General features: G+C 69.0%; 43 protein-coding genes, 6 tRNA genes and 2 pseudogenes (1 of these 51 running past the window's edge). 16 read left to right on the top strand and 35 right to left on the bottom strand.

Going from position 1 to position 57,671, the window contains the following annotated elements:
• From ligA to MCHT01_RS18830, 3 genes are all read right to left on the bottom strand, one after another.
• Positions 1-1,061, bottom strand: the beginning of a protein-coding gene (gene ligA, locus MCHT01_RS18840) for an NAD-dependent DNA ligase LigA (RefSeq protein ID WP_067067312.1). 1,087 nt of this gene lie to the left of the window's left edge; only the first 1,061 of its 2,148 coding nucleotides appear in the window; it begins with the start codon at positions 1,059-1,061; the stop codon falls past the left edge of the window.
• A 179-nt stretch (positions 1,062-1,240) separates the two neighbouring features.
• Entirely contained in the window at positions 1,241-2,554 is a 1,314-nt protein-coding gene (gene paeA / locus MCHT01_RS18835) for a polyamine export protein PaeA (RefSeq protein ID WP_337958224.1), read from the bottom strand.
• Positions 2,555-2,663: 109 nt separating this feature from the next.
• Entirely contained in the window at positions 2,664-3,158 is a 495-nt protein-coding gene (locus tag MCHT01_RS18830) for a DUF4019 domain-containing protein (RefSeq protein ID WP_067067308.1), read from the bottom strand.
• A gap of 207 nt (positions 3,159-3,365) precedes the next feature.
• On the opposite strand from MCHT01_RS18830, the gene MCHT01_RS18825 reads away from it, so the two are divergent.
• Entirely contained in the window at positions 3,366-6,890 is a 3,525-nt protein-coding gene (locus MCHT01_RS18825; protein WP_067067306.1) for an ATP-binding protein, read from the top strand.
• Here MCHT01_RS18825 and ligD read toward each other — a convergent pair.
• Positions 6,859-9,663 carry a DNA ligase D gene (ligD, locus tag MCHT01_RS18820; RefSeq protein WP_067067304.1) on the bottom strand — a complete coding sequence of 935 codons (2,805 nt, stop codon included), beginning with the start codon at positions 9,661-9,663 and terminating at the stop codon, positions 6,859-6,861. The genes MCHT01_RS18825 and ligD overlap by 32 nt on opposite strands.
• A gap of 2 nt (positions 9,664-9,665) precedes the next feature.
• Positions 9,666-10,688 (bottom strand): non-homologous end joining protein Ku, encoded by a 1,023-nt coding sequence (ku, locus tag MCHT01_RS26355; RefSeq protein ID WP_148661607.1) that lies wholly within the window; start codon positions 10,686-10,688, stop codon positions 9,666-9,668.
• A gap of 209 nt (positions 10,689-10,897) precedes the next feature.
• Here ku and MCHT01_RS18810 point away from each other — a divergent pair, with 209 nt between their 5' ends.
• The gene (locus tag MCHT01_RS18810) at positions 10,898-11,662 is read left to right on the top strand and encodes a phosphoribosyltransferase (RefSeq protein WP_084452965.1); all 765 of its coding nucleotides are present in this window, start codon (positions 10,898-10,900) and stop codon (positions 11,660-11,662) included.
• Here MCHT01_RS18810 and MCHT01_RS18805 read toward each other — a convergent pair.
• The 4 genes and pseudogenes from MCHT01_RS18805 to smc form a co-directional block, all read right to left on the bottom strand.
• The gene (locus MCHT01_RS18805) at positions 11,659-12,345 is read right to left on the bottom strand and encodes an RES domain-containing protein (protein ID WP_067067302.1); all 687 of its coding nucleotides are present in this window, start codon (positions 12,343-12,345) and stop codon (positions 11,659-11,661) included. The genes MCHT01_RS18810 and MCHT01_RS18805 overlap by 4 nt on opposite strands.
• Positions 12,342-12,746, bottom strand: a complete 405-nt coding sequence (locus MCHT01_RS18800; protein WP_067067300.1) for a hypothetical protein — start codon at positions 12,744-12,746, stop codon at positions 12,342-12,344. Before MCHT01_RS18800 ends, MCHT01_RS18805 begins: the two co-directional genes overlap by 4 nt.
• A 318-nt stretch (positions 12,747-13,064) precedes the next feature.
• Positions 13,065-14,165 carry a cell division protein FtsZ gene (locus tag MCHT01_RS18795; protein WP_174549068.1) on the bottom strand — a complete coding sequence of 367 codons (1,101 nt, stop codon included), beginning with the start codon at positions 14,163-14,165 and terminating at the stop codon, positions 13,065-13,067.
• Positions 14,166-14,223: 58 nt separating this feature from the next.
• A pseudogene (gene smc, locus MCHT01_RS18790) lies at positions 14,224-17,736 on the bottom strand (chromosome segregation protein SMC).
• A gap of 352 nt (positions 17,737-18,088) precedes the next feature.
• On the opposite strand from smc, the gene queF reads away from it, so the two are divergent.
• The 10 genes from queF (at position 18,089) to MCHT01_RS18740 (ending at position 27,719) form a co-directional block, all read left to right on the top strand.
• The gene (gene queF, locus MCHT01_RS18785) at positions 18,089-18,520 is read left to right on the top strand and encodes a preQ(1) synthase (RefSeq protein WP_067067511.1); all 432 of its coding nucleotides are present in this window, start codon (positions 18,089-18,091) and stop codon (positions 18,518-18,520) included.
• An 11-nt stretch (positions 18,521-18,531) separates the two neighbouring features.
• On the top strand, positions 18,532-18,957 hold the full coding sequence (locus MCHT01_RS18780) for an SET domain-containing protein (RefSeq protein ID WP_067067298.1): 426 nt from the start codon (positions 18,532-18,534) through the stop codon (positions 18,955-18,957).
• Positions 18,958-19,033: 76 nt separating this feature from the next.
• On the top strand, positions 19,034-20,260 hold the full coding sequence (gene dapC / locus MCHT01_RS18775; protein WP_067067296.1) for a succinyldiaminopimelate transaminase: 1,227 nt from the start codon (positions 19,034-19,036) through the stop codon (positions 20,258-20,260).
• 59 nt (positions 20,261-20,319) lie between these two features.
• Positions 20,320-21,138, top strand: a complete 819-nt coding sequence (dapD, locus tag MCHT01_RS18770) for a 2,3,4,5-tetrahydropyridine-2,6-dicarboxylate N-succinyltransferase (protein ID WP_067067294.1) — start codon at positions 20,320-20,322, stop codon at positions 21,136-21,138.
• A gap of 78 nt (positions 21,139-21,216) precedes the next feature.
• Complete coding sequence (locus tag MCHT01_RS18765; protein WP_067067292.1) at positions 21,217-22,380, top strand: PilT/PilU family type 4a pilus ATPase; 1,164 nt, start codon at positions 21,217-21,219, stop codon at positions 22,378-22,380.
• A gap of 13 nt (positions 22,381-22,393) precedes the next feature.
• A complete protein-coding gene (gene dapE, locus MCHT01_RS27475) occupies positions 22,394-23,569 on the top strand; it encodes a succinyl-diaminopimelate desuccinylase (RefSeq protein WP_084452963.1) in 1,176 nt (391 codons plus the stop codon).
• On the top strand, positions 23,566-24,495 hold the full coding sequence (gene prmB / locus MCHT01_RS18755) for a 50S ribosomal protein L3 N(5)-glutamine methyltransferase (protein WP_245643417.1): 930 nt from the start codon (positions 23,566-23,568) through the stop codon (positions 24,493-24,495). Before dapE ends, prmB begins: the two co-directional genes overlap by 4 nt.
• On the top strand, positions 24,492-26,498 hold the full coding sequence (locus MCHT01_RS18750; protein WP_067067290.1) for an ATP-binding cassette domain-containing protein: 2,007 nt from the start codon (positions 24,492-24,494) through the stop codon (positions 26,496-26,498). Before prmB ends, MCHT01_RS18750 begins: the two co-directional genes overlap by 4 nt.
• Positions 26,499-26,757: 259 nt before the next feature.
• Positions 26,758-27,231, top strand: a complete 474-nt coding sequence (locus MCHT01_RS18745; protein WP_067067507.1) for a MarR family winged helix-turn-helix transcriptional regulator — start codon at positions 26,758-26,760, stop codon at positions 27,229-27,231.
• 53 nt (positions 27,232-27,284) lie between these two features.
• Entirely contained in the window at positions 27,285-27,719 is a 435-nt protein-coding gene (locus tag MCHT01_RS18740) for an organic hydroperoxide resistance protein (RefSeq protein WP_067067288.1), read from the top strand.
• A 123-nt stretch (positions 27,720-27,842) separates the two neighbouring features.
• Here the strand turns inward: MCHT01_RS18740 and MCHT01_RS18735 are convergent, their stop codons facing one another.
• On the bottom strand, positions 27,843-28,799 hold the full coding sequence (locus MCHT01_RS18735; RefSeq protein ID WP_245643416.1) for an asparaginase: 957 nt from the start codon (positions 28,797-28,799) through the stop codon (positions 27,843-27,845).
• 126 nt (positions 28,800-28,925) lie between these two features.
• Here MCHT01_RS18735 and lexA point away from each other — a divergent pair, with 126 nt between their 5' ends.
• Both lexA and MCHT01_RS18725 read left to right on the top strand, forming a co-directional pair.
• On the top strand, positions 28,926-29,603 hold the full coding sequence (lexA, locus tag MCHT01_RS18730) for a transcriptional repressor LexA (RefSeq protein ID WP_067067286.1): 678 nt from the start codon (positions 28,926-28,928) through the stop codon (positions 29,601-29,603).
• Between the two features lie 2 nt (positions 29,604-29,605).
• The gene (locus tag MCHT01_RS18725) at positions 29,606-29,932 is read left to right on the top strand and encodes a helix-hairpin-helix domain-containing protein (RefSeq protein ID WP_084452957.1); all 327 of its coding nucleotides are present in this window, start codon (positions 29,606-29,608) and stop codon (positions 29,930-29,932) included.
• Between the two features lie 145 nt (positions 29,933-30,077).
• On the opposite strand, the gene MCHT01_RS18720 is transcribed toward MCHT01_RS18725, so the two are convergent.
• The 23 genes from MCHT01_RS18720 to MCHT01_RS18610 form a co-directional block, all read right to left on the bottom strand.
• A tRNA-Asp gene (locus MCHT01_RS18720) sits at positions 30,078-30,154 on the bottom strand.
• A gap of 102 nt (positions 30,155-30,256) precedes the next feature.
• Positions 30,257-30,332: transfer RNA gene (locus MCHT01_RS18715), tRNA-Glu, on the bottom strand.
• 48 nt (positions 30,333-30,380) lie between these two features.
• Positions 30,381-30,456: transfer RNA gene (locus MCHT01_RS18710), tRNA-Ala, on the bottom strand.
• 49 nt (positions 30,457-30,505) lie between these two features.
• Positions 30,506-30,582, bottom strand: a tRNA-Asp gene (locus MCHT01_RS18705).
• 183 nt (positions 30,583-30,765) lie between these two features.
• Positions 30,766-30,841, bottom strand: a tRNA-Glu gene (locus MCHT01_RS18700).
• Between the two features lie 42 nt (positions 30,842-30,883).
• Positions 30,884-30,959 (bottom strand) — tRNA-Ala (locus tag MCHT01_RS18695).
• 145 nt (positions 30,960-31,104) lie between these two features.
• Complete coding sequence (gene gltX / locus MCHT01_RS18690) at positions 31,105-32,496, bottom strand: glutamate--tRNA ligase (RefSeq protein WP_067067285.1); 1,392 nt, start codon at positions 32,494-32,496, stop codon at positions 31,105-31,107.
• Entirely contained in the window at positions 32,493-33,734 is a 1,242-nt protein-coding gene (locus MCHT01_RS18685) for an O-succinylhomoserine sulfhydrylase (RefSeq protein ID WP_067067283.1), read from the bottom strand. The genes gltX and MCHT01_RS18685 overlap by 4 nt, the downstream gene beginning before the upstream one ends.
• On the bottom strand, positions 33,735-35,249 hold the full coding sequence (gene purF, locus MCHT01_RS18680; RefSeq protein ID WP_067067281.1) for an amidophosphoribosyltransferase: 1,515 nt from the start codon (positions 35,247-35,249) through the stop codon (positions 33,735-33,737).
• A 58-nt stretch (positions 35,250-35,307) separates the two neighbouring features.
• Positions 35,308-35,796 carry a CvpA family protein gene (locus MCHT01_RS18675; protein ID WP_067067279.1) on the bottom strand — a complete coding sequence of 163 codons (489 nt, stop codon included), beginning with the start codon at positions 35,794-35,796 and terminating at the stop codon, positions 35,308-35,310.
• A 51-nt stretch (positions 35,797-35,847) separates the two neighbouring features.
• On the bottom strand, positions 35,848-36,795 hold the full coding sequence (locus MCHT01_RS18670) for an SPOR domain-containing protein (RefSeq protein WP_084452955.1): 948 nt from the start codon (positions 36,793-36,795) through the stop codon (positions 35,848-35,850).
• Positions 36,796-36,936: 141 nt separating this feature from the next.
• Positions 36,937-38,340 carry a bifunctional tetrahydrofolate synthase/dihydrofolate synthase gene (gene folC / locus MCHT01_RS18665; protein WP_084452953.1) on the bottom strand — a complete coding sequence of 468 codons (1,404 nt, stop codon included), beginning with the start codon at positions 38,338-38,340 and terminating at the stop codon, positions 36,937-36,939.
• A gap of 101 nt (positions 38,341-38,441) precedes the next feature.
• Positions 38,442-39,314, bottom strand: coding sequence for an acetyl-CoA carboxylase, carboxyltransferase subunit beta (gene accD, locus MCHT01_RS18660; RefSeq protein WP_067067277.1), 873 nt, complete (start codon positions 39,312-39,314; stop codon positions 38,442-38,444).
• A 33-nt stretch (positions 39,315-39,347) separates the two neighbouring features.
• Positions 39,348-40,151 carry a tryptophan synthase subunit alpha gene (gene trpA / locus MCHT01_RS18655; RefSeq protein WP_067067275.1) on the bottom strand — a complete coding sequence of 268 codons (804 nt, stop codon included), beginning with the start codon at positions 40,149-40,151 and terminating at the stop codon, positions 39,348-39,350.
• A complete protein-coding gene (gene trpB, locus MCHT01_RS18650; protein WP_067067274.1) occupies positions 40,148-41,500 on the bottom strand; it encodes a tryptophan synthase subunit beta in 1,353 nt (450 codons plus the stop codon). Before trpB ends, trpA begins: the two co-directional genes overlap by 4 nt.
• A gap of 45 nt (positions 41,501-41,545) precedes the next feature.
• A complete protein-coding gene (locus MCHT01_RS18645; protein ID WP_067067272.1) occupies positions 41,546-42,181 on the bottom strand; it encodes a phosphoribosylanthranilate isomerase in 636 nt (211 codons plus the stop codon).
• 52 nt (positions 42,182-42,233) lie between these two features.
• On the bottom strand, positions 42,234-43,016 hold the full coding sequence (gene truA, locus MCHT01_RS18640) for a tRNA pseudouridine(38-40) synthase TruA (RefSeq protein ID WP_067067270.1): 783 nt from the start codon (positions 43,014-43,016) through the stop codon (positions 42,234-42,236).
• A gap of 139 nt (positions 43,017-43,155) precedes the next feature.
• Positions 43,156-45,822 (bottom strand): FimV/HubP family polar landmark protein, encoded by a 2,667-nt coding sequence (locus MCHT01_RS18635; protein WP_276525810.1) that lies wholly within the window; start codon positions 45,820-45,822, stop codon positions 43,156-43,158.
• Positions 45,823-46,272: 450 nt separating this feature from the next.
• The gene (asd, locus tag MCHT01_RS18630; protein WP_067067268.1) at positions 46,273-47,406 is read right to left on the bottom strand and encodes an aspartate-semialdehyde dehydrogenase; all 1,134 of its coding nucleotides are present in this window, start codon (positions 47,404-47,406) and stop codon (positions 46,273-46,275) included.
• A gap of 128 nt (positions 47,407-47,534) precedes the next feature.
• A complete protein-coding gene (leuB, locus tag MCHT01_RS18625) occupies positions 47,535-48,668 on the bottom strand; it encodes a 3-isopropylmalate dehydrogenase (protein ID WP_067067267.1) in 1,134 nt (377 codons plus the stop codon).
• Between the two features lie 39 nt (positions 48,669-48,707).
• Positions 48,708-49,358, bottom strand: a complete 651-nt coding sequence (leuD, locus tag MCHT01_RS18620; RefSeq protein WP_067067265.1) for a 3-isopropylmalate dehydratase small subunit — start codon at positions 49,356-49,358, stop codon at positions 48,708-48,710.
• Positions 49,359-49,381: 23 nt separating this feature from the next.
• Positions 49,382-50,830 (bottom strand): 3-isopropylmalate dehydratase large subunit, encoded by a 1,449-nt coding sequence (leuC, locus tag MCHT01_RS18615; protein ID WP_067067263.1) that lies wholly within the window; start codon positions 50,828-50,830, stop codon positions 49,382-49,384.
• Between the two features lie 34 nt (positions 50,831-50,864).
• Positions 50,865-51,833, bottom strand: a complete 969-nt coding sequence (locus MCHT01_RS18610; protein ID WP_084452951.1) for a LysR family transcriptional regulator — start codon at positions 51,831-51,833, stop codon at positions 50,865-50,867.
• Positions 51,834-52,126: 293 nt separating this feature from the next.
• On the opposite strand from MCHT01_RS18610, the gene MCHT01_RS18605 reads away from it, so the two are divergent.
• The gene (locus tag MCHT01_RS18605; RefSeq protein ID WP_067067261.1) at positions 52,127-53,269 is read left to right on the top strand and encodes a lytic polysaccharide monooxygenase; all 1,143 of its coding nucleotides are present in this window, start codon (positions 52,127-52,129) and stop codon (positions 53,267-53,269) included.
• 123 nt (positions 53,270-53,392) lie between these two features.
• Here the strand turns inward: MCHT01_RS18605 and MCHT01_RS18600 are convergent, their stop codons facing one another.
• Both MCHT01_RS18600 and MCHT01_RS26820 read right to left on the bottom strand, forming a co-directional pair.
• Positions 53,393-55,075 (bottom strand): NAD(P)/FAD-dependent oxidoreductase, encoded by a 1,683-nt coding sequence (locus tag MCHT01_RS18600; protein WP_067067258.1) that lies wholly within the window; start codon positions 55,073-55,075, stop codon positions 53,393-53,395.
• 105 nt (positions 55,076-55,180) lie between these two features.
• Positions 55,181-55,345, bottom strand: a complete 165-nt coding sequence (locus tag MCHT01_RS26820) for a hypothetical protein (protein WP_169806160.1) — start codon at positions 55,343-55,345, stop codon at positions 55,181-55,183.
• Positions 55,346-56,251: 906 nt separating this feature from the next.
• On the opposite strand from MCHT01_RS26820, the pseudogene MCHT01_RS18595 reads away from it, so the two are divergent.
• Positions 56,252-57,671: pseudogene (locus MCHT01_RS18595) on the top strand (hypothetical protein); the annotation flags it as partial.

Here is a 57,671-nt window from a genome sequence, read left to right as displayed (position 1 = left end):
GTACGGCCGACCTGGATGTCGATGCGGTCCAGCCGCGTCACCTGCTCCTGCGCCGGGTATTTGTGCGCCACCGCCCAGCGCGGCTCGCGCGAGACGAAGCCCAGCCGCCGCTGCAGCTCACGGCTGTTGACCTTGTAGACCACGCCGTCGATGTCGAAGGGCAGCGCGTCGCGCTTCTCGCCGATCTCGCGGTGGAACTTCACCAGCCCCTCCGCGCCCAGCGCCACCGCGCGGTCCGCGCAGACCGGCAGCCCGAAGCCTTGCAGCGCGTCCAGCATGGCGCTGTGCGTCGCCGGGATCTCCCAGCCCTGCACGTCCCCCAGGCCATAGGCGAAGAAGCTCAGCGGGCGCTGCCGCACCAGCTCCGGATCCAGTTGCCGGATCGCGCCGGCCGCCGTGTTGCGCGGATTGACGAAGGTCTTCTCGTTCGCCTCGCGCTGGCGCTCGTTGAGCGCCTCGAAGTCGTCGCGGCGCATGTAGACCTCGCCCCGCACCTCCAGCACCGCGATGCCGGCCGCGGCCTCGCCGTGCAAGCGCAGCGGGATCTGGCCGATGGTGCGCACGTTCTGCGTGACGTCCTCGCCGGTCTCGCCGTTGCCGCGCGTGGCCGCCTGCGTCAGCACGCCGTGCTCGTAGCGCAGGTTGATGGCCAGGCCGTCGAACTTGAGCTCGGCCGCGTACTCGATGGGCGCGGCCGTCGGCGCCAGGTCCAGCTCGCGGCGCACGCGGGCGTCGAAGGCCTCGGCGCCGGTGGCCTCGGTGTCGGTCTCGGTCCGGATCGACAGCATCGGCACCGTGTGGCGCACGGGCACGAAGCCGTCCAGCACCTGGCCGCCGACCCGCTGCGTCGGCGAGTCCGGCGTCAGCAGCGCCGGATACGCGGCCTCGATCGCCTGCAGCGCCTGGAACAGCTTGTCGTACTCGGCGTCCGGCAGCGCGGGCGCGTCCAGCACGTAGTAGAGGTGGGCATGGTGGTGCAGCTGCTCGCGGAGCTCGGCGGCGCGCGTGGCGGCCAGCTCGGCGGTGGCGGGAACGGAGGGAGCGGACGAGGCGGAAGTCATCCGCGGATTGTGGCTCAGCGTCACCGTCGCGCCGGCCGTCAGATGGCAGCAGCGATGTGTCCGGCATCGTCCGCGCGAGGGCTTCGCGGGGACCTGGCGGGCGCCGTCGATCGCCCGCGGCGGCCGGAAACGAGACGCGGCGCCCTGGGCGCCGCGATGCACGGGAAACGGGGGACGCCTCAGTCCGCGTCCGAGGCCGCCGGCGCGTGGGCGACGCGCGCGATCATGACCTGGTCGACGCGGTGGCTGTCCACGTCGACGACCTCGAAGCGCCAGCCATGCCATTCGACGACATCGGTGCGCTTGGGGATGCGGCGCAGCATCACCATCAGGAAGCCGGCCAGCGTGTCGTACTGGCCGTGGTGCGGGAAGTCGTCCACGCCCAGCGCGCGCTGCACGTCGGGGATCGGCGTGATGCCGTCGGCCAGGAAGCTGCCGTCGTCGCGGCGGATGATCTGCTGCTCTTCCTCGTCGGTGGAGACCATCGCCCCCATCACCGTGCTCATCACGTCGTTCAGCGTGATCACGCCCACCACCAGCGAGTACTCGTTGACGATGACCGCGAAGTCCTCATGGGCCTGGCGGAACTGGGTCAGCACCTCGGCCAGGGTCAGCCGGTCGGGGACGATCAGCACCTTCTTGATCAGCGCCGGCTCGGCCCGCAGCGAGATCACCTCGCCGCGCAGCACGCGCTGGAACAGGTCGGTGGCGTCGACATAGCCGACCACCCGGTCGATCTCCTGATCGCAGACCAGGTAGGTCGAGTGCGGCGAGTCCGCGATCCGCGTGCGCACCAGCGCCTCGTCGTCGTCCAGCGAGAAGTAGACGATGCGCTCGCGCGAGGTCATCGAGGACTCGACCGTGCGGGTCTCCAGCTCGAAGACGTTCTCGATCACCTGCTGCTCCGCCGCGGCGAGCACGCCCGCCTGCTGTCCGGCCGCGGCCAGCGCGAGGATGTCGTCATGGGTGATGGTGTTGTCCGGCGTCACCGGCCGGCCCAGCAGCCGCAGCAGGCCGTCCGACACCAGGTTCAGCGCCCAGGTCACCGGCCGCAGCACGGTGGTCAGCAGCAGCATGGGCCGGATCAGGACCATGGCCACCCGCTCGGGCTCGTTCATCGACAGCCGCTTGGGCAGCAGGTCCGCCAGCACCACGAAGAGGATGGTCACGCAGGCGAAGGACAGGCCGAAGGCCACGCGCTGCGCGGTGTCGACGTCGATCAGCGGCCGCAGCAGGGTCTCGAAGTGCGGCGTCAAGGCGCCCTCGCCGACCACGCCGGCCAGGATGGCCAGCATGTTCACGCCGATCTGCACGACGGTGAAGTAGTGGCCGGGCTGCTCCTGCACCTTCAGCACCTGGGCGGCGCGGGGGTCGCCCTCGTCCGCCAGCTGGCGGAGCTTGAGCCGCCGGGACGCGGCCAGGGACAACTCCGCCATCGAGAAGAATGCGCTGGCGGAAATCAGCAACAGGATGAGCAGCAGGCTGGAACTCAAGGCGGCTTTCGGAATGCGGAAGCCGCCAGTGTAACGAGCGCCTCCGGGTCGACGCGTCGCTGCGTCGAGGGAGAACCCGGAGGCGCCACCGGCTCATCGCGGTCGGGACCTACTTGATGAAGTAGCCCGTCACCCGCCAGTTCCGGTCGGGATCGCGGATGGCGACCACCGTCTCGACCGACGCGGGCTTCTTCTCGAAGGCCGTGTCGAACTGGATCACCACGTACTCCCCGGGCGGCGCATTGGGCAGCTCGCGGGTCAGTTGCGCGGACTTGAGCGTGCGCGTGGTCGGCGCGCCCAGCGGCGTGCGCAGCGACGTCAGGGCCGCGTTCCAGTCGTTGCGCGCCACCTCGTCGCGGAAGCTCTTGGACGCCTGGTCCCAGCTCTCGGGATACTTGCCGCCGTCGATCTGGCGCAGCCAGGCGGTGGCGGACTTGGTGGCGGCATCGGTCGCCTCGGTGACCTGCGGCGTGGGGGTGGACCTGGCGTCCGCCGCCGGGGGCTGCGTCGTCTGCGCCGACACCGGCAGCGCGATGGCCAGGGCCAGGGCCGCGGCCCAGGCCGCGCTCAGGTTGGCGGGCGTGATCAGGTGAGTCTTTCTCATGGCACCTCCTCTTGTCATGCCCGATCCGGGCGATCGGGCGAAGTGTGCTCTTGGCAAATGTCGTTCCCGAGACAGCCCACCCGCGAGGTGCCCGCCGGCGAGCGCCGTCGCCGTGTTCGGCGAGGGTCGTCCCGGGTCCGCCGCTTGCTTGGCGTTTGTAGACTGCCCCGCGCCGTCCCGCCCCTTTGCCTCGAGGACTCCGCCCTGATGCTTCCCAAGCCCGCCGGCAATGACGCCACGGCCCCGCCTCTCCGCCCCGCCACCGGCGTCGACGGCAGCACCGACGCCGCCGGCGCGATCGCGCCGGTCGCCCCGCCGCAGTGGCGGCACTTCCTGGACGGTGGGGGCGAGATGGGCGAGCGCATGCGCGCGCTGGACTGGTCCGCCACGCCGCTGGGCGCGCCCGACGGCTGGCCGCGGTCGCTCAAGACCACCGTGCGGATGATGCTGGACTCCCGCTACGCGATGTGGATGGCGTGGGGGCCGGAGATGACCTTCCTGTGCAACGACGCCTACCTGCCGACGCTGGGCCTGAAGCGCGAATGGGCGCTGGGGGCCCGCTCGGAGCGCGTCTGGGCCGAGGTCTGGGACGCCGCCTACAGCCGCATCCGGCACGTGCTCACCACCGGCGAGGCCACCTGGGACGAGGGCCTGCTGCTGTTCCTCGAGCGCAGCGGCTTCCCCGAGGAGACGTACCACACCTTCTCCTACAGCCCCGCCTACGACGACGCGCTGCGGGTCACCGGCATGCTGTGCGTGGTCACGGAGGTCACCGACCGCGTTGTCGGCGAGCGCCGGCTGCGGGTGCTGCGGGACCTGGCGGCGCGCACCGTGGGCGCCGACGACGCCGCCGAATGCGCGCGCCGGACCTGCGAGGTGCTGGCGGAGTTCCCGCTGGACCTGCCCTTCGCCGGCCTCTACCTGACCGAGCCGGACGGCCGGCACGCCCATCGCGTCGGCTGCGCGGGCGAGCGCGCCGCCGGCCAGTTGCCGGCGCGGCTGAGCCTGGTCGACCCGCCGGACGGCTGGCCGCTGCGGGCGCTCTACGGGGGCGAGGCGGCGCAGGCCTTGCCCTCGCTGGCCGCGCTCGGGATCGGGATCGACCTGCCGCCCTGGCCCGAACGGGTCGAGCGCGCGGTGCTGCTGCCGCTCAAGAGTCCGGGCAAGGAGCCGGCGGGCTTCCTGGTCGCGGGCCTCAGCCCGCGTCGCCCGGACGACGAGGCCTCGCGGGCCTTCCTGCGGCTGGTCGCGGGCCAGGTCGCGGCGGCGCTGGCCGATGCGATGGCCTACGAGGCCGAGCGGCGGCGGGCCGAGGCGCTGGCCGAGCTGGACCGCGCCAAGACCGCGTTCTTCTCCAACGTCAGCCATGAGTTCCGCACGCCGCTCACGCTGATGCTGGGCCCGCTGGAGGAGCTGCTCACCGCGCCGGGCCTGGACGCGCCGCAGCGCGACCGCCTGGCGCTGGCGCTGCGCAACGCGGGCCGGCTGCAGCGGCTGGTCAACACGCTGCTGGACTTCTCGCGCATCGAGGCGGGCCGCGCGCTCGCCCGCTACGAGGCCACCGACCTGGCGGCGCTGACCCGCGATCTGGCGAGCACCTTCCGCTCCGCGATGGAGCGGGCGGGACTGGACTTCGTCGTCGACTGCCCGGCCCTGCCGGAGCCGGTCTTCGTCGACCGCGAGATGTGGGAGAAGGTCGTCCTGAACCTGCTGTCCAACGCCTTCAAGTTCACGCTGCGCGGCGCGGTCACCGTGCGCCTGCGCGCCCAGGGGCACGATCCGCGGGAGGCGATGCTGGAGGTCGCCGACACGGGTACCGGCATCCCGCCGGACGAGTTGCCGCGGGTCTTCGAGCGCTTCCATCGCGTGGCCGGGGCGGAGGGACGCTCGCACGAGGGCTCGGGCATCGGCCTGGCGCTGGTGCAGGAGCTGGTGAAGCTGCATGGCGGCCACATCGAGGCCGCCAGCGTGATGGGCGAGGGATCGCTGTTCCGCGTGCGGGTGCCGCTGGGCTCGGCGCACCTCCCCGCCGAGCGGATCGAGACCGCGCGCGCGGCCGCGCAGGCGCCCGCCAGCACCACCGGCGCGCGCGCCTATGTCGAGGAGGCGCTGCGCTGGCTGCCGATGCCGGACATCGCGCCGCCGGCGGCCGACGTGACGGGCGCCCAGCCCGCGCCGGACCGGCGCTTCGCGCCGAACTTCGGCGCGCGGGTGCTGCTGGCCGACGACAACGCCGACATGCGGGGCTACCTGCGCGACCTGCTGTCGCCCTACTACGCGGTGGAAGTGGTGGCCGACGGTCTGCAGGCCCTGGAGGCCGCGCGCCGGGAGCCGCCGGCCCTGATCGTCAGCGACGTCATGATGCCCCGGCTGGACGGCCTGGCCCTGCTCGGCGCGATCCGCGCGGACGAGCGGCTGGGCGGCGTGCCGGTGGTGCTGCTGTCGGCGCGGGCCGGCGAGGAGGCCCGCATCGAGGGCCTGGACGCCGGCGCGGACGACTACCTGATCAAGCCCTTCTCCGCGCGCGAGCTGCTCGCGCGGCTGGGGGCGCTGCTGGAGCTGCGGCGCATGCGCCAGGCGGCGGAGGCTGCCTTCCGGCTGCGCACCGAGCAGTTCGAGACCCTGCTGAACGAGGCCCCGCTGGGCGTCTTCCTGGTCGCGCACGACGGCACGGCCTTCCGGATGCGGGAGGCGAATCCGACGGCGCGCGCGAGCTTCGGCAACGCGCCGGACCTGCTGGACCGCCGCTTCGACGAGCTGGTGGCGCGGCAATGGGGGCATCCGCTGGCGGACCAGATCGTGGCGCTGTTCGCGCGGACCTGGGCCACGGGCGAGCCCTACTACACGCCCGAGTTCATCCAGGCGCGCAGCGACCTGGGCACGACCGAGGCCTACGAGTGGCAGATCAACCGCATCCCGCTGCCGGACGGCTCGGCCGGGGTGGTGTGCTATTTCCGGGAGATCTCCGCCCACCTGAAGGCGCGGCGGCGGCTCGAGGCGGCGGATCGGCAGAAGGACCAGTTCCTCGCCATGCTGGCCCACGAGCTGCGCAATCCGATCGCGCCGATCCGCAGCGCCGGCGACGTGCTGGCGCGGCTGGGCCTGCCGGACGAGCGGTCCCGGCAGATGGTGGCCATCATCCGGCGCCAGGTGGAGACCTTGACCCGGCTGGTCGACGACCTGCTGGACATCTCGCGCATCACCGAGGGGCGCATCGAGCTGCAGCTGACGCCGGTGATGCTTCCGGAGGTGATCGCCCAGGCGGTCGAGACGGTGGAGCCCCTGATGCGCGAGAAGCGGCATCGCTTCTCGGTCTCGGCGGGCCGGCCGCTGGTGGTCCGCGCGGACCAGGCGCGGCTGGTGCAGTGCGTGGCCAACGTGCTGACCAACGCCGCGAAGTACACCGACCCGGAGGGCCGGATCGAGCTGAGCGTGAATGCCGAGCAGCCGCCGACGCCGTCGGACGGCGGCATGGCGGTGATCCGGATCCGGGACGACGGGGTCGGCATCCCGCCGGACCTGCAGGCCACGATGTTCGATCTCTTCGTCCAGGGCGACCGGACGCTGGACCGGTCGCAAGGCGGGCTCGGGATCGGGCTGTCGCTGGTCCGCCGGCTGATCGAGATGCATGGCGGGCGCGTCGACGCCACCAGCGACGGCATCGGCACGGGTGCGAGTTTCGAGCTGCGCGTGCCGCTGCTCACGGCCCCAGGATCTTCAGGCCCTGGGTGAGCGTCTGCCGCGTGGTCCAGCAGGCCCGCCACGGGTCCTCCTTCTGGAAGCTCAGGCGATCGCGCGCATTGGCGACGGTCCACTGGTCGGCGCGTGTCACGTCCGCCAGTTCGTCCCAGTCGATGGGCATGGACACGCCCATCCCCGGCCTCGCGCGCGCCGAGAACGCGGCGGCCGTCGTCTGCCCTTCCCCGTTGCGCAGGTAGTCCGGGAAGATCTTGCCCACGCGATTCCTCGGTCCGCTCTTCGCGGAGAACTGCCTGGGGAAGACCTGCGCGAGGTGTCGCACGACGGCCTGGCTGAAGGCCTTGGCGGTCGCGTGATCGTGCCGGCGCTCGAGCGGCACGACCACGTGCAGGCCCTTGCCGCCGCTGGTCTTCAACCAGCACTGCAGCCCGAGCTCCTTGAGCAGGGCCCGCGTGATCCGCGCCGCCTCGGCCACGGCCTTGAAGCTCACGCCCTCGCCGGGATCGAGGTCGAAGATGATGCGGTCCGCCCTGTCGAGCCTGTCGTCCTGCGCGTTCCAGGTGTGGAACTCGATCGCATTGAGCTGCGTGAAGGACATCAGCGTCGCCGCGTCGGGGATCACGATGAGCGCGTCGCCCTCGACATGCTTCTGGAAGAAGAGCTGACCCTCGATGCCGTCGGGGGCGCGCACGATCGCGACCGGGCGGCGCCCCAGATGCGGCATCAGCCACTCGGCGACGCTCTCGTAGTAGCGGACCAGGTCGATCTTCGTGAGCCCGGTCGAGGGGTCGACGACGCGCTCCGGATGGCTGATGCGCAATTGCCCGGCCGCGGACGCAGACGCAGACGCAGACGCAGACGCAGACGCAGAGGATGACGACGGGGCCGCCGCCTTGCCGCTTCCGCCCGACGAGCCCGCCCTGGACGCCTTGGGGGCCTTCGTTGCTGTGCTCGATGTCGTTGCCTTGATCGGTGGCTTCTCCTTCACAGGGGTCGACGGTGCCTTGACCTGCTCGGCCGGTTGGGGCGACTCGCGGCCGACATCCTTGGGCGCCTTGTCCTCCCGCTCGCCCTGGAAGGAGGCATGGCGGATGTGGCCGTCCGGGGTCCATTCCGCGAAGGCGACCTCGACGACCAACTTCGGCTTCACCCACCGCGCGGCGCCTCCCGCGCGGCCGGCGATCCTCGCCCAGTGGCTGCGGGCGATGGTGGCCTCGTCGAAGTGCGGCGTCTTGACCTCGATCGCGCGCAGGCGCCGGTGCAGCTCGCCCGCGAGCTTCATCGACCAGCCCGTGCCGACGCGCCCGGCAAAGCGGAGTTCGGCGCTCTCCCCGGGCTCGTAGTAACCGAGCAGCAGGCTGCCCAGCGCCTGCCCGCCATCGGAGCGATCGGTGAAGCCGACCACCACGAACTCCTGCCGCTGCTGGCACTTGAGCTTCACCCAGCTGTCGCTGCGCGCGGAGACATAAGGGCTGTCGGGCCGTTTCAGGATGAGGCCCTCGAGGCGCATCTGGCAGGCGGCCGCGAGCATCTCCTCGGGTGGCACGGCGAAGTCCTCGCTGAAGCGCAGGCGCTCGTCCTCGTGGCCGTCGATCAGCGCGCGCAGCACCGCGCGCCGATGCGCGAGCGGCACCTCGCGCAGGTCGTGGCCGTTGAGGAAGGGCGCGTCGAAGAGGAAGTAGACGATGTCGTCCTGCCCGGCCGGGGATCGTGATCGCGAGGACGTCCGCGCCGAGCGGCCGATGGCGTTCTGCAGCAGGTTGAAGTCGGGGGCGCCGTCCTCGCGCAACACGACGATCTCGCCGTCCAGCCAGCCGCTGTCGACGCCCAGCCCCGCCACCGCCTCGGCCACCGCCGGCAGCCGCTCGGTCCAGTCGTTGCCGCCGCGGGTGATCAGACGGGGCCGGCCCTTGTCGATGCGCGCCATCAGCCGGTAGCCGTCGAACTTCGCCTCGGCGACCCACTCGCCGGGGGGCGTCGCGCTGACCAGCGTGGCGAGCTGAGGCGCCAGCGTCGCGGGCAGCCGGGCCTTCCTGGCGCGGCGGAGGTCGGGGCCGGTCAGCGCGGGATCGAGGTCCGCCTCGACCGGCGCCACCTCGCGCCCCGTCGCGTCCCGTTCCTCGACGAGTCCCAGCGGATGCTGGATCACGCTGTCCGGCAGCGCGACGGTCACGTCGTATTCGGCATGCGCGCGTTCTCGCCCGTCGTGCTTCTTGATGAGCAGCCACTGCTCACGCTCCGTCGAGCCGCGCGAGGTCCGGACCAGTTGCCACAGGCCCGCCAGCTTCTGCCCATGCAAGCGGAACACCAGCTTGCCGTCGCGCAGCCCCTGGGCCGGGTCGCCCTCCGGTTCCCAGGTGCCGTTGTCCCAGACGATGACCTCGCCCGCGCCGTACTGCTTGGGCGGGATGGTGCCCTCGAAGCCGCCGTAGGACAGCGGGTGGTCCTCGACATGGATCGCCATGCGGCGCTCCTTGGGATCGTAGGACGGCCCCTTGGGAACGGCCCAGCTGAGCAGCACGCCCTCGAGCTCCAGCCGGAAGTCGTAATGCAGGTGGCTGGCCCAATGCTTCTGGACGACGAAGGACAAGGCCTTGCCGACAGCTTTCCTCGCGGTCTTGGCGCGCTTCGCCGAGGTCTCGTCCGAGCACTTCTCGGCGGTCCTCCCAGCGGTCCCCGAATCGGGCGCCGGAGCGCGCCGCGGCCGCGCGCGCGGCGTCTCGGCCCCGTCGGGCTCGGACGTGATGCGGAAATCGCGCTTCTGCCGGTAGCGCGCGAGCGGATGCTGGCGGGGGGTCGTCGGCATGGTCAGGCCGCCTTGGGCTTCTTCTTCCCACCCAGGCTGCGACGCAGCAGCTCGGTCAGGTCGACCACCTTGCCGCCCTCCTCGCGGGCGCCCGTGTCGGGTTCGGCCTCCAGCGGCGTGACGGTCTCGGTCTTGCCCTGCTCGACCTTGCGCGCGATCAACCGCCGGATCGCGGCGGTGAACTCGTCGTGATAGTCCTCGGGGTGCCAGTCGGTGCTCATCTCGTCGATGAGCTGGCGCGCCATCTGCAGCTCCGCCGCCTTGAAGCCGTGCGCGGACTTGCCTTCGGCCGGGAGGTTCAGGTCCTCGCAAGGACGGATCTCGTTGGCCCAGCGCAGCATCCCGATCATCAGCGCCGGCCCGGCCGGCAGCAGCGCGGCCAGGTGCTCCTTGCTGTGGATCACCAGCCGCGCGATCGCGATCAGACCGGAGTCCGCCATCGCCTCGCGCAGCAAGGCGTAGACCTTGCTCGCCTTGCCGACCGGTTCGAGGTAGTACGGCTTCTCCAGATAGACGAAGGAGACCTGCGTGGCGGGCACGAAGGTCTCGATCTCGATGGTCTGCGTGGTCGTGGGATAGGCCTTGCGGATCTCGTCGTCGGAGACGAGCACGTAATCGCCGTTGTCCTGCCTCACGCCCTTGACGATCTGCGCCTTGTCGATGTCCTTGCCGGTGCGCTTGTTGATGCGCTTGTAGCCGACCGGGTCCATGCTGCGCTTGTCCAGCCAGTCGAAGTCCACGCCCTGGTCGCGCGACGCGGGATACAGCGCCACCGGCACATGCAGCAGACCGAAGCTGATCGCGCCCTTCCAGATCGCGCGGCGCGCGGCGGGCGCGGTGTCGCTGTCGCCGCGGGCGGTCTTGGCGTCGGAGGACTTGCCGTGACCCGTTGGGCCGGATCGGTGTCCGCCATGTCCGGCGTGGTCCGCGTTGGAGGCCCGCTTGCGCGCGGGAGCGGCGGCGCGCGGGGGCGCCTTGCGGGGGGCGTGGGAACGGGTGCTCGAAGCAGCGGCGCGAGTGGGCATGCGGACCTCGATGGCGAGTCGGCGACGCGACGGGAGTTGCCATGCGGCAAGCGACGCGCCCACGCGCGAGGCGCGGTGGTCGCTCCCGGTCGGCGCGAGGCGGGACCGATGACGAGGAGCCTCGTTTCGCTCGTCAGGTCGCCATCGGGCACCCGCCTTGCTCTGACGAAGAGATCGGCGACTCCGCGGAGCCGCGCTTCGAGACCGACATGACGCCAGAGACCCACGCCCTGCTCCCGCACCTCCCGACGACCGACCGCTTGTCCGTCAGCGACGGTCATCCGCGGGCGAGCGCGTCACGTGGGCCGCTGTACGCGGATCGCCTAGAAGGTGGACGCGCGTTGGCGCAGCGACTGGCCGGCTACGCGGGGCGCGAGGACGTGCTGGTGCTGGCGTTGCCACGCGGAGGTGTGCCGGTGGCCGCCGAGATCGCGCGGACGCTGGGAGCGCCGCTGGATGTCCTGGTGGTCCGCAAGCTGGGTCTGCCCGGCCAGCCGGAGTACGCGATGGGCGCCATCGCGACCGGCGACGTCCGCGTGCTCAACACGCAGGTGATCCAGCAACTGAAGCTGAGCTACGCCGCCATCGACATCGTCACCCGTGCGGAGCTGCGGGAGCTGCATCGACGCGAGAAGCTGTATCGCGGCGATCGGCCGCCGCCCATCGTGCGCGGCCGTCAGGTGATCCTGGTGGACGACGGCATGGCCACAGGGGCGACCATGCGCGCAGGCGTGCAGGCGCTGCGGGAGATGCGTCCGGCGCGCATCGTGGTCGCGGTCCCGGTCGCGGCGCCGGAAACCTGTCCCCTCCTCGGGCAGGACGCGGATGAGGTGATCTGCGGCCACACGCCGGAACGCTTCCGATCCGTCGGGGAGTGGTATGCGAGGTTCGAGCAGACGTCGGATGAGGAGGTGCGGCGCTTGCTGGACCAACACCCAAGCGAGGATCACGGGGCTTCGTCGCCTTACCCTTAGATGGACACGCCATCGAGCGCCTCCACCCACCCCTCTCCCCGCGCTCCCGGTTGCCGCTCGACCTCCGGATGCGCCCCCAGAAACGCTCGCCACTCGGGGTCATCGATGACGGCAGGGTGCCCATCCTTCGAGCGGAGCAGCAAGCCTTCCTTTCTCGAGTGCCAGATCGCGTAGACGCGACCCGGTTGAAAGCGATGAAAGGATTCGTAGCTCAGCCCGTGGGCCAGGTGGCCGTACCTTCTGAACAGTGCAAGCGCCACCCATCGGGAGGTCTCATAGCTCGGGTCGTATCGACCTTGAAGACCGAAGACCATGCGATTGGGGCCGTCGATCGGGATGAACAATCCGGGCGATTCGAGTTCGAAGCGCGCGACACGATGCGCGGCCGCGGCCTTTGGACACCAGAAGCTGCGCCCCAGCCGAGGGTCCCACCACATTGCGCGCACTTCGGTCGCCGCCGCTTGGATGTTGCTCGCCGTATAGAGCATGGCGAAGGCATCGCCATAGCCCGGTGGCGGATCCACATGATTGCGCCGGAACTCCACGGGTGCCGGATGCCAGTCCCCCATTGGGTGCTCATAGGCGCGAATCAGACGCACGCTGCCCGGGTCGACCAACTCCAGCTGGAGATGATGCCCCTTGAATGGGGGCAGGCTGGGAGGCGTCATGCGCGTCTGGGTCATGGCGACCTCCGGTGCATGGACTCGTCGTGGGCTGCCGCCAGCGCCGCCCGGATGCGGAAGGCGGCGTCCTGTCGCAGCAGCCATGCCGCCTCCTGCTCCAGGGGGTCGTCGTAGACCCGTTGGCCAAGCATCACCTCCAAAGGGGTGAGCCAGACCAGGAACGGCGTCGGGATCAAGAAGAACGACGCCATCTCCCAGTTGGCGATGTGAATCTCTCCCGCGTTCCTGGCGCGAAGAAATAGCTCAAGCACGGCTTCCAAGGGCGGCCCGACCACCCCAGGCAGGGCCTGATACAACGGGTAGTCCCGGCTGGGCCGTGAACTCGGCGGCACGCTGAGCAGCCGCCCTCGCGTCTCCAGTTCCGCGACCTCCTCTGGGGTCACCTTCAACAGCGCCGCCAACTGTCCGATCGACCCGTAGGTTGTCGCCTGGATGAAGAGGTCCGGCTCGCATTCAGGGGCTCGTTCCCTAGGCTTCCTGTATGGCCAGCATGCGGTACTGACCCGTCTCGATGCAGGCGCGCCCACCTGCGATGCGAATTCATGAGCTTCCACCACGTCCCACTCGTCCCCCATTGCTGGAGCGACGCCCGTCAACACAGAAGGTTCTGACTGTGCCGAAGGGGTGACGCGCGATCGATCACCGATTCATCTGTGAAGTCGCCCCGGGACCATCGACAAATGAGGGCCGGGTGACTCGAAGTGCTGGAAGACGTGCGCTCAGCTGAACAAGCGGCGCGCCACGGCGCTGCCCGCCGTCAGGTCACGCGCGGCCAGCGACTTGTAGAGCTCCGCCAGCTCCTGTCCGATGGACTGGAAGGCGTGCAGGTTCAGGACCTGGCCGCGGTCGTCGCAGACGTCGGCCTCGAAGTCGCGCGCCAGGCTGCGCGCCGATTCCTGCCAGGTGGCGAAGGGTTCCAGCGCCTCCGGCGTCTGCAACACGTCCAGCGACAGGGTCAGGTCCCGCAGCGACGAGGTCTGCGGATCGTCCGCCAGCGCCGCCTGCGCGTCGAAGTTCAGCGTCAGCAGCGGCGGCGCGCCCTCCTCGGCCGCCGGCAGCACCAGGCGGCCCGGGATCGCGCCCGGCACGAAGCCGTGACGCAGCGCGCCCTGCTGCACGAAGCCCAGCGTCCACGCCGCGCCGCGCGCGCGCAGCACGATCGCGAGCTGCGCGTCGTGACCGGCGGCGAACTGGTCCAGCTCGCGCGCCCGCGCCACTACGTCCAGCATGTCGGGGAACTCCGGCATCGCGCCGACACCGTCCGCGAAGCCCTGGATCTTCTGCACGAACTCGGAGTACTCGATCTCGTTGAGCGCGCCGCTGCGGTTGGCCATCTGCAGGCCGGCCTGGAACTCGGTGTAGCGCTGGCCGGGATGCGGCAGCTCCCACTCGCCGCTGTCGGCGTTCAGGCCTTCGACCTGGAAGGGCTTGGTCCCCGCGCGCCGGCTGCCCGGCAGGTGCGACAAGGCCATCTCGCCGCTCACCGGCGACTCGGGCGTCAGCGTCGCGATCGCGTCGATCAGCGCGTCGATGCGCGTCGAGGCCTTGCGCGCGCGCGCCACCGCCGGCACGGTCTCGTCCAGCGTGCGCAGATCCGGCAGCCCGCCCGCCTCGTGGCCGTCCAGCGTGATGGGGGGCTCGCCGCCCGCCGCGCCGTTCGCACCCAGGCTGGGCTCGTGGCGGTCGCCCGCCGGCGTCACCGGCTCGGCGCGGCGCGGGCCCGCCTTGCGCGCGCTCCACCAGCCCTGCGCCAGCAGGCCCACCAGCACCACGCCGCCCAGCGCTGCCAGCAGCGTCGTCAGGTTCCAGTCCGTCGTCATCGCGTCATTGCTCCTGCGGCCCCGCGCGCGCCCCGCGCCGCGATCGCCGTCGTCATCCTCATTGCTCCGCCATCGCCAGCGCGGACTCCATGTCCACCGCCACGATCCGCGACACGCCCTGCTCCTGCATGGTCACGCCGATCAACTGCTCGGCCATCTCCATGGCGATCTTGTTGTGCGAGATGAACAGGAACTGCGTGATCTTGCTCATCTCCGCCACCAGCCGTGCATAGCGCTCAGTGTTGGCGTCGTCCAGCGGCGCGTCGACCTCGTCCAGCAGACAGAACGGGGCCGGGTTCAGCTGGAAGATCGCGAACACCAGCGCGATCGCGGTCAGCGCCTTCTCGCCGCCCGACAGCAGGTGGATGGTCGAGTTCTTCTTGCCCGGCGGCTGCGCCATCACCTGCACGCCCGCGTCCAGGATCTCGTCGCCGGTCATGACCAGCTTGGCCTGGCCGCCGCCGAACAGGCTCGGGAACATGCGGCCGAAATGGTCGTTGACCTGCGTGAAGGTCGCGCCCAGCAGGTCACGCGTCTCCAGGTCGATCTTGTGGATCGCGTCCTCCAGCGTCGTGATCGCGCTGGTCAGGTCGCCGAACTGCGAGTCCAGGAAGGTCTTGCGCTCTCGCGCCGCGCCCAGCTCGTCCAGCGCCGCCAGGTTGACCGCGCCCAGCGCCGCGATGTCGCGGGTGATGCGGTCGATCTCGCCCTGCAGGCCGTAGAGCTTGACGCCGCCCTCCTCGATGACCTTGCCAAGCGCCTCCAGATCGACGTTGGCGGCGACCAGTTGCTCCATGAACTGCGCGCCGCCCAGCGAGGCGGCCTGCTCGTCCAGCTGCAACTTGGTGATGCGCTCGCGCAGCGGATCGAGCGCGCGCTCGATGCCCATGCGGCCTTCCTCGGCGCGTTTCAGGCGCAGGCTGAGGTCGTCGTAGTTGGCGCGCACGGCGGCCAGCGCCTGCTCGCGTTCCATGCGCACGGCCAGCGCGTCCTCCAGCCCGGCCTGCGCCGCGGCGTCGTCCAGCTCGGCGCGCTCCTGCGCCATGTTCTGCACCGTCTGCTCGTTGACCTGCACCTGCTGGCGCGAGGTCTCGATCGCGCGCTGCAGCTCGCCGCGCTTGGCCGCCAGCGCGCGGGCGCTGAAGACCGCTTCCTGCGCGCGCCGCTCCAGCACGCGCTGATGCTCGCGCGCCTCGGTCAGCTTGCGCTCCGCGTTGATCACGGATTCGTCGAGCTCGGCGTGCTTCTCCTGCGTCGTCGCGAGCTGCATGTCCAGCTCCTCGAAGCGCGCCTAGCCCTCCATGCGGCGCTCCATCAGCGCCTCGGTCTGGGCGTCGATCTCGCCGATCTCCTCGTCCAGCTGGGTGCGACGCGCCACCGCGGCCTCGGTCTGCTGCGCCAGACGCAGCAGCTCGACCTGCAGTTGATGCGCGCGGCCTTGCGTCTCGGTGGCCTCGCGGCGCAGCACCGACAGGCGCTGAGCGGCTTCGGTGTAGGCGGCCTCGGCGCGGATGGCCTGGGCGCGGGCCTCGTCGGCCATCAGCGTCTGGGCGCGCTGCTCGCGATCCAGGTTCTCGATCTCCTGCGCGCGCGCCAGCAGACCGGCGGTCTCGCTGTCCGGCGCATAGAAGCTGACCGCGAACTGGCTCACCGCGTGGCCTTCGCGGGTCATGATGACCTCGCCATGGCTGAGCTTGGGCCGGTCCTGCAGCGCCTGCGCGATGGACTCCGCCGTGTACACGCCTTCCAGCCAGTCGTTCATCAAGGCCTTCAGGCCGTTGGACTCCAGCTTGAGCAGATCGCTCAGCGGCGCCAGCGCGCGATGCGTGTTGGCGATCTCGCCCGAGGGCAGCGAATAGAAGGCCAATCGCGCCGGTGGCGCGTCGGACGCGAAGGCCTGCACCGTCTCCAGCCGGCCCACCGACAGCGCGCCCATGCGCTCGCGCAGCGCGGCCTCCAGCGCGTTCTCCCAGCCCGGCGTGACGTGCAGTTGCGTCCACAGGCCCTTGATGTCCTGCAGGCCATGCTTGGCCAGCCAGGGCTTGAGCTTGCCCTCGGTCTGCACCTTCTCCTGCAGCGCGCGCAGCGCGGTCAGGCGGGCGACGATGTCGGTCAGCTTGGCGGCTTGCTGCTGCGATTCCTGCTGGGCCTGCTGGCGTGTCTCGTCGGCGGCGGGCACCGCTTCGGCGAGCTCCGCCAGCCGCGCGTCGGCGACGGCCTGCTGCTCGTCCGCGGCCGTCGACAGCCGGCGGATCTCGTCCAGCTTGTCATGCTGCGGCGCCGCCAGGCCTTGGCGCTCCTGGCCCAGCCGGTCGCGGCGGCCGCGCAGGCCCTTGAGCTGCTCGTCCACGCTGCGGCTCTCGGCCGCCAGCACCTGGATCTGCTGCTGGACCTGCGTCACCTGCGTGCGCTGCTCGTTGGCGCGGGCCTGCGCGGCGCGCACCTGGTCCTCGACCTCGGGCAGCTTCATCGCCTGATCCTCGGCCTGGGCCGCGAGGATTTCGCTCTGCTCCTCGGCCTGGGCGATCTGGGTCGCGACCTCGTCGAGCTCGGCCTGCGCCTGCTCGGCGCGCTCCTGCCATTGCTGGTTCTGCGCCTGCAGCTCGATCAGCCGCTGCTCCAGACGCTGGCGGCCCTCGACCACGTAGCGGATGCGTTCCTCGAGCCGGCTCACCGCCATCTGCGCCTCGGCCATGCGGCCCTGCTCGGCGTGGAGCTCGTCGCCCGCGGCGTAGTGGGCCTGGCGGACGGTTTCCAGCTCCGCCTCGATCTGGCGCAGCTCGGCCATCTTGGCCTCGAGGGCGTTGACCGCCTCCGAGTGCTCGGTCTTCACGCGCGCCGATTCGCCGGCCGCGTCGCGGTGCTTGAGGAACCACAGCTGATGCAGCTTCAGCGTGCCCTGCTCCTGCAGGTGGCGGTAGTTCGCGGCGACCTCGGCCTGGCGCTCCAGCTTCTCGAGATTGCTGTTGAGCTCGCGCAGGATGTCCTCGACGCGGGTCAGGTTCTCGCGCGTGTCCTTGAGGCGGTTCTCGGTCTCGCGGCGGCGCTCCTTGTACTTGGAAACGCCCGCGGCTTCCTCGAGGAACATGCGCAGTTCCTCGGGCTTGGATTCGATGATCCGGCTGATCGTGCCCTGGCCGATGATGGCGTAGGCGCGCGGGCCCAGGCCCGTGCCCAGGAACACGTCCTGCACGTCACGCCGGCGCACCGGCTGGTTGTTGATGAAGTAGCTGGACGTGCCGTCGCGCGTGAGCACGCGCTTGACGGCGATCTCGGTGAACTGGTTCCACTGGCCGCCGGCGCGCGCGCTGGCGTTGTCGAACACGAGTTCCACGCTGGAGCGGCTGGCGGGCTTGCGGTTGCCCGAGCCGTTGAAGATCACGTCCTGCATGGACTCGCCACGCAGTTCGCTGGCCTTGCTTTCGCCCAGCACCCAGCGCACCGCGTCCATGATGTTGGACTTGCCGCAGCCGTTGGGACCGACCACGCCGACCAGCTGGCCAGGCAGCTGGAAGTTGGTCGGATCGGCAAAGGACTTGAAGCCCGAGAGCTTGATCGAGTTCAGTCGCATCGAGACGTTCGAACCATGACCTGGCCCGAAGTTGAGCTAAGCCTTTGATTTGATTGTGGAAACGCCCCATGAAGGGGCGTCCGGTTCGCGGCGGATGATAACATCGCGCCCTTCCTCTTCCGGCCGTCGCCGCCCTCTGAAGCAGCGACCCGTCCGGCCCCAGAATTCCATTCCTGCTCCCATGGCCAAGAACACCCCCGCCAAGCCGGCCGCGAAGGCTGCCGCATCGTCGACGCTCAAGGCGACCCCGCTGAAGATGATCGCCCCGATCAAGGCCGACAAGGCCGCGAAACCCGCCAAGCCGGCGAAGGCCTCCAAGGCCGACACCGCGGTCGCGCCCAAGATGCGCGAGATGCCGCCCAACCCGCCCAGCCGCCCGAGCAAGGAGATCCACGTCTTCCCAAACCCGGCCCCGGAGCGCGATTACGTCATCCAGTTCCAGATCCCGGAGTTCACCTGCCACTGCCCGCTGACGGGCCAGCCGGACTTCGCGCACTTCACGATCGACATGATCGCGGACCAGTTCTGCGTCGAGCTCAAGAGCCTGAAGATGTACTTCTGGAGCTACCGCGACGAGGGCGCGTTCCACGAGAAGGTGACCAACACCATCCTCGAGGACATCGTGAAGGTCACGAATCCGCGCTTCATCCGCATCACGGCCAAGTGGTACGTGCGCGGCGGCATCTACACGAACGTGGTCACCGAGCACCGCAAGAAGGGTTGGAAGCCGCTGCCGGCCGTCGACCTGCCGGCGCACGGTGTCGAGACCGGCCTGCTGCGTTGAGCTGAGGAGGCATGGCCCTCGCCTACGACACGCGCACGCAGTTCGTCGCGGTCGCGCTCAAGCGCAGCCGCATCGACGGCTTCGGCGTGTTCGCGGCCGAGGCCATTCCCGCCGGCACGCGGCTGGGCCTGCTGACCGGTGAATCGATCACCGTCGCGGAGGCGCGCCGCCGGGCGCAGGAGAGCCGGCGGCTGATGCTGGTGGAGCTCTCGCCCGCGCGGGCGATCGACTGCAGCCGCTCGCAGGACGCGATGCGCTTCACCAACCACAGCTGCCGCCCCAACGCCCGCATCCAGGTCGAGGACGGCGAGGTCAGCTTCTTCGCGCTGGAGGACCTCGCGCCCGGCGCGGAGATCACCGTCGACTACGGCGTGACGCATCACGAGGGTCGCTTGGCTTGCCGGTGCGGGGCCGAGGGGTGTCGAGGGGCGCTCTGAACGACAACCCTTCGTTGTCGACATAAGCACCCCTGAGACGCCCGGCCGCGCACCTCGCCGGCCTATCATTTCGCGCATGAGCTCCACTCCCGCCACGCCGCCGGTCAATCCACGACTGGCGCTGCTGAACCCCTACCCGTTCGAGCGCCTGCGTGCCCTGACCCAGGGCATCGTCCCGAACCCCGAGTACCGTCCCATCTCGCTGGGCATCGGCGAGCCCAAGCACCCCGCGCCCAAGCTGGTCGAGGACGCGCTGATGGCCAACCTCAAGGGCCTGTCCAGCTACCCCGCCACCGCCGGCGATCCCAAGCTGCGCGAGGCCATCACCGGCTGGATCCAGCGCCGCTACGGACTCGCGCTGGACCCCGCCACGCAGGTGCTGCCCGTCAACGGCTCGCGCGAGGCGCTGTTCGCCTTCGCGCAGGTGGTGGTCGACCCGGCCCGCCCCGGCGCGACCGTGGTCTGCCCCAATCCCTTCTATCAAATCTACGAGGGCGCGGCCCTGCTCGCGGGCGCCCAGCCGGCCTTCGCGAACTCCGACCCGACGCGCAACTTCGCCGCCGACTGGTCGCAGATCGACGACGCGACCTGGGCCCGCACCCAGCTGCTGTTCGTCTGCTCGCCCGGCAACCCGACCGGCGCGGTCATGCCGCTGTCCGAGTGGAAGACGCTGTTCGAGCTCAGCGACCGCCACGGTTTCGTGATCGCCTCGGACGAGTGCTACTCGGAGATCTATTTCCGCGAGGGCCCCGACGCCGCGCCGCTGTCCGGCCTGCAGGCCGCCGCGCAGCTGGGCCGCACGGACTACCGCAACCTGATCGCCTTCACCAGCCTGTCCAAGCGCTCGAACGTCCCGGGCATGCGCTCGGGCTTCGTGGCCGGCGACGCGACGTGGATCAAGCGCTTCCTGCTGTACCGGACCTATCACGGCTCGGCCATGAGCCCGATGATCCAGGCCGCCAGCATCGCCGCCTGGAACGACGAGGCGCACGTCATCGCCAACCGCGCGCAGTACCGCGCCAAGTTCGCGGCGGTCACGCCGGTGCTGGCCGAGGTGCTGGACGTCGCCCTGCCCGACGCGGGTTTCTACCTGTGGGCCGCAGTGCCAGACGGTAACGATATCGGCTTCGCCCAGCAGCTCCTCGCTCAATACAATGTCGGCGTTCTGCCCGGCAGTCTGCTGGCCCGCGACGCCCACGGCATCAACCCCGGCGCCGGCCGCATCCGCCTGGCCCTGGTGGCCGAACAGGCCGAATGCCTGGAAGCCGCCCACCGCATCCGATCCTTCGTGAAGCCAGCCTGAGCCCGCCTTCGCTGCCCGCTTCACATCACTCCCTCTCCTCAGATTTCTCCGGAACCGCCATGACGCAAGACCTGCAATCCATCATCGACCTCGCCTGGGAAGGCCGCGCCAACCTCAACTCCGCCAACAGCCCGGAAGTCCGCGCCGCCGTGGACGACGTGCTGGCCCGCCTGGACAACGGCACGCTGCGCGTGGCCGAACGCAAGGCCGTCGGCGAGTGGACCGTCCACCAGTGGGTCAAGAAGGCCGTGCTGCTGTCCTTCCGTCTGAACGACAACCGCCAGATGGGCGCCGGCGACATGACCTTCTTCGACAAGGTCCCGACCAAGTTCGGCGGCATGAGCGACGAGGCCCTGCGCGCCACCGGCGTGCGCGTGGTCCCGCCGGCCGTCGCCCGCCGCGGCAGCTTCATGGCCAAGAACGTCGTGCTGATGCCCTCGTACGTCAACATCGGCGCCTACGTCGATGAAGGCACCATGGTCGACACCTGGGCCACCGTCGGCTCCTGCGCCCAGATCGGCAAGAACGTCCACCTGTCCGGCGGCGTCGGCATCGGCGGCGTGCTGGAGCCGCTGCAGGCCAACCCGACCATCATCGAGGACAACTGCTTCATCGGCGCCCGCTCGGAGATCGTCGAGGGCGTGATCGTCGAGGAGAACTCGGTGATCTCCATGGGCGTGTACATCGGCCAGAGCACCCCGATCTACGACCGCGAGACCGACACCGTCAGCTACGGCCGCGTCCCGGCCGGCTCCGTCGTGATCAGCGGCAGCCTGCCCAAGAACGACAAGTACAGCCTGTACGCCGCGATCATCGTGAAGAAGGTCGACGCCGGCACCCGCGCCAAGACCAGCATCAACGACCTGCTGCGCGCCTGAACCCCACGGGCCGGCCGAGGCCGGCCCCGTGCCACCGCTACGATCCGACGCCATGACGTCGACGAGGAAGGGACGGAGATGAGCACCGGAAACATGGAGCGCATCCTGCGGCTGATGGCCGAGAAGGGCGCGTCCGACACCTATCTGTCCGCCAACATGCCGGTGCTGATCCGGATCAACGGCCAGATGCTGCAGCTGTCGGATCAGCTGCTGACGCCGGCGCAGCCGCGCGCGCTGATCTCCGAGGTCATCGAGCCCCAGCAGATGGCCGAGCTCGACGCCAACGGCGAGCTCAACCTCGCGGTCTCCATCCCCAAGGTCGGCAGCTTCCGGCTGTCCGGCTTCCGCCAGCGCGGCTCGATCGCGGCGGTGTTCCGCCACATCCCGCATGTGATCCCGACGCTGGACTCGCTGGGACTCCCCCCGGTGCTGGGCAAGCTGATCACCGAGAAGCGCGGCCTGATCCTGATGGTCGGCGCGACCGGCACCGGCAAGAGCACCACGCTCGCGTCGATGCTGGAGCACCGCAACCAGACGATGTCGGGCCACATCCTGACCATCGAGGACCCGCTCGAGTACCTGTTCACCAACAAGCGCTCGCTGGTGAATCAGCGCGAGGTCGGCCGCGACACCGCCTCGCTGCAGATCGCGCTGAAGAACGCGCTGCGCCAGGCCCCGGACTGCATCCTGATCGGCGAGATCCGCGATCGCGAGACCATGACGGCCGCGATCTCGTACGCGCTGTCGGGCCACCTGGTGGTGGCCACGCTGCACGGCAACAACAGCTATCACGCGCTCAACCGGATCATGTCCTTCTACACGCCGGAGTCCCGTCCGGCGATGCTGAACGACCTGGGCGCGGGCCTGAAGGCGGTGATCTCGCAGCGCCTGGTGCGCGCCGCCGCGGGGGGGCGCGTCCCGGTGACCGAGATCCTGCTCAACACCAAGCTGATCTCGGAGCTGATCGAGCAAGGCGACTTCGCCGGCGTGAAGGAAGCGATGGAGAAGTCCATCGCCGAGGGCTCGCAGAGCTTCGAGGAGCACTTCGCCAAGCTCATCACCGAGGGCACGATCACGCGCGAGGAAGGCCTGGCCTTCGCCGACAGCCCGACCAACCTGCTCTGGCGTCTGCAGAACGACGCGCCCGGCAGCAAGCCCGGCGCCGGCGCGCAGAAGAAGGAAGAGCCGGCCAACGACGAGGCCAGCTTCACCTCGATCACGCTCGACGTGCAGGCCGGCTGAGCGAGGGACGCGCGTGGCTCATTCGACCGACGGCTCGACCGACGACCTGACCCTGGAGCTGCTGGAGCAGCTGATCGCGCGCGCTTCGGTGACGCCCGAGGATGCCGGCTGCCTCGAGCTGATCGGCGCCCGGCTGGCCGCGGCCGGCTTCGCGCTGGAACGCATGGACAGTGGCCCGGAGAACTTCCGCGTGAGCAACCTGTGGGCCAAGCGCCCCGGTCGCGACGCGGACGCGCCGGTGCTGGTCTTCGCCGGCCACACCGACGTCGTCCCCACGGGCGATCTCTCCAAATGGAGCAGCGATCCCTTCGTCCCCACCGTGCGCGGCGGCCGTCTGTACGGACGCGGCGCGGCGGACATGAAGACCTCGCTGGCGGCGATGGTCGTGGCGGTCGAGGACTTCGTCGCGAAGCACCCCGACCACCGCGGCGCGATTGCCTTCCTGCTCACCAGCGATGAGGAAGGCCCGGCACGCGACGGCACCGTCGTCTGCGTGAACCGCCTGCGCGAGCGCGGCGAGCGCCTGGACTACTGCATCGTCGGTGAACCGACCTCGGTCGAGCGCCTCGGCGACACGGTCAAGAACGGCCGGCGCGGCTCGCTGTCCGGCAAGCTGCGCGTGATCGGCGTGCAAGGCCACGTCGCTTACCCGCATCTGGCCCGCAACCCGGTGCACCAGGCCGCGCCCGCGCTGGCCGAGCTGGCCGTGACCGAATGGGACGGCGGCAATGGTGACTTCCCGCCGACCTCGTTCCAGATCTCTAACATCGCGGCCGGTACCGGCGCCGGCAACGTGATTCCGGGCGAACTGGTGGTGGACTTCAACTTCCGCTTCTCGACCGAATCGACCGCCGACGGCCTGCGTCAGCGCGTGCAGGCACTGCTGGACCGGCATGGCCTGGACTACGCGCTGGAATGGCCGCTCTCGGGCGAGCCCTTCCTGACGCCGGTGGGCGAGCTGTCCGCCGGACTGGCCGCGGCCATCGAGGCCGAAACCGGCGTGACGACCGAGCTCTCGACGACCGGCGGCACCTCGGATGGGCGATTCATCGCCAAGCTCTGCCCGCAAGTGGTGGAATTCGGACCGCTCAATGCGAGCATCCACAAGATCGACGAATACGTGCCGCTGGATCAGATCGGGCCCTTGACCCGGATCTACCGCCGCACCCTGGAGAATTTGCTGCTGTGACGCTGTTGGAATTGATCGAGGCCCAGGCCGCCCGCCTCTCCGAGGCGGGCGTTTCGTTTGGGCATGGCACGACGAACGCCTTCGACGAGGCCGCCTGGCTGGCGCTGTGGGCGCTGGATCTGCCCCTGGACGCGCTGGACGAGCACGAGACGGAGGTCGTGGACGACGCCGGCCGCGCCAGGACCGAGGCGCTGGTCGCCGAGCGCATCACCACGCGCAAGCCCGCCGCCTACCTGACGCGCGAGGCCTGGCTGCAAGGCGTCCCCTTCTATGTCGACGAGCGGGCCATCGTGCCGCGCAGCTTCATCGCGGAACTGCTGGCCGACGCCACCATCGACGCCTGGCTGTCCGATGAGACCTCGCGTGTGCTGGACCTGTGCACCGGCAACGGCTCGCTGGCCGTGCTGGCCGCGATGGCCTGGCCGGACGTGGCGGTCGACGCGATCGACCTGAGCGCCGACGCGCTCGCCGTCGCCAAGATCAACGTCGAGCGCCACCAGCTCGCCGATCGCGTGCGACTGCTGCAGGGTGACGGCCTGAAACCGGCGCAAGGGCCGTACGACCTGATCCTGTGCAATCCGCCCTATGTGAACAGCGCCTCGATGGCCGCCCTCCCCGCCGAGTACCGCGCCGAGCCCGAGCTCGCGCTGGCCGGCGGCACCGATGGCATGGACTTCATCCGCCAGCTGCTGGCCGACGCGCCCGCGCAGCTCAAGCCGCAGGGCGTGCTCGTGCTGGAAATCGGCAACGAGCGCGAGTTCTTCGAGGCCGCCTTCCCGCAACTGGAAGTCGCGTGGCTGGAGACCTCCTCCGGCGAGGACCAGGTGCTGCTCGTGACGCGCGAGGCCCTGGTCGCCGGCGGCTTCGGCAGCGCCTCCACCCATTCCAATGATTCGGGCGCTTCGTCGCAAGGAGCTTCCGCATGATCACCTTGCGCAACGTGGTGCTGCGCCGCGGCACCAAGATCGTTCTCGACGACGCGAGCGTCGTCCTTCAACCCGGCGAGAAGGTCGGCCTGGTCGGCCGCAACGGCGCGGGCAAGTCCAGCCTCTTCGCGCTGCTGACCGACCGCCTGCACAGCGACAAGGGCGACGTGGAGATCCCGCGCCAATGGGCACTGGCCGAGGTCGCGCAGAACATGCCCGAGACCGAGATGCCGGCGACGGAGTTCGTGCTCGAGGGTGACGTCCGCCTGATGGCCGCGCGCCAGGCCCTGGCCGACGCGGAAGCCGCCGACGACGGCCACGCCATCGCCGACGCCTACGCGCAGCTGATGGACGCCGGCAGCCTCGACGCACCCGCCCGCGCCCAGGCGCTGCTGATGGGTCTGGGCTTCAAGGGCGCGCAGGTGGATGCGCCGGTGAACAGCTTCTCCGGCGGCTGGCGCATGCGCCTGCAGCTGGCGCGCGCGCTGATGTGCCCGTCCGACCTGATGCTGCTGGACGAGCCGACCAACCACTTGGACCTGGACGCCCTGGTCTGGCTGGAAGCCTGGTTGCAGCGCTACGAAGGCACGCTGATCATCATCAGCCACGACCGCGAGTTCCTGGACGCGATCACCAAGGTCACGCTGCACCTGGACGAGACCAAGCTGCATCGCTACGGCGGCAACTACACGGCCTTCGAGTCCATGCGCGCCGAGCGCATGCTCCAGCAGCAGCAGGCCTTCGACAAGCAGCAGGAGCGCATGGCGCATCTGCAGAAGTTCATCGACCGCTTCAAGGCCAAGGCCTCCAAGGCCAAGCAGGCGCAGAGCCGCGTCAAGGCGCTGGAGCGCATGGAGCGCCTGGCGCCGGTGCTCACCGCGTCCGACTTCAGCTTCGAGTTCCGCGAGCCGCTGAACCTCCCGAATCCGATGCTGATGTTCGACACGGTCTCGGTCGGCTACGACACCGACGAGGGCGAGAAGGTCATCGTGCGCGGCATCGACCGCTCGGTGCTGGCCGGCCAGCGCTTCGGCATCCTGGGCGCGAACGGCCAGGGCAAGTCCACCTTCGTGAAGACCGTGGCCCGCATGCAGCGCGCCATGGGTGGCACGATCACCGAGGGCAAGGGCCTGTCGATCGGCTACTTCGCCCAGCAGGAGATGGACGTGCTGCGGCCCGACGAGGGCCCGCTGATGCACATGATCCGGCTGGCCAAGGAAGTCAGCCCGAACGCCCGCGAGCAGGAACTGCGCGACTTCCTGGGCCAGTTCCGCTTCGTCGGCGACATGGTGAACCAGGAGGTGGGCAGCCTGTCCGGCGGCGAGAAGGCACGACTGGTGCTGGCGATGCTGGTGTGGCAACGCCCCAACCTGCTGCTGCTCGACGAGCCGACCAACCACCTGGACCTGCAGACCCGCGAGGCGCTGTCCATGGCGCTCAACGAGTTCGAGGGCACGGTCATGCTGGTCAGCCACGATCGCGCGCTGCTGCGCGAGGTCTGCGACGAGTTCTGGCTGGTGGCCGATGGCAAGCTCGCGCCCTTCGACGGCGACCTGGACGACTACCAGCGCTGGCTGCTGGAGCAATCCAAGGAAGCTGCCAAGCTGGCGAAGGAAGAAGCCAAGCAGGCGCTGCGCGCGGCGCGTGCCGGCACGGGCGCGGCTCCCGCGCCGGTGGCGGCGCCCGTCGCCGCGCCGGCCGCATCACCTGCCCCCGCGCCCGCCAAGCGCGAGGACCGCAAGCTCAGCGGCCAGGAGCGCCAGAAGCTCAACGAGCAGACCCGCCCGCTGCGCAAGGAGATGGAGCAGATCGACGCCAAGATGAAGGCCTGGAACGACGAGCGCGCCAAGCTCGAGGCCCAGCTCTCGAGCGCTGGACAGACGCCCGCGCAGATCGCCGACGCCGGCAAGCGCCTCAAGGCCATCGGCGACGAGGTCGAGGAAGCCGAGATGCGCTGGCTGGAGCTCAGCGAACAGGTGGACGCGATCATGACCGCGGGCTGAGCTTCAGGTTCCGCGCGCTGGCGCCCTGCCCGACCCGGACGCCCCGGCGACGCAAGTCCCCGGGGCGTCGCCTTTTCCAGGGATCCTCACGCGAGATCGCTGGACCGACCGCCGAGGGCCGCCGATAGTTGCCCTCAACCGCCGCGAAAGACCATATCGATTGCGTGCAATTCAATTGCTCGCTACAGTTCACCCCATGCTGAAGACGAACCACCCCCAAGCGCAGGACGCGACCGCCACCGGCGTCGCGGTCCAGCCGATGCCGGCGGGCACCGACTGGCTGCAGCTGGACGTGCAGCTGTGCTTCGCGCTGTATTCGACCTCGCTGGCGATGACCAAGCTCTACAAGCCGCTGCTGGCGCCGTTGGGCCTGACCTATCCGCAGTACCTGGTCATGCTGGTGCTGTGGGAGACCGACGGCCCCGGCGTGTCCGAACTGGGGCAACGGCTGAGCCTGGACTCCGGCACGCTGACGCCGCTGCTCAAGCGCCTGGAAGGTTCCAGCCTGATCGAGCGCCGTCGCAACGTCCAGGACGAGCGTCGCGTCGAGATCCACCTGACGGCCGCGGGTCGCGCCTTGCGCGAGCAGGCGGTCGCCATTCCCCAGCAGCTGGCCTGCGCCAGCGCCTGCCGCCCCGACGAGCTGCAGACGCTGACCCGGCGGCTGCATGAATTGCGGAGCAATGTGCTGACGCACCTCGCCCGTGAAGACGACGATCAGGCCGGAGCCTGACCGCCACCCCTCCGTTCTTTCGATCCCAACCCCACCCCACCAAGGAGCGCCACATGGCCATCGAGAAAGCCCTCTACACCGCCACCGCCACCGCCACCGGCGGCCGTCAAGGCAGCGCCCAGTCGTCCGACGGCGCGCTGAAGGTCGAGCTGTCCACGCCCAAGGAACTGGGCGGCGCCGGCGGCAGCGGCACCAACCCCGAACAGCTGTTCGCCGCGGGCTACTCCGCCTGCTTCATCGGCGCGATGAAGGCTGTCTCGGCCCGCAACAAGGTCGCCCTGCCGGCCGAAGTCTCCATCACCAGCGAAGTCGGCATCGGCCCTCACGCCAACAAGCCGGGCGCCTTCGGCATCGCCGTCGCGATGAAGATCTCGGTGCCGGGCATGGACCGCGCGCAGCTGGAGAAGCTGGTCGCCGACGCCCACGAAGTCTGCCCGTACTCGAACGCCACCCGCGGCAACATCGACGTCTCGCTGACGATCGTCTGAGAGCGCCGAGCCCTCATGGGCTCCAGCTCGTCGAGCCCTTCGGGCTCGCCATGAAGAACGCCGGCAATTGCCGGCGTTTGTCGTTAAAGCCTGCCCCCGCTTGCTCGGGGGCCAGGTCTTGCCTCAGCCTCGCTGGAGCAGATGCAGCATCAGCTCGACCCGAGCGGCCCACGGCGACAACGCGCCCGCCGGCTCGTCGACGGCGCCGACGATGCGCCCCTGCGCGCATCGCGTCGTGCGCCACACGGGCACACCCGATTGCTTCAACGCAGCGGTCGACGCCTCGAGCGCCTGATGCACCGTGCCGTTGCCGGTGCACGCGAGCACCAGCCCCTGCAGGCCCGCCGCACGCCAGGCGTCCAGCGCCCGACCGTCGGCGCCCGCATGGCTGCCAAGCACTTCCACCCAGGGCCAGCCCGTCGAATCCTCCGGCAGAAGCGTGGCGCCAAGCGCTTCGCCCAGCGGCCAATCGCGGAAGCGGCGGATGATCCCCTCCTCCACCACGGCCAGGGGACCCGCATCGGGGCCCGCCTCGAAGGCATCCAGCCGATAGCTGTGCGTCTTGCGCAGCTCCAGCCCCGACCACACCTGACCCGCGACCACCGCGACGACGCCCCGCACGCCTTCGGCGCCAGCGACCGCGACCGCGTCGAGCAAGTTCTGCGGCCCGTCCGCCTGGATCGCCGTGGCCGGCCGCATGGCGGCCGTCAGCACCACCGGCTTGCTCGGCGCGAGCACGCGCTGCAGCAGGTAGGCGGTTTCCTCCAGCGTGTCCGTGCCGTGCGTGATGACGACACCGCGCACCTCGGGACGTGCCAGGTGTTGCTCGACGCGCCGGGCCAGTCGCGCCCAGGTCGCGTGGTCCATGTCCTTGCTGTCGAGCTGGGCGAGCTGCTCCGCCTCCAGCGCCTTGGAGGCCAGCGCCGGCACCGCCTTCACCAGCGACGCCACCGACAGCGATCCCGCCTTGTAGCCGACGTTGTCGGTCGCGCTGCCGGACGCGCCGGCGATCGTGCCGCCGGTGCCGATGATCACCACGGTCTGGGCCGCGTCAGGCGTCGTATGCAGCTCGCTTTGCAATTTGTCGTCTCCTGTATAAAAATCCAGATGCTGGATGGAATCTCAGGCAGAACCCGAACAACCGGACGCTCTGCGACTCGGGATCCCATCTCTCAAAACCCGGCGACTCGACAAAGGCCCGCGCCCGTGGACACACCACCCAAACTCACCGCCCGCCAACAGCAGATCTTCGATCTGGTCCGCGACAGCATCGAGAGCACCGGCTCCCCGCCGACCCGCGCCGAAATCGCGAGACAGCTGGGCTTCAAGTCCGCCAATGCCGCCGAGGAACATCTGCAGGCGCTGGCCCGCAAGGGCGTGATCGAACTGGTGGGGGGAACGGCGCGGGGCATCCGCTTGCCGTCGACCGCACTGCGGCAGGTCAATCGGGCCCGCGAGTACAGCCAGTTCGCACTGCCGCTGGCCAGCTTGGCCCAGCTGACGCTCCCGCTGGTGGGCCGCGTCGCCGCCGGCTCGCCCATCCTCGCCGAGGAACATGTGGAGCAGCACTATAGCGTCGACCCCTCGATGTTCTCGAAGTCGCCGGACTTCCTGCTGCGCGTGAAAGGCATGAGCATGAAGGACATCGGCATCATGGATGGCGACCTGCTCGCCGTGCAGAAGACCAGCGAGGCACGCAACGGCCAGGTCGTCGTGGCGCGCATCGGTGACGAGGTCACCGTGAAGCGCTTCCAGCGCCATGGCGGCGGCATCCGGCTGCTGCCCGAGAACGAGGACTTCCAGCCCATCGAGGTGACGGCCGACGATCAGTTCGCGATCGAAGGTTTGGCGGTGGGCCTGATCCGCGCAGGCGGCTTCCACTGACCATGACCGCAACCGGCGCACGCAAATCGCACAAGCGCGCGAGCACCAAGGCGGCTTCGGCCGTCGAGTGCGCCGACTTGCGGCAAATCCCCAACATCGGGCCAGCGATGGTCCGGGATTTCAAACTGATGGGCATCCATCAGCCCGCGGATCTGATGGGCGCGGATCCCTTCGCGCTCTATCAAAAGATCTGCAAACTGACCGGTCAACGTCATGACCCGTGCGTGCTGGATACCTATATGGCGGCCGTCGATTTCATGAACGGCAGCCCTCCCCGCGATTGGTGGAGTTATACGGCGCAGCGCAAGCGCGAGTATCCAGACCTCTGACCCGTCCAGTATCAAGCAATCACCCGACAAACCGCCGGCAGTGCGCGAGCAATCCAACGCGCTAGAATCGAGCGCCGCGGTATTCTCAGTTTCGAACGGGCAAAAGAAAAACCCCGTCGACTTGCATCGACGGGGTTTCAAATGTTGGCGGAGTGGACGGGGCTCGAACCCGCGACCCCCGGCGTGACAGGCCGGTATTCTAACCAACTGAACTACCACTCCTAAGACGAGGTTGTTAAGCACCTCATTCTTGTTCGCGGACAAGTTTCGTTGCAAGCCGCCAGTTCCATTCAGAACCGCGATGCAACCAAGCCTTGTCAAACTTGGCGTCCCCTAGGGGATTCGAACCCCTGTAGCCACCGTGAAAGGGTGGTGTCCTAGGCCTCTAGACGAAGGGGACTGGACTGTCGTTGACTCTCGGTCTGCGCCCAGACTCCCGAAGGAATCTTGGTGGAGGTAAGCGGGATCGAACCGCTGACCTCTTGCATGCCATGCAAGCGCTCTCCCAGCTGAGCTATACCCCCGAATGCTTTCGCATCGAACCGGTACGCAGCCCGAGTTTCAACTATGTGTTGGCGGAGTGGACGGGGCTCGAACCCGCGACCCCCGGCGTGACAGGCCGGTATTCTAACCAACTGAACTACCACTCCAGATACTCAAGATCTTTCGATCCGTCGCATCAGACTCTATCGCATCGCCTCAATCAACTGCTTGATGTCAGCGCCGCGTCGATTTCGTTACTATACCTGATTTTGACAACGATCAAATCGATTTCCGAAGAATTTTTCGATTTTCTCGTTCAATCTCCAGGAAAGCAACCAAGCTCGAAAACTTGGCGTCCCCTAGGGGATTCGAACCCCTGTAGCCACCGTGAAAGGGTGGTGTCCTAGGCCTCTAGACGAAGGGGACTAAACCTTCTTCCTTGAACCGCGCGCCACACAAACCGAAATTTGGTGGAGGTAAGCGGGATCGAACCGCTGACCTCTTGCATGCCATGCAAGCGCTCTCCCAGCTGAGCTATACCCCCTTCGGGGATTCGATTCGACGTCGAATCAGCTTTCTTGAATCTCGTCGGGGAACTTGCATTCCCCGGTTTGATTCGCTGTCTGCTGCTTCGTCGTTCGTTTCGAACAACGCGCTGTTCAAGCGAGAACGAGAGTATAGACCGAGTTTTAAACGGAACGCAAGCGGTTCAACAAAATTTCTTTGTCGAACAGTTCCAGCACCGCATCCACCGACGGCGTCTGCGCGCGGCCACAGGCCAGCACGCGCACCGGGATGGCCAGTTGCGGCATCTTCAGACCATGGGCGCCGATGGTTTCCTTGATCGCGGCACTGATGGACGCCTTGTCCCACACCGCCAGCGCCTCGAGCTTGTCGGCCAGCGTGAGCACGGCCGGCTTGATCGCGTCGGTCAGGTGCTGCGCGCGATCGGCGTCGCTCACCGTCACCGGGGAGACGTACATCGCCAGCCAGTCGGTCAGCGCCACGGTCGTGCTGCAGCGGTCCTTGAACAGGCCGCACATCGCCTCCAGGCGCTGCGGCGCTTCCAGGCCGCGCTTGGCCAGTTGCGCCGCGACCAGGGCCGCCAGGCGGGCGTCATCGGCCAGCTTGATGTAATGGGCGTTGACCCACTCCAGCTTGGCCGGATCCCACTGGGCCGGGCTCTTGGAGATGTGACTGCCGTCGAACCACGACACCATCTGCTCGATCGTGAACAGCTCGTCGTCGCCGTGGCTCCAGCCCAGGCGCGAGAGGTAGTTCAGCATCGCCTCGGGCAGATAGCCGTTGTCCTCGTAGGCGGTCACGCTGACCGCGCCGCGGCGCTTGGACAGCTTCTGGCCGTCGTCGCCCAGGATCACCGGGATATGCCCGAACGCCGGCAGCTTCGCCCCCAGGGCGTTGAACATGTTGATCTGCCAGGGCGTGTTGTTGATGTGCTCGTCGCCGCGGAAGACATGGGTGATGGCCATGTCCCAGTCGTCGATCACGACGGCGAAGTTGTAGGTCGGCACACCGTCGGGACGCAGGATGATGAGGTCATCGATCTCGCGGTTGTTGATGGTGATCGGGCCCTTGACCACGTCGTCCCAGGTCACGTCACCGTCCACCGGATTCTTGAAGCGGACCACCGGCGTGATGCCGTCCGGAACCGCCGGCAGCGTCTTGCCCGCCTCCGGACGCCAGGTGCCGTCGTAGCGGCGCTTCTCGCCGCGCGCTTCCTGACCGGCCTTCATCGCGTTCAGCTCTTCGGGCGAGCAGTAGCAGCGGTAGGCGGTGCCGGCCGCGATCATCTGCTCGATGACGGCGTGATAGCGCTCCAGTCGCTGCATCTGATAGATCGGACCCTCGTCGTATTCGAGGCCCAGCCACTTCATCGACGCCAGGATCTGCTCGACCGAGTCCTGCGTCGAGCGGGCGACGTCGGTGTCCTCGATGCGCAGCACGAACTGGCCGCCGTGATGACGGGCATAGGCCCAGGAGAACAGCGCCGTGCGCGCCGTGCCCAGGTGCAGGAAGCCCGTCGGCGAGGGGGCGATGCGGGTGCGGATGGGAGAGGTCATAGCGAGTTCAAACCGCGGGCCAGATCGGCCTTGATGTCTTCGATGTCTTCGAGGCCGACCGCGACGCGGATCAGCCCCTGCGTGATGCCGGCGGCCTGACGCTGCGGCTCGGTGAGCCGCCCGTGCGAGGTGCTCGCCGGATGGGTGATGGTGGTCTTGGTGTCGCCCAGGTTGGCGGTGATGGAGCAGATGCGTGTCTGGTCGATCACGTGGAAGGCCGCCGCGCGGCCCTGGTCGTCGGCCTGGCTCTTCACGATGAAGGACACGACCGCCCCGCCCTGCCCGCCTTGCTGGCGCATCGCGAGCTCATGCTGCGGATGCGACTTCAGGCCCGGGTAGTAGACGCGCTCGATCGCGGGATGCGATTCCAGCCAGGCGGCCAGCACGCCGGCACCGGCGGTCTGCGCCTTCATGCGCACCGACAGCGTCTCCATGCCCTTGAGCACGACCCACGCGTTGAAGGGGGACAGCGACATGCCCACCGTGCGCATCACCGGCGTGAACACGCTCTCGACGTACTTCGCGGACGCGCAGATCGCGCCCGCGATCACGCGGCCCTGGCCGTCCAGGTACTTGGTGCCGGAGTGGATGATGAAGTCCGCGCCCATCTTGGCCGGCTGCTGCAGCGCCGGCGAGGCGAAGCAGTTGTCGACCGCCAGCAGCGCGCCGTGGCCGTGCGCGATCTCGGCCAGGGCCGCGACATCGCAGACCTCGGTCAGCGGGTTGGTCGGGGTCTCGGCGAAGAGCAGCCTAGTGTTGGGGCGCAGCGCGTCCTTCCACTCGGCCAGATCGGTCTGGGAGACAAACGTCGTCTCCACGCCGTACTTGCCGAACTCGCCCTGCAGCAGCTTGATGGTGGAGCCGAAGACCGAGCGCGAGCACACCACGTGATCGCCGGACTTCAGCAGGCCCATCACCAGCAGCATGATCGCGGACATGCCGGACGAGGTCGCGATGCAGGCCTCGGTGCCCTCGAGCGCCGCCAGGCGGCGCTCCATCATCATGACGGTCGGATTCGAGAAGCGGCTGTAGACGAAGGCTTCTTCCTCGTTGGCGAACCGGCGGGCGGCGGTGGCCGCGTCCGGATGCACGAAGCTGCTGGTGATGAACAGCGCTTCCGAGTTCTCGCCCCAGGGCGTGGGCGGCAGGCCCTCGCGCACGGCCAGCGTGTCCAGCCGCGCGTCGGCGGGCAGGTCCACGCGCGGGATGCCGGCGGGCTTGTTCGATTCAATGCTCATTCACTGGTCTCCGCCGCTTTGCAGCGCGAGCCGGCTGCGCGCCGGCAGGTCCTCTTCGTCGCCGCCCTGGGACTTGCGCTGCGCCTGGATGGTCGCGAAGTCCTCGGCCGACACGTCGCCGGTGATGTACTGGCCGTCGAAGCACGAGGCCTCGAAGCCGTTCAGCCCGGGGCGCAACTGCGCCACCACGCGCTTCATCGCGTCCACGTCCTGGTAGATCAGCGCGTCGGCGCCGATGAACTGGCGGATCTCCTCGATGGAGCGGCCGTGGGCGATCAGCTCTTCCTTGGTCGGCATGTCGATGCCGTAGACGTTGGGGAAGCGCACCGGCGGGGCGGCCGAGGCCAGGTAGACCTTGTTGGCGCCGGCCTCGCGGGCCATCTGCACGATCTCCTTGGAGGTCGTGCCGCGGACGATGGAGTCGTCCACCAGCAGCACGTTGCGGCCCTTGAACTCCAGGCCGATGGCGTTGAGCTTCTGACGCACCGACTTCTTGCGCGTGGACTGGCCCGGCATGATGAAGGTCCGGCCCACGTAGCGGTTCTTGACGAAGCCCTCGCGGTAGGGCTTGCCGATCCGGTGCGCGAGCTGCATCGCCGACGGACGGCTCGATTCCGGGATCGGGATCACGACGTCGATCTCGCTGGGCGGGATGGTCGAGATCAGGCGCTGGGCCAGGGTCTCGCCCATGTTCAGGCGAGCCTGGTAGACCGAGATGCCGTCCATCACCGAGTCCGGGCGCGCCAGGTAGACGAACTCGAACATGCAGGGGTTCAGCGTCGGGTTCTCGGCGCACTGCTGCGTGTGGATCGCGCCGCTGGTATCGATGAACAGGGCCTCGCCGGGCGCCAGGTCGCGCGTCAGCGTGTGGCCGGTGCCCTCCAGGGCCACGCTCTCGCTGGCGACCATCACCTCGCCGTCGGCCGCCTGGCCGAAGCACAGCGGACGGATGCCGTAGGGATCACGGAAGGCCAGCAGGCCATGACCGGCGATCAGCGCGATCACGCCGTAGGAGCCCTTGATGCGCTTGTGCACCGTGGCCACGGCCTTGAAGATCTGCGCGGGCGTCAGCGGGAGGTCGCGTCCAGCCATCTCCAGCTCGTGGGCCAGCACGTTGATCAGCACCTCGGTGTCGCTCTCGGTGTTGATGTGGCGGCGGTCGACCTCGAACAGCTCTTCCTTCAGCGCGTGGGCGTTGGTCAGGTTGCCGTTGTGGACCAGCACGATGCCGTAGGGCGCGTTGACGTAGAAGGGTTGGGCCTCTTCCTCGCTGTAGGCGTTGCCGGCGGTCGGGTAACGGACCTGGCCGAGACCGACGTTGCCCGGCAGCGCCCGCATGTTGCGGGTGCGGAAGACATCGCGGACCATGCCGCGCGCCTTGTGCATGAAGCACTTCTGGCCCTGCATGGTGACGATGCCGGCCGCGTCCTGGCCGCGATGCTGCAGCAGCAGCAGCGCGTCATAGATCAGCTGGTTGACCGGCGCCTTGGAAATCACACCGACGATGCCGCACATGGGGAGTCCTTCAATGCACTTGGAACGGGGAGAACAATGGCCTGCGCGCTCGTGACGCTCAGGCCGGAACAAAGTCTTTCAGCGCTTCCGGCAGCAGCGGCCGGACTTGCGCGAGCGTGGTCTGCAGCCACGGCGCAATCTGCGATTCGGTCCAGGCCGGCGACTTGGCGGCCGGCGTCATGTCGACGATGACCGTGGCCAGCAGCGCCACCAGCACGGCGCGCAGCACGCCGAAGCCCGCGCCGCCCAGCCGGTCCAGCACGCCCAGCGGCGTCGCGTGGATCAAGGCGCGGATCAGCTTGGCGCCGATGCCCCAGATCAGCAGCACCAGCACGAAGGCCAGCACCAGGCCCAGGGCATGCAGCAGCGTCGGGCCGACCTTCTCGATCGGGATGAAGCGCTCGATCACCGGCGCCACGAACGGGGACGCCACATAGGCGACGACCCAGCCGGCGATGGTCATCAGTTCGAAGACCAAGCCGCGCCAGGCCCCGACCAGCACCGAGACGACGAGCAGGCCCGCCAGGGCGATGTCGACCCAGTTCATCGCGCGGCGAGCTGTTCATGATGGGTCATGCCAAGGGCTCCGTGCCAGCCGTCAGAGGGTCAGCACGGCCGACGAGAGGCCGCCGCCGCGGACCTTGGCCGCGACCTTGTCCGCTTCGTCGCGGGAGTTGAACGGGCCGACGCGGACGCGGATGCGCTTGCCGTCCGCGGTGTCGACCGCCTGCGTGTAGGTCTTCAGGCCCATGCGCTCGACCTTGGCCCGCACGTCCTGCGCGGCCTTGCCGTCGGCATAGGCGCCGACCTGCACGATGAAGCGCGCGCCGTTGGCGGCCGCATCGGGCTTGGCGGCGGTGGCCGGCGCGGGCGCGCGGCCCTCCAGCAGCGCCTGCGCGCGGGCGGCGTCGGTGGCGCGTGTGTCCGGCTTGGCCGCGGCGACCTTGGTGTCGGGCTTGGTCTCCGGCCTCGGATCAGGCTTGCGCTCCGGCTTGTGCTCGGCGGCCGCCTGGGCGGGCTTGGCCTCGGGCTTGGCGGCCGGCTCGGCGATCGCGGCGCGGGGTTCGGGTTTGGGCTCGACGCGGGGCACCGGAACGGGCACCACGGCCGGCGGCGTCGTGTTCCGCGCGAGCTGCTCGGCCGGCGCTTCCGGCGGCGGCACGGCGCGATCGGCGGCGGCCTGCTCCGGGGTCTCGGTGATGATGCCGCGGCCCTGATCGCCCGCGCCCTGCCCCGGCTGCGCGGTCTGCGCGACCGGTGCCGGGATGGTCAAGGGGGCGGCGCCGTCCTTGCGCGGGATGTCGATGGGCAGATCGACCGGGATCGGCCGGGGCTGCGTTTCGAAGAGCAGCGGGAAGACGATGATCCCGACGCCCACCAGCACCGCCGCGCCGATCAGGCGGCGGCGCGCCCTGATGCGCAGTTGCTGGACGTCGTCGACGGATTCGGCACCGCCGCGAGCACGGCCACGGCCGGACTCGCGCGGAGGGCTCCGATCGCCGGAGTCGTTCGCATCACCACGCTTCAGGAAAGACAGGAAACCCATGGAATTGTGTGTGGCAGGCCGGGAGCGGAAAGCGGCCCTTCCGCATGTACGGACCGGGCCGCCGACTTCAACTGCGAGCGGTTCGAACGCAGCGTTGCAACGCGGTGAACGCGCTCAATGCGGAGGGGGTTCGGCGTGGGATCAGGCGTCAGCCTCGGGCTGCACGCCGGTCCCCAACCTCGGGATCCCGTCCTTGAGCACGCCGCCCACGGTGTAGAACGAACCGAAGACCAAAATTCTATCAGCGGGGTCCGCCTCGGACGCCGCCGCGGCCAGGGCCGAGGCCGGGTCCGCGTGCAGGGTCGAGCCCACGTCCGCGGGCGCCTTCAGCAGTCCGGCGGCACGCGCCTCGTCGAAGCGCTCCTGCAGCGCCCGGGCGGTGGCCGCACGAGCGATGGGCAGGTCGCAGAAGTGCCAGTGATCGACCAGCGGCGAGATGCGCGCCAGGATGTTGGCGAGGTCCTTGTCGGCCATCGCGCCGAAGACCGCGCGGGTGCGCGGATAGAAGCCCATCTGGTCCAGGTTCTGGGCCAGCGCGGCGACCGCGTGCGGGTTGTGCGCCACGTCCAGCACCAGCATCGGCGAGCCCGGGATCACCTGGAAGCGGCCCGGCAGCTCTACCAGCGCCAGGCCCGCGCGCACGGCTTGCGCGCTGATGGGCAGGCGCTCGTGCAGCGCTTCCAGCACCGCCAGCACGCCGCTGGCGTTCAGCAGCTGGTTCACGCCGCGCAGCGCCGGATAGGCCATGCCGCTGTAGCGGCGCGAGCGTCCCGCCCACTGCCACTGCTGGCGATCGCCGCTGTAGTTGAAGTCGCGGCCGAGCTGGCGCACGTCGGCGCCGATCGAGGCCGCGTAGGCCGCGATCGAATCTGGCGGGATCGGGTCCGACACGATCGCCGGCTTGCCGGCGCGCATGATGTGCGCCTTCTCGCGGCCGACGGACTCGCGATCCGGGCCCAGGTACTCGGTGTGGTCCAGGTCGATGCTGGTGATGACGCTGCAATCGGCGTCCATCGCGTTGACGGCGTCCAGCCGCCCGCCCAGACCGACCTCCAGGATCACCAGATCCAGCGGCTCGGCGGCCAGGCGATGCAGGATGGCCAGGGTCGTGAACTCGAAATAGGTCAGCTGCAGCTCGCCGCGAGCCTGCTCGACCGCCTCGAAGTGCGGCAGCAGCGAGGCCGCGTCCACGGGCCGGCCGCCGACGCGGCAGCGCTCCTGGAAGTGCACCAGGTGCGGCTTGATGTAGAGGCCGACGCGATAGCCGGCCTGCAGCGCGATGCTCTCCAGCATGGCGCAGGTCGAGCCCTTGCCGTTCGTCCCCGCGACCATCACCACCGGCGTGTCCGGACCGAAGTCCAGGCCGAGGCGCTGGCGCATCTCGGACACGCGCGCCAGCGTCATGTCGATCTCCTTCGGATGCAGCCGCTCGCAGCGCGACAGCCAGGCATCGAGGACCTGCTGGGCGTTGCCGCCCGGCGCCAGCACCGGAATCGACAGATCGGGGGACGAGGTGTTCGGGGACGACGGGGAGTTCGAAGTCATCGTGGAATCCAGGGCTCAAATGAAGACGGCCAGACCGATTCGGGTCTGGCCGTGCTGAGTCGCGGGGGCCAATGCGCGAGCGCCCTGCCCTCGGACCGTCGTCAGGCGACCGCGTCGGCGCTCTGCCGCTGCAGGATGGCCAGGTTGCGGGCGATGACCTCGCGCAGCTTGCGGCGGTCCACGATCATGTCGATCGCGCCCTTCTCCATCAGGAACTCGGCGCGCTGGAAGCCCGGCGGGAGCTTCTCGCGCACGGTGTTCTCGATCACGCGCGGGCCGGCGAAGCCGATCAGCGCCTTGGGCTCGGCGATGACGATGTCGCCCACGAACGCGAAGCTCGCGGAGACGCCGCCCATGGTCGGGTCGGTCAGCACGCTGATGTACGGGAGCTTCGCCTTGGCCAGACGCGTGAGCGCGGCGTTGGTCTTGGCCATCTGCATCAGCGAGAGCAGGCCTTCCTGCATCCGCGCGCCGCCGGTGGCGGTGTAGCAGATGAAGGGGGTCTTCTGTTCGATCGCGGTCTCGACGCCGCGCGCGAAGCGCTCGCCGACCACGGAGCCCATCGAGCCGCCCATGAAGTCGAACTCGAAGCAGGCCACGACCACGGGGATGCTCATCACCGCGCCGCCCATGACGATCAACGCGTCGGTCTCGCCGGTGTTCTCCAGCGCTTCCTTGAGTCGATCGGGGTACTTCTTGCTGTCCTTGAACTTCAGCGCGTCGACCGGGAGCACTTCCTGGCCGACTTCATAGCGGCCTTCGCCGTCCAGGAACGCGTCCAGGCGGGCGCGCGCGCCGATGCGGTGGTGGTGACCGCACTTCGGGCAGACGTTGACGTTCTGCTCGAGGTCGGTCTTGTACAGCACCGTCTCGCAGGACGGGCACTTGATCCACAGGCCTTCGGGCACCGTGCGGCGCTGGTCCGGGTCGGTCTGCTGGATCTTGGGCGGGAGAAGTTTCTCAAGCCAACTCATGGCGGGCTCCTATGTCTATCGCCGAACGCCCTCTCAGGCGTCCAGCGCGGCGCGGATGTCTCGAATGAAGGCCGCTGCCTGGATCGCGACATTATCCCTGGATTGCACCTCGATCAGCTGGACCAGGGCCGAACCGATCACCACGGCGTCCGCATGACGCGCCACGGCGGCCGCCGTGGCCCCGTCCCGGATGCCGAAACCGACGCCCAGCGGCACCTTCACATGCTGGCGCAGACGGGGCATCGCGGCCGCCACGGCGCTGGTGTCCAGGTGGCCCGCGCCGGTCACGCCCTTGAGCGAGACGTAGTAGACGTAGCCGCTGGCCAGCCGGCCCAGGCGCTCGACGCGCTCGTCGGTGGACGTCGGGGCGAGCAGGAAGATCGGATCCATGCCCTGCGCCTTCATCAGCGTCGCGAAGGCCTCGCACTCCTCGGGCGGATAGTCGACCACCAGCACGCCATCCACGCCTGCGGCCTTGGCCTCGGCGACGAAGCGCTCCAGGCCGAAGCGCTCGATCGGGTTGGCATAGCCCATCAGCACGACCGGCGTGCCCTCGTCCTCCAGGCGGAAGGCGCGGACCATCTCCAGCACATGCGTCAGCGTGATGCCCTTGGCCAGGGCGCGCTCGCTGGCGCGCTGGATCACGGGACCGTCAGCCATCGGATCGGAGAACGGCACGCCCAGCTCGATCACGTCGGCGCCGGCGCGGGCCATGGCCAGCATCAGCTCGACGGTGACGTCGGCATAGGGATCGCCGGCGGTGACGTAGGGAATCAGCGCCTGGCGGCCTTCCGAGGCCAGCTTGGCGAAGGTCGCCTGAATGCGGGTCGAGCTCATTGCGCGCCTCCGGTCGTTGCGTTGGCGTTCAGCTCGGCACCGCCCTTGACGGCGTGACCGGCCATCGACGGGCGATCGAAGTACGCCGCCCCGGACAGGTCGGCAACGGTGCCGATGTCCTTGTCGCCGCGACCGGACAGGTTGACCAGCAGGTGCTGATCGGGGCGCATCGTCGGCGCGATCTTGAGCGCGTGCGCCAGCGCGTGGCTGGACTCGAGCGCCGGGATGATGCCCTCGCTGCGGCACAGCCGGTGGAAGGCGGCGAGCGCCTCCGCGTCGGTCACGCCGACGTACTCGGCGCGACCGATGTCCTTCAGGTACGCGTGCTCCGGACCGACGCCCGGATAGTCCAGGCCGGCCGAGATCGAATGGGTCTCGATGATCTGACCCGCGTCGTCCTGCAGCAGATAGGTGCGGTTGCCGTGCAGCACGCCCGGCGAGCCCGCGCCCAGCGTCGCGGCGTGCTTGGGCGTGTCGACGCCCAGGCCGGCCGCCTCGACGCCGATGAGGCGCACGTCCGCATGCGGGATGTAGGGATAGAAGATGCCGATGGCGTTGCTGCCACCGCCCACGCAGGCGATGACCGCGTCGGGTTGACGCCCGGTCATCTCGGGCATCTGGATCAGGCACTCGTCGCCGATGATGCGCTGGAAGTCGCGCACCATCATCGGATACGGATGTGGGCCGGCCACGGTGCCGATGATGTAGAAGGTCGATTCGATGTTGGTGACCCAGTCGCGCATCGCCTCGTTCAGCGCGTCCTTCAGGGTCTTGGAGCCCGATTCCACCGGCACGACCTTGGCGCCCAGCAAATTCATCCGATAGACGTTGGGCGACTGGCGCTTGACGTCCTCGGCGCCCATGTAGACGACGCACTCCATCCCGTACCGGGCGCAGATGGTCGCGGTGGCCACGCCATGCTGGCCGGCGCCGGTCTCGGCGATCACCCGCTTCTTGCCCATGCGCCGCGCCAGCAGCGCCTGGCCGATGGTGTTGTTGACCTTGTGCGCGCCCGTGTGGTTCAGGTCCTCGCGCTTGAGGAAGATCTGGGCGCCGCCGAGCTCCTCGCTCAGCCGGCGGGCGTGATAGATCGGGCTGGGGCGGCCGACGAAGTGGGCCAGCTCGTACTGGAACTCGCGGATGAATTCCGGATCCTGGCTGTAGCGGGCATAGGCCTCGTTCAGCTCGTCGAGCGCGTGGATCAGGGTTTCGGCGACGAAGCGGCCACCGTAGTAGCCGTGCGCGCTGGGGGTCGGCACGGGGCCGAAGCGGCCTTGCGCGTCGGGTTGCGCATAGCCTTCGAGCGGTCCCGTGATGAACGGGATCGGACTGGAAATGGTCTTGGACATGAGGGGTCCTCGGTGTCGGAGGATGCCCGCGCGCGCTTCAGGAAATCAGACCGACATCAGGCGGTCGGCCTCGCGCACGGCATCGCAGAACTGGCGGATCTTCGCGGCGTCCTTGAGGCCTTTCGAGGCCTCGACGCCGGAGCTGACATCAACGGCCCAGGGCCGGACGCGCCGCACGCCATCGATCACGTTGGCTGCATCCAACCCACCAGACAAAACGACCGGAGAGGGAACGCTTGGAGGCAGCAGTGACCAATCAAACACCTTTCCGCCGCCGCCATAGCCCTCGACGAAGGCATCGAGCAGCACGGCTTGGGCGCGAGAGAAACGAGACGTGAAGTCTAGCAAATCGAAACCCGGCGCCATGCGAGCCGCGCGCAGATAGGTGCGCGCCCAACGATCGCAGTCTTCGGGGGTTTCGTCGCCGTGGAACTGCAGCGTCAGGTTGGGGATCGCGGCCAGCGCGGCCTGGATCTCCGCCGCCGTCGCGTTGACGAAGAGGCCCACCGGCGTCACGAAGGGCGGCAGGCGTCGGGCCAGCTCGGCGGCGCGCTCGACGCTCACCGCGCGCGGGCTCTTGGCGTAGAACACCAGGCCGATCGCATCGGCGCCAGCCTCGACGACCGCGTCGACGTCGGCCTCGCGGGTCAGTCCGCAGATCTTGATTCGGGTACGGCTCATGGGGCGCAGTCTATCGAGAGTCGTCGACCGCCAGACGCGGGGAGACATGCGCTCACGGCAACCAATCCATCGCGGCGGTGTGACGCGGCAGGTTCAGGTGGTCGTCGTAGGTCGGACCGACAAAATACAGCCCGTCCGGCGGGAAGGTCGGCGCGGCCGCGTCGCGCGAGCGCGCCGCCAGCACCTCGTCCATCCACGACGGCGGCTTCTGGCCGGCGCCCACGGCGACCAGGCAACCCATGATGTTGCGGATCATGTGATGCAGGAAGGCCACGCCGTCGAACTCGAAGCGCCAGTAGGCACCGCGCTTCTCGATGCGGATGTCGCGCAGGATCTTCACCGGCGAGGCCGCTTGGCACTCCGACGACCGGAAGGAGCTGAAGTCGTACTCCCCCACCAGCCGCGCCGCCGCGTCGCGCATCGCGTCGCCGTCGAGCGGGCGGAAGGTCCACCCCACCCCACCCGCCTGGATGGACGGCCGCACGTTGGACTCCAGCAGCAGGAACCAGTAGCGGCGGCCGCGCGCCCAGTTGCGGGCATGGAAGTCCTCGCCCGGGAAGGCGGCCCACTGGATGGCGATGTCGCGCGGCAGGTAGCGGTTGACGCCGCGCACCCAGGAGAAGGGCTCGCGGTCCACCGGCGAATCGAAGTGCACGACCTGGTTGAGCCCGTGCACGCCGGTGTCGGTGCGACCCGCGCAGATGGTGCGGATCGGCTGGGCGGCGAACTGCGCCAGCGCGGCTTCCAGCTTGTCCTGCACGGTGCCGCCGCTGGGCTGGCTCTGCCAGCCCTTGTAGGCCTCGCCGCGGTAACTCACGCCCAGCGCCACGCGCATCCCAGCTCTCCGGAATCAGGAAACGGCGGGCACATGAAAGCGGCCGCCCAAAAGAAAAGGCGCCCGGCCAGGCCGAGCGCCTTGTCGCGAAGCTCGCGAGTTTAGCGAAGCGCCCGCGCCCCGCCGCTCCTCATCGGCTTCAGCGCATCGAGTCCAGCATCAGCTGGGCGCGCTCCTTCAGCGGACCGGAGGCCTTGCCCACCAGCTCCTGCAGGACGTCGCGGGCACCCTCGGTGTCGCCGATCTGGCGGAACTCCTCGGCCAGCTCCAGCTGACGCTGCAGGGCCTCGTCGTCGTTCGGATCGATGCTGTCCAGGTCCACACCCAGGTCGTCCAGACTCATGGTGTCCGAGGACGGCGCCGGCGCGTGGGCCGCCATGTCCAGGTCGGGCAGCTCGACAGCGTCGATGTCCTCGACGTCCTGCACCTTGCCCATGGTCCGCTCGTCGTGGCCGGCGGTCGGCGACACGGACGGCAGGTCCAGGTCGATGTTGGACAGGTCGAAGTCCAGCGAGCCCGGTTCGGCGGCGGCCGGGGCCGGCGGGGTGCCGCCCAGATCGTCCAGATCGCCCAGGTCGAACTCCAGCTCATGCGCGCTGGCGCTGGTCGGCGCATGCGTGGGCGCGGCGGACGGGGCGCTCAGGTCCAGGTCCATGTTCAGCGGTGCCTGGGAAGCCGAGGTCGGCAGCGCCTGCGTCGCGGCCATCGCGGCAGCCGGCGCCGGGGGCGAGCCCAGATCCAGGTCGAGGTCCAGATCCATCAGGCTGGACGGGCCGCTGTCGCGCGAGGACGCCACGGCGGCAGCCGCCGCCGCGGTGGCCGCCGCGCGGGCGACCGCGCCGCTGCCCGGATGGGTCAGGCCGGTGGCCGGCAGCGTGCTGGCGTTCATCGGCTCGGGACGCTCGTCGTCGTTCTCGAAGACGACCGGCGTGCCGCCCGGCTGGTACAGAGGATTGTCCGGATCGGCCTGGCGACCCAGTTCCTGGACCTTGGCCCAGTCCTCGCCCTGACCCTTGGTCTCGGCGTAGAGCTGCACGGCCAGTTGCTCGAAGCCCTTGATGTCGCGGCGCTTGCCGTAGACCTCGAGCAGTTTCAGACGGATGGCCAGGCGCTCGGGGTTGGCGCGCAGCGCTTCCTTCAGGATTTCCTCGGCCTGCAGGTCGCGGCCGTAGGCCAGGTAGACATCGGCCTCGGCGACCGGATCCACATCGCCGATCGCGTCGAGCTGGCTCAGCGAGTAGCTCATCGACGATTGGCCGGTGGTCGACGCGTCACGCGTGTCGACACGCTGGCCGCCGCTGTGACCGAAGAAGGAGTCCGGCGCCAAACGGCTTTCGGCGAAGGCGGTCTCGGAGCGCGAGGCCGCGTCGCGGCGCGCGCGCCAGCGGTTGTAGACCACGCCCCCCACGATCACGGCCAGGGCCGCGCCCAGGGCCGGCAGGTAATCCGACAGCGAGTCGAGGAAGCTGGGCTCCTCCGCCTCGGGTTGCGGCGCGGGCATGACCTTGGGCGCCGAGGCGGCGGCCGGACGCGAAGCCGGCGCGGCCGCCACGACGGCGGAGGCCGGCGCGGAAGCGGGTGTCGCGGGCGCGGCCGAGGCCGGCACGTTGGCGGCCACCGTCACCGGCGGCACCACGGGCGCGGAGGCCGGCGCGGGAGCCGGCGCCGGCGCGGGAGCCGGAGCCGGCGTGCCCGGCTTGGCGGCGGCGGAGAGCTTCTTGAGCTCCTCGACGTTGCGGGTCAGTTCGGCGACACGGGCGGCGGAGTCCTTCTTCTCGGTCTCCTTCGACACCTTGTTGGCCGTCTCGGCCGCGGCACCGGGCTTGCTCAGCGTCAGCTTGTCCGGCGACGGCGCGGCGGCGGGCTTGCGGTCCTCGACCGCGGCCTGCACCGAACCCTTGGCCTGACGCGCGTTCTCTTCCGCCTTCAACGCCGGAGCACCTTCGGCCAGACGCTGGCGGTAGCCGCCGAAGTCGCTGCTCTGCGCCTGGATGACGCGACGCGCCTCGGTCGGCGTGATCGCCTGGACCGAGCCGCTGTCCGGCACGGCCAGCACGGCACCCGACTTCAGGCGGTTCATGTTCTGGTTGATGAACGCGTCCGGGTTGCTGCGGTACAGGCCCACCAGCATCTGGTCGAGCGAGACGCCCGTCGGCTGGGTGCGCGAGGCGATGCGCGAGAGCGTGTCGCCCGGCTTGACGGTGTACTCGGACGCCGCCGTGGCGGCAGCGGCCGGCGCGGGGGCCGGCGCCGGAGCAGCCGGGCGCGGACGCGCGGTCACCGCCGGCGCGGGCGGCTGCGCCGCGGGCGTGGCCGGCGTACGGCTGGCCGACTCGGAGGCGGCGGACGGCGTGCTGCGTGCGACCGGCGCCGAGGCGACAGCCGGCGCCGTGGGGGCCGGCGCCGAGATCACCGGCGAGGTCGTGGCCTCGGGCGCGCGGGCGACCGCGGGGCCGCTCGGGGGATCGAACAGCAGCGTGAATTCACGGGTCAGACGGCCGCTGGACCAGCTCAGTTCCAGGATCACGTCGACGAAAGGTTCCTGGACGGCGCGGTCGCTGCTCAGGCGCAGGTACGGGCGGCCATCGGGACGGCGGGCCAGTTGCACCTGGGCGCTGGACAGCACCGGGTTGTAGTCCAGGCCGGACGCACGATAGGAATCGGGCGGAGCGACGCGCAGCTTGAGGGAGGTGGCTTCCTCGGGGCTCAGGCTGCTGACATCGATCTCGGCGCGCAGGGTCTCGCCCAGCGCCGACTGCACGGTCAGCTTGCCCAACCCCAGGCCCCAGGCGGAGCCCGTGGCCAATCCCAACGCGGTGACGGCCGCCACCTGGCTTAGCGCAAATCGCGCGTATGCGCTTGCATGTTTTTTCAAGGCGTCCCCCAAAGCGACAAAGCGGCCTCGACTTCAAGACCGCTCTCATGACCTATTGTTGTTGTGCGGCTCCGGCGCCCGCCGCGGGCCTCGCTCGTTCCCGCGCAGAAAATCACAACGGGGGCAAGCATATACGCTCTGTTGCTGAGGTAGCTCCTGAATAACATCGATGAGCTAGCTTAGATTCACAGGTGGTTACCGGCGTGTCGCTAGCAGGCAACGAGATGCGACGCTCTCGCAATCCCTAATGCGAAGCCGGGCAAAACCCCGCCGTCTCGCGCATGCGATCCGGGAGCGAATCGCCATGAAAAAGAGCGATGGCCTTCGCCATCGCTCTCTCGGGTTTCAGCGCCCTGCCCGCCTGTCGGCGGACGGACGATTTCAGCGATCCAGCAGGATGCGCAGCATGCGGCGCAGCGGCTCGGCCGCCCCCCACAGGAGCTGGTCGCCGATGGTGAAGGCACCGACGTATTCCGGGCCCATCGCCAGCTTGCGGATGCGGCCGACCGGGATGCCCATCGTGCCGGTGACGGCGACCGGGGTCAGGTCCTTGATCGTGGCTTCACGCGTGTTCGGGACGACCTTCACCCACTCGTTGTCGGCGGCGATCATGGCCTCGATCTCGTCCAGCGGGACGTCCTTCTTGAGCTTGAAGGTCAGCGCCTGCGAGTGGCAGCGCATCGCGCCCACGCGCACGCAGAAGCCGTCGACCGGGATCGCCGAGGTGCCGGCGAAGCCTTCGCCCAGACCCAGGATCTTGTTGGTCTCGGCCATGCCCTTCCACTCTTCCTTGGATTGGCCGTTGCCCAGGTCCTTGTCGATCCAGGGGATCAGCGAGCCACCCAGCGGGACGCCGAAGTTGGCGACCTCGTCGCCCGACAGCGCGCGCTGCTTGGCGATGACCTTGCGGTCGATTTCGAGGATGGCGCTCTTGGGGTCGTCCAGCAGCGAGCGCACTTCCGCGTTCAGCGTGCCGTACTGGGTCAGCAGCTCGCGCATGTGCTGCGCGCCGCCGCCCGACGCGGCTTGATAGGTCTGGGTGGACATCCACTCGACCAGACCGGCCTTGTACAGCGCGCCCACGCCCATCAGCATGCAGCTGACGGTGCAGTTGCCGCCGATCCAGTCCTTGCCGCCCTGCGACAGCGCGTTCTTGATCACCGGCATGTTGACCGGGTCCAGCACGATCACGGCGTTGTCGGCCATGCGCAGCGAGGACGCCGCGTCGATCCAGTGGCCGTTCCAGCCCGCGGCGCGGAGCTTGGGATAGACCTCGGTCGTGTAGTCGCCACCCTGGCAGGTGATGATGATCTCGCAGCGCTTGAGCTGCTCGATGTCGTAGCCGCTTTGCAGCCTTGTTTCGTTCTTGGCGAACGACGGGGCCGCGCCGCCGGCGTTCGAGGTGCTGAAGAACAGCGGCTCGATCAGATCGAAATCGCGCTCCTGGGCCATGCGGTCCATCAGCACCGAGCCGACCATGCCACGCCAGCCCACCAAACCAACCAATGTCGTCATTTGCGTTCCTTGAATAGACCCGGCACTGCTGGCCGGGCAATCGCCCTAAACACCGTCACAAACCCTGGGGAGCCTGCCCGGCTCGCTTCGCCGGGTTTGTGAGTGGGGGCGAGACGAACCGGAGCGGACTAGCTCTTGATGGTTTTGGTCGTGGTAATGGTCTGCGACGCGGTCGTGGTCGTGCCTTTGCCAGCGGCAATGGCGGCGACGACGGCATCACCCATCTCGCGGGTGCTCACCTTCTGGGTGCCCTCGCTCCAGATGTCCGCGGTACGCAGACCCTGGGCCAGCACGGATTGAACCGCCGACTCGATACGAGCGGCAGCTTCGGGCTGGTTGAGGGAGAACTTGAGCATCATGGCAGCGGACAGGATTGTAGCCAGCGGATTGGCGATTCCCTTGCCCGCGATGTCCGGCGCGCTGCCATGGCTGGGCTCGTACAGGCCCTTGTTGTTCTTGTCCAACGAGGCGCTGGGCAGCATGCCGATGGAGCCGGTCAGCATCGCAGCCTCGTCCGACAGGATGTCGCCGAACATGTTGCCGGTGACGACCACGTCGAATTTCTTGGGCGCCTTGACCAGCTGCATCGCCGCGTTGTCGACGTACATGTGATCCAGCTCGACGTCCGGATACTCCTTGTGGACCTCGGTGACCACGTCCTTCCAGAACTGGAAGGTCTCCAACACGTTGGCCTTGTCGACCGACGTCACCTTCTTGCCCCGCTTGCGCGCGGCCTGGAAGGCCACGTGGGCGATGCGCTCGATCTCGGGGCGCGAGTAGCGCATCGTGTCGAAGGCCTCCTCGGCGCCCGGGAAGTGACCGTCGACGGCGGTGTGGCGGCCGCGCGGCTGGCCGAAGTAGATGTCGCCGGTGAGCTCGCGAATGATCAGGATGTCCAGGCCGGCGACCAGCTCGGGCTTGAGGCTGGAGGCGTGGGTCAGCTGCTCGTAGCAGATCGCGGGGCGGAAGTTGGCGAACAGGCCCAGCGCCTTGCGCAGGCCCAGGATGGCCTGCTCGGGGCGCAGCGCGCGCTCCAGCTTGTCGTACTTCCAGTCGCCGACGGCGCCGAACAGCACCGCATCGGCTTCCTGAGCCAGCTTCAGCGTGGCCTCCGGCAGCGGGTGGCCGCTGGCCTCGTAGGCGGCGCCGCCGACGGGCGCGAATGCCATCTCCAGCGGCAGGTCCAGCGCCTTCAGGACCTTGACGGCCTCCGCGACGATTTCGGTACCGATGCCGTCACCCGGCAAGACTGCGATCTTCATGAGCGTTCCTCTCTGGCGTGTCGAGCGCGGCGCGCGCGCTCAGCGCGTAATTCGATGGTTGAGCCACGGTTTGGTGGCGATGCGTTCGGCCTCGTAGGCCTTGATCTTGTCGGCGTGACGCAGGGTCAGGCCGATGTCGTCGAAGCCATTGAGCAGGCAGTACTTGCGGAAGGGCTGCACGTCAAACGGAAGCTCCTCGCCGTCGGGCTTGACCACGACCTGGCGCTCCAGGTCCACCGTCAGCTGATAGCCGGGGAAGGCGAAGACCTCGTCGAACAGCCGGGCGACCTGGCGCTCGGGGAGCACGATGGGCAGCACGCCGTTCTTGAAGGTGTTGTTGAAGAAGATGTCGGCGAAGCTGGGCGCGATCAGCGCGCGGAAGCCGTACTGCTGCAGCGCCCAGGGCGCGTGCTCGCGGCTGGAGCCGCAACCGAAGTTGCTGCGCGCGATCAGGATGGAAGCGCCCTGATAGCGCGGCTGGTTCAGCACGAAGTCCGGATTGGGCTTGCGGCTGGCCGGGTCCTGGCCGGGCTCGCCATGGTCCAGATAGCGCCACTCGTCGAAGAGATTCGGGCCGAAGCCGCTGCGCTTGATCGACTTGAGGAATTGCTTGGGAATGATCGCGTCGGTGTCGACGTTGTCGCGATCCATCGGGGCCACCAGGCCCTTGTGCACGGTGAACTTGTCCATGTCTTGCTCCTGCGTGCGCGCGCTCAGGCGATGCGGCGGACGTCGACGAAGTGGCCTTCCATCGCGGCGGCCGCGGCCATCGCCGGGCTGACCAGATGGGTGCGGCCGCCGGCGCCCTGCCGGCCTTCGAAATTGCGGTTGCTGGTCGAGGCGCAGCGCTCACCCGGCTCCAGCCGGTCGGCGTTCATCGCCAGGCACATCGAGCATCCCGGCTCGCGCCATTCGAAGCCCGCGGCCTTGAAGATCTGATCCAGGCCCTCGGCCTCGGCCTGCGCCTTCACCAGGCCGGAGCCCGGCACCACCATCGCCAGCTTGACGTTGCTGGCGATGCGGCCGCCCACGCGCTTGACCACGGCGGCGGCCTCGCGCATGTCCTCGATGCGGCTGTTGGTGCAGCTGCCGATGAAGACCTTGTCGATGCGGATGTCGTCGATCGCCTTGTTGGGCTCCAGCGCCATGTAGGTCAGCGCGCGCTCGATGGCGCCGCGCTTGACGGCATCCTTCTCCTTGTCGGGATCGGGCACGCGATCCTCGATGGACAGGACCATCTCGGGCGAGGTGCCCCAGGTCACCTGCGGGCGGATCTGCGCGGCATCCAGCTCGACCACGGTGTCGAATTTCGCGCCGGCGTCCGAATGCAGCGTGCGCCAGTACTCGACGGCCTGGTCCCATTCGACGCCGGTGGGCGTGAAGGGACGGCCCTTCACATAGGCCACGGTCGTGTCGTCGACGGCGATCAGGCCGGCGCGGGCGCCCGCCTCGATGGCCATGTTGCAGACCGTCATGCGGCCTTCCATCGACAGCGCGCGGATCGCGGCGCCGGCGAACTCGATGGTGTAGCCGGTGCCTCCCGCCGTGCCGATGCGGCCGATGATGGCCAGCACGATGTCCTTGGCACCGACGCCGGGGGCGCAGCGGCCCTCGACCTTGACCAGCATGTTCTTGGCCTTCTTGGCCAGCAGGGTCTGGGTGGCCAGCACGTGCTCGACCTCGGAGGTGCCGATGCCGTGGGCCAGCGCGCCGAAAGCGCCGTGGGTGGAGGTGTGGCTGTCGCCGCAGACCACGGTCATGCCGGGCAGCGTGGCGCCCTGCTCCGGACCGATCACATGGACGATGCCCTGACGCAGGTCGTTCATCTTGAACTGCGTGATGCCGTAGCGGTCGCAGTTCTTGTCCAGGGTCTCGACCTGCAGGCGCGACACCGGATCGGCGATGCCCTGGCTGCGGTCCGTCGTCGGGACGTTGTGGTCGCTGACGGCCAGGTTGGCGGACAGGCGCCAGACCTTGCGGCCGGCCAGATCCAGGCCCTCGAAGGCCTGCGGGCTGGTGACCTCGTGGACCAGGTGGCGGTCGATGTAGAGAACGGCCGTGCCGTCTTCCTCGGTGTGCACCACGTGCTCGTCCCAGAGCTTGTCGTAGAGCGTGCGCGGGGCGGCGGCGTTGCCGGCGGGATGGGCGATGTTGGCGGTCATGGGATGGCTCTCCATCACTTCAAAACAGGACGACTCACTTCGAGCCGCCCTTCGGATCAATCTTGGCCACGGGCTTGGCGTCGGCCTTCTGACTGGCCTGCTGGGCCTGCTGCTCCTTGGCGGCGGGACACAGCGCATCGACGAAGCGCTGGACCACGGTGGGCAGACGCTCCTGGCGCGCCACGCCCAGCACGTAATCGCGCTGGGCCCAGGTCTCGTCCAGGACCAGGCGATGCACGTCGAAGACCTGCGCGAAGCGGCGCGCGGGCGCGTCGGGCAGCACGGCGACGCCCATGCCGGCCTCGACCAATTGCGCGATCGCGTCGAAGCCGCGCACCTGCAGGCGCGCCTTGAGCGTGCGGCCGCGGGCCATGGCCTCCTGCATCATGAGCTCCTGCGCCGCGGCGCCGCCATGCAGGCCGACGAGGTCGTGTTCCAGCAGGTCGTCGAAGCTGACCGAGGTCTTGCCCACCAGCTCGTGCTTGGCGGGCACCAGCACGGCCAGCCGGCCGGTGCGGTAGGACCAGGTCTGCAGCCGGTTGTCCAGCAGCGGCGTCGTGAACACGCCGACGTCGGCGCGGCCCTCGGCCACGGCGGCCTGCACTTCAGCCGAGGTCTGGTCCTCCAGGCTGATGCGGATCTGCGGATGGGCTTGCGAGAACGCGGCCAGATCGGGCGGCAGCGCCTCGGCGATCGCGCCGGCGTTGGCGGCGATGCGCAGATGGCCCTTGATGCCTCGCGCGAACTCGACCACCTCGCTCTCCAGCGCATGCAGCGAGGCATGCAGCGAACGGATGTGCCGCACCAGCGCGCGGCAGGCCTCGGTCGGCTCGACGCCACGGGCGCGGCGTTCGAAGAGCTGCACGCCCAGTCGCGTCTCCAGATCCGAAATCCGCTTGCTGGCGGCGGCCAGCGCGAGGTGCTCGCGCTCGGCACCGCGAGTGATGGATCGGGTCTGTTCGATCGCAAGCACGAGATTCAGGGTGGTGAGGTCGAGGCGCATGGCGTGGCGGCGGCTGAGTTGAACTTTAGCCTTCGCTCAAAGAGCAAGACTATGGGTGTTCATGATAACCACTTCGTCAGTCGCGAAGTCTTGAAACTTTCATGGAACGTGGCGATCCGGGAACGCTCAAGCCCGCAGCCACGGGCTCGCCCCACCGCCTCGGCGACAACCGTTACCGCTTCCCGACTTGTTTTGGTCTGCCATAGGTCCTATGGTGGCATCGCTTTGGTGTCGTGTCGGGCCACGCATCGGGGCGCATCCCTCTGTTTCTTCCATTCTTCAAGGAGACCTTGATGCATTCCCCTGCCCGACTCGGCGGCGCGCTGGCGCTGACCTCGTTCTCGATCGGCTTCCTGGCCGCGCTCGCACCGAGCGCCGCCCTCGCCCACGGCGCGCCGGAGTTCCCGATCTCGCGCCAGTACAACTGCTTCAAGAACCCGTCGTTGCCCGCCTGCCAGGGCGCGATCGCCTACGGCGGCGAGCAGGCCATCTACGACTGGAACGGCGTCAACCAGGCCAACGCCAACGGCAACCACCAGGCGGCCGCGCCGGATCTGAAGATCTGCGCCGGTGGTCAGGAGAAGTTCAAGGGCTTCGACCTGGCGCGCTCGGATTGGCCGGCGACGGCCTGGTCGCCAGGCACCGACGGCAAGTACGAATACCGCTATTACGCGACCGCGCCGCACCGCTCGCTGAACTGGAAGTTCTTCCTGACCAAGGACGGCTGGAACCCGGCGGCCTCGCCGCTGCGGTGGTCGGACCTGGAGCAGGTCGCGGAGATCGGTCCGGATCAGATCGTCACGTCGGGCAAGACGATCTACACGATGAAGCTCGGCCTGCCCAAACGCAGCGGCAAGCACGTGATCTTCTCGGCCTGGCAGCGCTCGGACAGCACGGAGGCCTTCTACGCCTGCTCGGACGTGGACTTCGGCGGCGGATCGACCCCGCCGGGCACGCCCTCGGACCTGAAGCAGATCGGCCAGGTGTCCGCCGCACAGGACCTGCCGGCCAGCAGCCAGGTGAAGCTGCGCGTGTTCAACGGCGCGGGCAACGACCTGGAGACCATCGCCATCACGCTGACCGCGGCCGCCAGCAAGGCGACCTGGCTGAGCCAGCTCGCGACGCGGGTGAACCAGACCTCGGCCTACGTGAAGGTGGGGACGCTGCAAGGCGGCAGCGTGATCGTGCCGAGCGGCGTGACCGTGATGGACGTCTACCTGCAGAACGCCAATTCGGGCGCGAGCTACGCGATGGACGTGGTGCTGCCGCCGACGACGCCGCCGGGGTCGACGACCTGGGTCGAGGGCGCGAGCTACACAGCCGGCCAGGTCGTCAGCTACCAGGGCAAGCAGTACCGCTGCCTGCAGGCACATACCGCCTATGTCGGCGCGGGCTGGACGCCGGCGACGTCGCCGACCCTGTGGCAGGCGCTGTGAAGCGCGCCGGGTGAAGCCGGTCTCTGGTAAAGCATTCGCCCGATGAAGCGGGCGCCGGTCGAGACCGGCGCCTTGCGATGAGCCCCTCGGACCGGCTGAAGGCCGGCCGAGAGCGCGCGGCGTTCAGGCGCCGAGGCCCAGCATCGACTTGCCGAGCGCCTCCGCCACCTCGATCCCGTCGACCCCGGCGGACATGATCCCGCCGGCATAGCCGGCACCCTCGCCCGCCGGATAGAGGCCGCGGACGTTCAGGCTCTGATAGTCCTTGCCGCGCGTGATGCGCAGCGGCGAGGACGTGCGCGTCTCCACGCCCGTCAGCACCGCGTCGTTCATCGAGAAGCCGCGGATCTGGCGTTCGAACGCGGGCAGCGCCTCGCGGATCGCGTCCAGCGCGTAGACCGGCAGGCTGCCGAAGCCCTTCTGCTGGAGGTCGGTCATCGTCACGCCCGGCTTGTAGCTGGGCTCGACCGTGCCGAGCGCCGTGCTGCGCTGGCGCTTGATGAAGTCGCCGACCAGCGCGGCCGGCGCGAGGTAGTTGCCCTCGCCCAGCTCATAGGCGCGCGACTCCCAGAAGCGCTGGAAGGCGAAGCCGTCGAGCGGATTCACCAGGCTCCCGTCGGTCTTGCCGTCCTGGCGGTAGTCCTCGGGCGAGATCCCCACCACGATGCCCGCATTCGCGTTGCGCTCGTTGCGGGAGTACTGGCTCATCCCGTTGGTGACCACGCGATTGGGCTCCGAGGTCGCCGCCACCACCGTGCCACCGGGGCACATGCAGAAGCTGTAGACCGAGCGCCCGTTCTTCGCGTGGTGGACCAGCTTGTAGTCCGCCGCGCCCAGCAGCTCATGGCCGGCGTTCGGACCGAAGCGGGCCTTGTCGATGATCGATTGCGGGTGCTCGATGCGGTAGCCGATCGAGAAGGGCTTGGCCTCCATGTAGACGCCGCGCCCATGCAGCATCGTGAAGGTGTCGCGGGCGCTGTGGCCCAGCGCGACCACCACATGGTCCGTGCGCAGCTGCTCGCCCGACTCGAGCTGCACGCCGCGCACGTGCTGATGGCCGTCGGCGTCCGGCTCGATCAGCAAATCCGTGACCTTCTGCTGGAAGCGGATCTCCCCACCCAGCCGCTCGATCTCGGCGCGGATCTTGATCACCATGCTCACCAGGCGGAAGGTCCCGATGTGCGGCTTGCTGACGTAGAGGATCTCCTCGGGGGCGCCGGCCTTGACGAACTCCGTCAGCACCTTGCGCGTCAGGAAGCGCGGATCCGAGATCTGGCTGTAGAGCTTGCCGTCCGAGAAGGTGCCCGCCCCGCCCTCGCCGAACTGCACGTTGGACTCGGGGTCCAGAACGCTCTCGCGCCACAGGCCCCAGGTGTCCTTGGTCCGCTCGCGGACCTGCTTGCCGCGCTCCAGCACGATGGGCCGCAGGCCCATCTGCGCCAGGATCAGCGCCGCGAAGATGCCGCAGGGACCGAAGCCGATGATCACCGGCCGCGGACGCTCGCCGGCGTAGAAGTCGGCCGGCGCATGGCCGGCGAAGTGGTAGCGCGTGTCGGGCGAGGGCTTCACGTGCGTGTCGCCCGCCAGGCGCTGCAGCAGCGCGGCCTCGGCGGCCGCGTCACCGATGTCGCAATCGACGCTGTAGATCAGCACCATCGCCGTCTTCTTGCGCGCGTCGTAGCTGCGCTTGAACACGGTGAAGTCCTTCAGCCGCGCCTCCTCCAGACCCAGACGGGCCAGGATGGCGGCGCGCAAGGCCTCTTCGGGATGGTCGAGCGGAAGGCGAAGTTCGTTGATGCGGATCATGGCGATTGATCGGGCAGCGTCGTTGCGGACATGGAAAACAAAACAGGCCCCGCCTGTCGGCATGGGCCTGTCGTGGATGTCGTCGGGGTCTTGCTCCCCGCGACCTCAACCCGAGTGCGGACGCTTGCCCGGGTTCTTCTTCGAACGGGTGTGAGAGCCGCGCTCCAGGCTGCTCTTCTGGCCGCGGTGCGCGGTCAGGGTCACGCCCTTGGGGGCGGCGGGACGGGGGGAAGCGCGACGCTCGGCTTCGGTGACGATCTTGTTGCCCATGTTGGCTCCGGAATGAATGAACTGAGTTCTGAGAAAAACACCAACCCGAAGTCACAGACTCGCCGGCGGCAGGACGGGTCCTGCGGGCCGACCTTGAGCAGCGTCGGAAATACGGTGAAGGCCGGGAGTTTACACGCACCGCGCGCGCTCCCAGCCGCTCGCGTGCCCGAGGCGCCAGGAGGACCTCCCTCGGCACCCCCTCCGAGCCCCCTGCCCGGCCCACGCCGGCCGGCGTCGCGCCCCGACCGCGGACCGGCCCGCCGGTGCCGGCCGCACCGTGAAAACTGCCCGGATATTGGGTATACGGGTCAATGACAAATACTTGCCCCATAACCCTGGGACGCCGGAAATCCGGCCACTCGAAAACCCCGGGAATATGTCACGACCGACACAGCATGCCATCCCCACCCCCTCCGGGCAGCCTTGCCATCGGGCGATTGCCGTAACGCGGCTTACATCGTGTTGCATGCAGTGCTCGCCCAAGTGGTCCGCGGGCTACCGCACACAGGCCCTCTCGCTTCCCGGCGAGCCTCTTCCGGCACCGTACGCCGTCACCCCCGATGAACAGGACGATCCCGGATGACGCATCGCGCGTGACGCCGCCTTGAACTTTTCGTGAAGCCTCGCCAACCGGCGCCGCGAATGCTTGCCCAGGCAGTCTTTCGATCCCCCGCGTTCCGGGGCTTACGGGCGATCTGTAACCGTGATTTGAGGCCGACTCCCGGCCCTTTTGTGTGCATCAGGTGAAGGGGGAGCCCCCTACCATTTCCGGGCTAGCTCAAGTTCGTCATTCAGCGTCCGAAAACCCGAGTGACGGCAACCGGAAGGTCGGGTGCCTTTCGAAAAAGCTGATCAATACCACGCGCCTATGGGCGCATCTGCCCCATAGGTCCACGGAGTTCAAAGATGGCATCGCTGATTACCAACCTGACGACAGACGAGATCGCCTCCCTGACGTCGACCACGCTGGCCCGTCTCACCAGCGAAGACTGGGCGGCGTTCTCCACCGATCAGTTCCAGGCACTGACGACGTCGCAGTTCGCGACGCTGGGCACCAAGGCCGTGTCGTTCTTCACGACCGCCAACATCGCCGCCATCCAGTCCGACGACCTGCGCGTGCTGAGCACCGCCGCCGTCCAGACCATGACCTCGGCGCAGCTCAACGCGCTGGGTTCCGACCAGTTCGGCTCGCTGACCACCCGCCAGGTCGGCGCGCTGACCACGCAGCAGGTGCGCAACCTGGAGTCGGACGACCTGAACGCCCTGGGCTCCGACCAGATCCGCTCGCTGAGCACCCAGCAAGTGGCCGCCATCAGCACCAGCCTGATGAGCACCCTGAGCTCCGACGACCTGCAGGCCCTGAAGACCGACCAGGTCAAGGCCCTGAGCTCGCAGCAGGTCGGTGCCCTGTCCACCGAAGGCGTCGCCGCGTTGCAGACCCAGCAGGCCGCCGCGCTGTCCAGCACCCAGACCGGCGCGCTGAACTCCAGCCAGGCCGCCGCGCTGAGCTCCGACGCCGTCCACGCCCTGAGCACCGCCGCCATCCGCGCGCTGGGCACCGACCAGATCGCCGCGCTGAATTCCGACCAGATCGCCGCCCTGACCACCGCCCAGATCGGCGCGCTGACCACGGCCCAGATCCGCCAGTTCGCCAGCGACGAGCTGGCCGCCCTGGGCACCGACCAGGTCCGCGCCATCACCACGGCCCAGATCGCCGCCCTGACCACCGACCAGTTGGCCGGCGTGGGCAGCGCCGACGTGCACGCGCTGTCGACCGCCCAGGTCGGCGCGCTGAGCTCGGCCCAGATCGCCGTGCTGAGCACCGATTCCATCGCCGCCCTGACCTCGCAGCAGGCCGCGGCGCTGAGCTCCAACCAGGTCAAGGGCCTGACGACCGACCAGGTCGCCGCCCTGGGCTCCGACGACGTGAAGGTGCTGAGCACCGCCGCGCTGCGCGCCCTGACCACCGACCAGTTCCAGGCCCTGAACTCCGACCAGGTCGCCGCGATGAGCTCGCAGCAGATCGCGGCGCTGTCGACCGGCCAGGTGGCCGTGCTGGCCACCGACGAGCTGAACGCCCTGAACAGCGCCCAGATCCGCGCCCTGGGCACCGCCCAGGTCGCCGCGCTGACGACCGCGCAAGTCGCTGGCATGGACACCGACGACGTCCAGGCCATGACCACCGGCCAGGTGGCCGCGCTGAGCTCCGCCCAGATCGGCGCGCTGTCCACGGACGCCATCGTGGCGCTGACCTCGCAGCAGGTCGCCGCTCTGTCGACCAAGCAGTTGGCGGGCCTGAGCACCGACCAGGTCCACGCCATCGAGT

It is taken from the genome of Mitsuaria chitosanitabida ATCC BAA-476 = NBRC 102408, from assembly GCF_001598255.1.
Lineage (GTDB): Bacteria > Pseudomonadota > Gammaproteobacteria > Burkholderiales > Burkholderiaceae_C > Roseateles > Roseateles chitosanitabidus.
Note: the sequence above shows the minus strand (reverse complement) of the source record. Positions and strands in the feature narration are given on the sequence as shown.

Excerpts from the sequence above, each read along its gene's own strand:
- MCHT01_RS18830 (WP_067067308.1), bottom strand. The coding sequence starts at position 3,158 with ATGAGAAAGACTCACCTGATCACGCCCGCCAACCTGAGCGCGGCCTGG.
- MCHT01_RS18825 (WP_067067306.1), top strand. The coding sequence starts at position 3,366 with ATGCTTCCCAAGCCCGCCGGCAATGACGCCACGGCCCCGCCTCTCCGC.
- ligD (WP_067067304.1), bottom strand. The coding sequence starts at position 9,663 with ATGCCGACGACCCCCCGCCAGCATCCGCTCGCGCGCTACCGGCAGAAG.
- ku (WP_148661607.1), bottom strand. The coding sequence starts at position 10,688 with ATGCCCACTCGCGCCGCTGCTTCGAGCACCCGTTCCCACGCCCCCCGC.
- MCHT01_RS18810 (WP_084452965.1), top strand. The coding sequence starts at position 10,898 with ATGACGCCAGAGACCCACGCCCTGCTCCCGCACCTCCCGACGACCGAC.
- MCHT01_RS18805 (WP_067067302.1), bottom strand. The coding sequence starts at position 12,345 with ATGACCCAGACGCGCATGACGCCTCCCAGCCTGCCCCCATTCAAGGGG.
- MCHT01_RS18795 (WP_174549068.1), bottom strand. The coding sequence starts at position 14,165 with ATGACGACGGACTGGAACCTGACGACGCTGCTGGCAGCGCTGGGCGGC.
- queF (WP_067067511.1), top strand. The coding sequence starts at position 18,089 with ATGCCGCCCAACCCGCCCAGCCGCCCGAGCAAGGAGATCCACGTCTTC.
- MCHT01_RS18780 (WP_067067298.1), top strand. The coding sequence starts at position 18,532 with ATGGCCCTCGCCTACGACACGCGCACGCAGTTCGTCGCGGTCGCGCTC.
- dapC (WP_067067296.1), top strand. The coding sequence starts at position 19,034 with ATGAGCTCCACTCCCGCCACGCCGCCGGTCAATCCACGACTGGCGCTG.
- dapD (WP_067067294.1), top strand. The coding sequence starts at position 20,320 with ATGACGCAAGACCTGCAATCCATCATCGACCTCGCCTGGGAAGGCCGC.
- MCHT01_RS18765 (WP_067067292.1), top strand. The coding sequence starts at position 21,217 with ATGAGCACCGGAAACATGGAGCGCATCCTGCGGCTGATGGCCGAGAAG.
- MCHT01_RS18750 (WP_067067290.1), top strand. The coding sequence starts at position 24,492 with ATGATCACCTTGCGCAACGTGGTGCTGCGCCGCGGCACCAAGATCGTT.
- MCHT01_RS18745 (WP_067067507.1), top strand. The coding sequence starts at position 26,758 with ATGCCGGCGGGCACCGACTGGCTGCAGCTGGACGTGCAGCTGTGCTTC.
- MCHT01_RS18740 (WP_067067288.1), top strand. The coding sequence starts at position 27,285 with ATGGCCATCGAGAAAGCCCTCTACACCGCCACCGCCACCGCCACCGGC.
- MCHT01_RS18725 (WP_084452957.1), top strand. The coding sequence starts at position 29,606 with ATGACCGCAACCGGCGCACGCAAATCGCACAAGCGCGCGAGCACCAAG.
- gltX (WP_067067285.1), bottom strand. The coding sequence starts at position 32,496 with ATGACCTCTCCCATCCGCACCCGCATCGCCCCCTCGCCGACGGGCTTC.
- MCHT01_RS18685 (WP_067067283.1), bottom strand. The coding sequence starts at position 33,734 with ATGAGCATTGAATCGAACAAGCCCGCCGGCATCCCGCGCGTGGACCTG.
- purF (WP_067067281.1), bottom strand. The coding sequence starts at position 35,249 with ATGTGCGGCATCGTCGGTGTGATTTCCAAGGCGCCGGTCAACCAGCTG.
- MCHT01_RS18675 (WP_067067279.1), bottom strand. The coding sequence starts at position 35,796 with ATGAACTGGGTCGACATCGCCCTGGCGGGCCTGCTCGTCGTCTCGGTG.
- MCHT01_RS18670 (WP_084452955.1), bottom strand. The coding sequence starts at position 36,795 with ATGGGTTTCCTGTCTTTCCTGAAGCGTGGTGATGCGAACGACTCCGGC.
- folC (WP_084452953.1), bottom strand. The coding sequence starts at position 38,340 with ATGACTTCGAACTCCCCGTCGTCCCCGAACACCTCGTCCCCCGATCTG.
- accD (WP_067067277.1), bottom strand. The coding sequence starts at position 39,314 with ATGAGTTGGCTTGAGAAACTTCTCCCGCCCAAGATCCAGCAGACCGAC.
- trpA (WP_067067275.1), bottom strand. The coding sequence starts at position 40,151 with ATGAGCTCGACCCGCATTCAGGCGACCTTCGCCAAGCTGGCCTCGGAA.
- trpB (WP_067067274.1), bottom strand. The coding sequence starts at position 41,500 with ATGTCCAAGACCATTTCCAGTCCGATCCCGTTCATCACGGGACCGCTC.
- MCHT01_RS18645 (WP_067067272.1), bottom strand. The coding sequence starts at position 42,181 with ATGAGCCGTACCCGAATCAAGATCTGCGGACTGACCCGCGAGGCCGAC.
- truA (WP_067067270.1), bottom strand. The coding sequence starts at position 43,016 with ATGCGCGTGGCGCTGGGCGTGAGTTACCGCGGCGAGGCCTACAAGGGC.
- asd (WP_067067268.1), bottom strand. The coding sequence starts at position 47,406 with ATGACGACATTGGTTGGTTTGGTGGGCTGGCGTGGCATGGTCGGCTCG.
- leuB (WP_067067267.1), bottom strand. The coding sequence starts at position 48,668 with ATGAAGATCGCAGTCTTGCCGGGTGACGGCATCGGTACCGAAATCGTC.
- leuD (WP_067067265.1), bottom strand. The coding sequence starts at position 49,358 with ATGGACAAGTTCACCGTGCACAAGGGCCTGGTGGCCCCGATGGATCGC.
- leuC (WP_067067263.1), bottom strand. The coding sequence starts at position 50,830 with ATGACCGCCAACATCGCCCATCCCGCCGGCAACGCCGCCGCCCCGCGC.
- MCHT01_RS18610 (WP_084452951.1), bottom strand. The coding sequence starts at position 51,833 with ATGCGCCTCGACCTCACCACCCTGAATCTCGTGCTTGCGATCGAACAG.
- MCHT01_RS18605 (WP_067067261.1), top strand. The coding sequence starts at position 52,127 with ATGCATTCCCCTGCCCGACTCGGCGGCGCGCTGGCGCTGACCTCGTTC.
- MCHT01_RS18600 (WP_067067258.1), bottom strand. The coding sequence starts at position 55,075 with ATGATCCGCATCAACGAACTTCGCCTTCCGCTCGACCATCCCGAAGAG.
- MCHT01_RS26820 (WP_169806160.1), bottom strand. The coding sequence starts at position 55,345 with ATGGGCAACAAGATCGTCACCGAAGCCGAGCGTCGCGCTTCCCCCCGT.